At 45.4% G+C, this 57,671-nt stretch carries 51 protein-coding genes, 1 tRNA gene and 1 pseudogene (1 of these 53 running past the window's edge); 23 read left to right on the top strand and 30 right to left on the bottom strand.

Annotation, left to right across the window (positions count from 1 at the left end; genetic code table 11):
* The 4 genes from purD to ileS all read right to left on the bottom strand — a co-directional run.
* Positions 1 to 733 carry the 5' portion of a phosphoribosylamine--glycine ligase gene (gene purD / locus LRY47_RS12415; RefSeq protein ID WP_295225913.1) on the bottom strand. Its footprint begins 557 nt before the window's first position, so only the first 733 of its 1,290 coding nucleotides appear in the window; its start codon is at positions 731 to 733; its stop codon lies beyond the left edge, outside the window.
* A 246-nt stretch (positions 734 to 979) separates the two neighbouring features.
* Positions 980 to 2,524: a bifunctional phosphoribosylaminoimidazolecarboxamide formyltransferase/IMP cyclohydrolase gene (gene purH, locus LRY47_RS12410; protein WP_295225911.1), complete on the bottom strand. Its 1,545-nt coding sequence runs from the start codon at positions 2,522 to 2,524 to the stop codon at positions 980 to 982.
* The gene (gene lspA, locus LRY47_RS12405; RefSeq protein ID WP_295225909.1) at positions 2,508 to 2,996 is read right to left on the bottom strand and encodes a signal peptidase II; all 489 of its coding nucleotides are present in this window, start codon (positions 2,994 to 2,996) and stop codon (positions 2,508 to 2,510) included. The genes purH and lspA overlap by 17 nt, the downstream gene beginning before the upstream one ends.
* Entirely contained in the window at positions 2,996 to 5,800 is a 2,805-nt protein-coding gene (gene ileS / locus LRY47_RS12400; protein ID WP_295225907.1) for an isoleucine--tRNA ligase, read from the bottom strand. Before ileS ends, lspA begins: the two co-directional genes overlap by 1 nt.
* 160 nt (positions 5,801 to 5,960) lie before the next feature.
* On the opposite strand from ileS, the gene LRY47_RS12395 reads away from it, so the two are divergent.
* From LRY47_RS12395 to LRY47_RS12350, 10 genes are all read left to right on the top strand, one after another.
* Positions 5,961 to 6,803, top strand: a complete 843-nt coding sequence (locus LRY47_RS12395; protein WP_295225905.1) for a thioredoxin domain-containing protein — start codon at positions 5,961 to 5,963, stop codon at positions 6,801 to 6,803.
* Between the two features lie 255 nt (positions 6,804 to 7,058).
* Positions 7,059 to 8,012, top strand: coding sequence for an acetyl-CoA carboxylase carboxyltransferase subunit alpha (locus tag LRY47_RS12390; protein WP_295225903.1), 954 nt, complete (start codon positions 7,059 to 7,061; stop codon positions 8,010 to 8,012).
* 2 nt (positions 8,013 to 8,014) lie between these two features.
* Entirely contained in the window at positions 8,015 to 9,742 is a 1,728-nt protein-coding gene (gene mutL / locus LRY47_RS12385; protein ID WP_295225901.1) for a DNA mismatch repair endonuclease MutL, read from the top strand.
* Entirely contained in the window at positions 9,739 to 10,644 is a 906-nt protein-coding gene (miaA, locus tag LRY47_RS12380) for a tRNA (adenosine(37)-N6)-dimethylallyltransferase MiaA (RefSeq protein WP_295225900.1), read from the top strand. Before mutL ends, miaA begins: the two co-directional genes overlap by 4 nt.
* Positions 10,645 to 10,723: 79 nt before the next feature.
* Positions 10,724 to 10,948 carry an RNA chaperone Hfq gene (gene hfq / locus LRY47_RS12375; RefSeq protein WP_132873300.1) on the top strand — a complete coding sequence of 75 codons (225 nt, stop codon included), beginning with the start codon at positions 10,724 to 10,726 and terminating at the stop codon, positions 10,946 to 10,948.
* Positions 10,948 to 11,526: a DUF4416 family protein gene (locus LRY47_RS12370; protein WP_295225897.1), complete on the top strand. Its 579-nt coding sequence runs from the start codon at positions 10,948 to 10,950 to the stop codon at positions 11,524 to 11,526. Before hfq ends, LRY47_RS12370 begins: the two co-directional genes overlap by 1 nt.
* Positions 11,527 to 11,832 carry a septum formation initiator family protein gene (locus LRY47_RS12365; RefSeq protein WP_295225895.1) on the top strand — a complete coding sequence of 102 codons (306 nt, stop codon included), beginning with the start codon at positions 11,527 to 11,529 and terminating at the stop codon, positions 11,830 to 11,832. It begins immediately after the preceding gene.
* The gene (gene xseA / locus LRY47_RS12360; RefSeq protein WP_295225893.1) at positions 11,829 to 13,331 is read left to right on the top strand and encodes an exodeoxyribonuclease VII large subunit; all 1,503 of its coding nucleotides are present in this window, start codon (positions 11,829 to 11,831) and stop codon (positions 13,329 to 13,331) included. Before LRY47_RS12365 ends, xseA begins: the two co-directional genes overlap by 4 nt.
* Positions 13,306 to 13,779 (top strand): transcription elongation factor GreA, encoded by a 474-nt coding sequence (gene greA / locus LRY47_RS12355; protein WP_295225891.1) that lies wholly within the window; start codon positions 13,306 to 13,308, stop codon positions 13,777 to 13,779. The genes xseA and greA overlap by 26 nt, the downstream gene beginning before the upstream one ends.
* Positions 13,780 to 13,907: 128 nt before the next feature.
* Complete coding sequence (locus LRY47_RS12350) at positions 13,908 to 15,461, top strand: hypothetical protein (RefSeq protein ID WP_295225889.1); 1,554 nt, start codon at positions 13,908 to 13,910, stop codon at positions 15,459 to 15,461.
* A 121-nt stretch (positions 15,462 to 15,582) separates the two neighbouring features.
* Here LRY47_RS12350 and LRY47_RS12345 read toward each other — a convergent pair whose 3' ends face one another.
* Complete coding sequence (locus tag LRY47_RS12345; protein WP_295225887.1) at positions 15,583 to 16,011, bottom strand: ClpXP protease specificity-enhancing factor SspB; 429 nt, start codon at positions 16,009 to 16,011, stop codon at positions 15,583 to 15,585.
* A gap of 62 nt (positions 16,012 to 16,073) precedes the next feature.
* Positions 16,074 to 16,760, bottom strand: coding sequence for a 3'-5' exonuclease (locus tag LRY47_RS12340; protein WP_295225885.1), 687 nt, complete (start codon positions 16,758 to 16,760; stop codon positions 16,074 to 16,076).
* Between the two features lie 138 nt (positions 16,761 to 16,898).
* Here LRY47_RS12340 and LRY47_RS12335 point away from each other — a divergent pair, with 138 nt between their 5' ends.
* On the top strand, positions 16,899 to 18,218 hold the full coding sequence (locus LRY47_RS12335) for an MATE family efflux transporter (protein ID WP_295225883.1): 1,320 nt from the start codon (positions 16,899 to 16,901) through the stop codon (positions 18,216 to 18,218).
* A gap of 81 nt (positions 18,219 to 18,299) precedes the next feature.
* Here LRY47_RS12335 and LRY47_RS12330 read toward each other — a convergent pair whose 3' ends face one another.
* Positions 18,300 to 19,241 carry an ABC transporter ATP-binding protein gene (locus tag LRY47_RS12330; RefSeq protein WP_295225881.1) on the bottom strand — a complete coding sequence of 314 codons (942 nt, stop codon included), beginning with the start codon at positions 19,239 to 19,241 and terminating at the stop codon, positions 18,300 to 18,302.
* 77 nt (positions 19,242 to 19,318) lie between these two features.
* On the opposite strand from LRY47_RS12330, the gene dnaG reads away from it, so the two are divergent.
* The 6 genes from dnaG (at position 19,319) to LRY47_RS12300 (ending at position 25,334) form a co-directional block, all read left to right on the top strand.
* Positions 19,319 to 21,037: a DNA primase gene (gene dnaG / locus LRY47_RS12325; protein WP_295225879.1), complete on the top strand. Its 1,719-nt coding sequence runs from the start codon at positions 19,319 to 19,321 to the stop codon at positions 21,035 to 21,037.
* Between the two features lie 5 nt (positions 21,038 to 21,042).
* The gene (gene rpoD / locus LRY47_RS12320; RefSeq protein WP_295225877.1) at positions 21,043 to 22,950 is read left to right on the top strand and encodes an RNA polymerase sigma factor RpoD; all 1,908 of its coding nucleotides are present in this window, start codon (positions 21,043 to 21,045) and stop codon (positions 22,948 to 22,950) included.
* A 46-nt stretch (positions 22,951 to 22,996) separates the two neighbouring features.
* Positions 22,997 to 23,070 (top strand) — tRNA-Ile (locus LRY47_RS12315).
* A gap of 38 nt (positions 23,071 to 23,108) precedes the next feature.
* The gene (locus LRY47_RS12310) at positions 23,109 to 24,209 is read left to right on the top strand and encodes a Nif3-like dinuclear metal center hexameric protein (protein ID WP_295225875.1); all 1,101 of its coding nucleotides are present in this window, start codon (positions 23,109 to 23,111) and stop codon (positions 24,207 to 24,209) included.
* Between the two features lie 5 nt (positions 24,210 to 24,214).
* The gene (locus tag LRY47_RS12305; protein WP_295225873.1) at positions 24,215 to 24,946 is read left to right on the top strand and encodes a C4-type zinc ribbon domain-containing protein; all 732 of its coding nucleotides are present in this window, start codon (positions 24,215 to 24,217) and stop codon (positions 24,944 to 24,946) included.
* Positions 24,933 to 25,334, top strand: a complete 402-nt coding sequence (locus LRY47_RS12300) for a ribonuclease HI family protein (protein WP_295225872.1) — start codon at positions 24,933 to 24,935, stop codon at positions 25,332 to 25,334. Before LRY47_RS12305 ends, LRY47_RS12300 begins: the two co-directional genes overlap by 14 nt.
* 168 nt (positions 25,335 to 25,502) lie before the next feature.
* Here the strand turns inward: LRY47_RS12300 and LRY47_RS12295 are convergent, their stop codons facing one another.
* Positions 25,503 to 26,096: a hypothetical protein gene (locus LRY47_RS12295; RefSeq protein WP_295225871.1), complete on the bottom strand. Its 594-nt coding sequence runs from the start codon at positions 26,094 to 26,096 to the stop codon at positions 25,503 to 25,505.
* 205 nt (positions 26,097 to 26,301) lie between these two features.
* Between LRY47_RS12295 and LRY47_RS12290 the strand changes: the two genes are divergently transcribed.
* Together LRY47_RS12290 and LRY47_RS12285 are read left to right on the top strand one after the other, a co-directional pair.
* The gene (locus LRY47_RS12290; RefSeq protein WP_295225869.1) at positions 26,302 to 29,127 is read left to right on the top strand and encodes a tetratricopeptide repeat protein; all 2,826 of its coding nucleotides are present in this window, start codon (positions 26,302 to 26,304) and stop codon (positions 29,125 to 29,127) included.
* Positions 29,114 to 29,629, top strand: coding sequence for a hypothetical protein (locus LRY47_RS12285; protein WP_295225867.1), 516 nt, complete (start codon positions 29,114 to 29,116; stop codon positions 29,627 to 29,629). The genes LRY47_RS12290 and LRY47_RS12285 overlap by 14 nt, the downstream gene beginning before the upstream one ends.
* On the opposite strand, the gene rsmI is transcribed toward LRY47_RS12285, so the two are convergent.
* From rsmI to LRY47_RS12230, 11 genes are all read right to left on the bottom strand, one after another.
* Positions 29,600 to 30,421 (bottom strand): 16S rRNA (cytidine(1402)-2'-O)-methyltransferase, encoded by an 822-nt coding sequence (gene rsmI / locus LRY47_RS12280; protein ID WP_295225865.1) that lies wholly within the window; start codon positions 30,419 to 30,421, stop codon positions 29,600 to 29,602. The genes LRY47_RS12285 and rsmI overlap by 30 nt on opposite strands.
* A gap of 1 nt (position 30,422) precedes the next feature.
* The gene (gene trxB, locus LRY47_RS12275; RefSeq protein WP_295225863.1) at positions 30,423 to 31,388 is read right to left on the bottom strand and encodes a thioredoxin-disulfide reductase; all 966 of its coding nucleotides are present in this window, start codon (positions 31,386 to 31,388) and stop codon (positions 30,423 to 30,425) included.
* Positions 31,388 to 31,939 (bottom strand): redoxin domain-containing protein, encoded by a 552-nt coding sequence (locus LRY47_RS12270; protein ID WP_295225861.1) that lies wholly within the window; start codon positions 31,937 to 31,939, stop codon positions 31,388 to 31,390. Before LRY47_RS12270 ends, trxB begins: the two co-directional genes overlap by 1 nt.
* The gene (nadC, locus tag LRY47_RS12265; protein ID WP_295225859.1) at positions 31,936 to 32,760 is read right to left on the bottom strand and encodes a carboxylating nicotinate-nucleotide diphosphorylase; all 825 of its coding nucleotides are present in this window, start codon (positions 32,758 to 32,760) and stop codon (positions 31,936 to 31,938) included. Before nadC ends, LRY47_RS12270 begins: the two co-directional genes overlap by 4 nt.
* Positions 32,754 to 35,369, bottom strand: coding sequence for a valine--tRNA ligase (locus LRY47_RS12260; protein WP_295225857.1), 2,616 nt, complete (start codon positions 35,367 to 35,369; stop codon positions 32,754 to 32,756). Before LRY47_RS12260 ends, nadC begins: the two co-directional genes overlap by 7 nt.
* A gap of 20 nt (positions 35,370 to 35,389) precedes the next feature.
* Positions 35,390 to 35,662 (bottom strand): hypothetical protein, encoded by a 273-nt coding sequence (locus tag LRY47_RS12255; RefSeq protein WP_295225855.1) that lies wholly within the window; start codon positions 35,660 to 35,662, stop codon positions 35,390 to 35,392.
* Entirely contained in the window at positions 35,640 to 35,870 is a 231-nt protein-coding gene (locus LRY47_RS12250) for a hypothetical protein (RefSeq protein ID WP_295225853.1), read from the bottom strand. The genes LRY47_RS12255 and LRY47_RS12250 overlap by 23 nt, the downstream gene beginning before the upstream one ends.
* The gene (gene tsaE, locus LRY47_RS12245; RefSeq protein ID WP_295225851.1) at positions 35,867 to 36,289 is read right to left on the bottom strand and encodes a tRNA (adenosine(37)-N6)-threonylcarbamoyltransferase complex ATPase subunit type 1 TsaE; all 423 of its coding nucleotides are present in this window, start codon (positions 36,287 to 36,289) and stop codon (positions 35,867 to 35,869) included. Before tsaE ends, LRY47_RS12250 begins: the two co-directional genes overlap by 4 nt.
* Positions 36,267 to 37,820 (bottom strand): NAD(P)H-hydrate dehydratase, encoded by a 1,554-nt coding sequence (locus tag LRY47_RS12240; RefSeq protein WP_295225849.1) that lies wholly within the window; start codon positions 37,818 to 37,820, stop codon positions 36,267 to 36,269. Before LRY47_RS12240 ends, tsaE begins: the two co-directional genes overlap by 23 nt.
* Positions 37,783 to 37,965, bottom strand: coding sequence for a Trm112 family protein (locus LRY47_RS12235; RefSeq protein ID WP_295225847.1), 183 nt, complete (start codon positions 37,963 to 37,965; stop codon positions 37,783 to 37,785). Before LRY47_RS12235 ends, LRY47_RS12240 begins: the two co-directional genes overlap by 38 nt.
* Before the next feature lie 62 nt (positions 37,966 to 38,027).
* Positions 38,028 to 39,746: a GGDEF and EAL domain-containing protein gene (locus LRY47_RS12230; protein WP_295225846.1), complete on the bottom strand. Its 1,719-nt coding sequence runs from the start codon at positions 39,744 to 39,746 to the stop codon at positions 38,028 to 38,030.
* Positions 39,747 to 39,852: 106 nt separating this feature from the next.
* On the opposite strand from LRY47_RS12230, the gene LRY47_RS12225 reads away from it, so the two are divergent.
* Both LRY47_RS12225 and cls read left to right on the top strand, forming a co-directional pair.
* A complete protein-coding gene (locus LRY47_RS12225) occupies positions 39,853 to 40,776 on the top strand; it encodes a TIGR01212 family radical SAM protein (RefSeq protein ID WP_295225844.1) in 924 nt (307 codons plus the stop codon).
* The gene (gene cls / locus LRY47_RS12220; RefSeq protein ID WP_295225842.1) at positions 40,760 to 42,148 is read left to right on the top strand and encodes a cardiolipin synthase; all 1,389 of its coding nucleotides are present in this window, start codon (positions 40,760 to 40,762) and stop codon (positions 42,146 to 42,148) included. The genes LRY47_RS12225 and cls overlap by 17 nt, the downstream gene beginning before the upstream one ends.
* Here cls and LRY47_RS12215 read toward each other — a convergent pair.
* From LRY47_RS12215 to LRY47_RS12200, 4 genes are all read right to left on the bottom strand, one after another.
* On the bottom strand, positions 42,145 to 43,386 hold the full coding sequence (locus LRY47_RS12215; protein WP_295225840.1) for an EAL domain-containing protein: 1,242 nt from the start codon (positions 43,384 to 43,386) through the stop codon (positions 42,145 to 42,147). The genes cls and LRY47_RS12215 overlap by 4 nt on opposite strands.
* Positions 43,387 to 43,403: 17 nt before the next feature.
* On the bottom strand, positions 43,404 to 44,636 hold the full coding sequence (locus tag LRY47_RS12210; protein WP_295225838.1) for an EAL domain-containing protein: 1,233 nt from the start codon (positions 44,634 to 44,636) through the stop codon (positions 43,404 to 43,406).
* 153 nt (positions 44,637 to 44,789) lie between these two features.
* A complete protein-coding gene (locus tag LRY47_RS12205) occupies positions 44,790 to 45,014 on the bottom strand; it encodes a hypothetical protein (RefSeq protein ID WP_295225836.1) in 225 nt (74 codons plus the stop codon).
* Between the two features lie 51 nt (positions 45,015 to 45,065).
* Positions 45,066 to 48,152, bottom strand: coding sequence for an ATP-binding protein (locus LRY47_RS12200; protein ID WP_295225834.1), 3,087 nt, complete (start codon positions 48,150 to 48,152; stop codon positions 45,066 to 45,068).
* A 567-nt stretch (positions 48,153 to 48,719) separates the two neighbouring features.
* Here LRY47_RS12200 and LRY47_RS12195 point away from each other — a divergent pair.
* Positions 48,720 to 49,862 (top strand): MFS transporter, encoded by a 1,143-nt coding sequence (locus tag LRY47_RS12195; protein WP_295225832.1) that lies wholly within the window; start codon positions 48,720 to 48,722, stop codon positions 49,860 to 49,862.
* Here the strand turns inward: LRY47_RS12195 and LRY47_RS12190 are convergent.
* Entirely contained in the window at positions 49,849 to 50,643 is a 795-nt protein-coding gene (locus LRY47_RS12190; RefSeq protein WP_295225830.1) for a hypothetical protein, read from the bottom strand. The two genes, LRY47_RS12195 and LRY47_RS12190, sit on opposite strands and share 14 nt — an antisense overlap.
* A gap of 31 nt (positions 50,644 to 50,674) precedes the next feature.
* A complete protein-coding gene (locus LRY47_RS12185) occupies positions 50,675 to 52,309 on the bottom strand; it encodes a nucleoside-triphosphatase (protein WP_295225829.1) in 1,635 nt (544 codons plus the stop codon).
* A gap of 279 nt (positions 52,310 to 52,588) precedes the next feature.
* Here LRY47_RS12185 and LRY47_RS12180 point away from each other — a divergent pair, with 279 nt between their 5' ends.
* Entirely contained in the window at positions 52,589 to 53,359 is a 771-nt protein-coding gene (locus LRY47_RS12180) for a class I SAM-dependent methyltransferase (RefSeq protein WP_295225827.1), read from the top strand.
* Between the two features lie 6 nt (positions 53,360 to 53,365).
* Here the strand turns inward: LRY47_RS12180 and LRY47_RS12175 are convergent, their stop codons facing one another.
* The 5 genes and pseudogenes from LRY47_RS12175 to LRY47_RS12155 form a co-directional block, all read right to left on the bottom strand.
* Positions 53,366 to 54,475, bottom strand: coding sequence for a patatin-like phospholipase family protein (locus tag LRY47_RS12175; RefSeq protein ID WP_295225825.1), 1,110 nt, complete (start codon positions 54,473 to 54,475; stop codon positions 53,366 to 53,368).
* 90 nt (positions 54,476 to 54,565) lie between these two features.
* Positions 54,566 to 55,438, bottom strand: coding sequence for a hypothetical protein (locus tag LRY47_RS12170; protein ID WP_295225822.1), 873 nt, complete (start codon positions 55,436 to 55,438; stop codon positions 54,566 to 54,568).
* A 40-nt stretch (positions 55,439 to 55,478) separates the two neighbouring features.
* Positions 55,479 to 56,555, bottom strand: coding sequence for a hypothetical protein (locus tag LRY47_RS12165; protein WP_295225820.1), 1,077 nt, complete (start codon positions 56,553 to 56,555; stop codon positions 55,479 to 55,481).
* A 4-nt stretch (positions 56,556 to 56,559) separates the two neighbouring features.
* A complete protein-coding gene (locus tag LRY47_RS12160) occupies positions 56,560 to 57,336 on the bottom strand; it encodes a hypothetical protein (protein ID WP_295225818.1) in 777 nt (258 codons plus the stop codon).
* Positions 57,337 to 57,346: 10 nt separating this feature from the next.
* Positions 57,347 to 57,671: pseudogene (locus LRY47_RS12155) on the bottom strand (hypothetical protein); the annotation flags it as partial.

The following is a 57,671-nucleotide window of genomic DNA, read 5'->3' as shown; positions in this document are numbered from 1 at the left end:
CGAACAGTTCGGGGCTGACCACGGGTGCGGGTGAATATGCTCCCATACCGCCTGTGTTGGGACCTTTGTCGCCGTCGTAAACAGCTTTGTGATCCTGACTTGTGACCATGGGCAGAACTGTCTTTCCGTCGGTGAAGGCGAGGTATGAAGCCTCTTCGCCGCGAAGAAATTCTTCGATAACAACCTTGCTTCCGGCATCTCCGAAAACACTGTCGATGAAAATTTCTTCCAGCGCTCTGAGTGCCTCTTCAAATGTCATGGCGACCGTAACGCCTTTTCCAGCGGCAAGTCCGTCCGCTTTGACAACTATGGGCGCGCCGTGTTCGTGAACATATGCCTTCGCTGATTCGTAATCGGTGAATTCACCGTATTTCGCAGTGGGGATGCCCGCTTTTATCATGACATCTTTTGCGAAGGCTTTGCTCGCCTCAAGCTGTGCCGCCGCCTTGCAGGGACCGAAAACTCTCAGTCCGTTCTCTTCAAAGATATCCACTATGCCTGCGGCAAGCGGATCTTCGGGACCGACAACGGTGAGGTCAATTTTTTCTGTCAGAGCGAAATCCAGCAGTTTTTTAATGTCGGTCGCTTCTATGGCGATGTTCTCTGTTTTGTTCTCAAGGTGAGTACCGCCGTTGCCCGGTGCGGCATAGATTTTTGCCACAAGGGGGCTTTGCGCTATCTTCCAGCACAGGGCGTGTTCTCTTCCGCCTGAGCCTATAACAAGGACTTTCATCGTCATCTCCTTAAGTGTGGTATACAAAAATCCCGCTATCAAGTTTATATGCGAGGATTTTTTGATACAATTTAATGTCAAAATCCCTCCAACCTCCCTTTTCTAAAGGGAGGCTTTTTCTCCCCCTTTAACAAAGGGGGATTGAGGGGGATTTATATTTATTTTATGAGATTGCCGCGCTTCGCTCGCAATGACAGAAAGCCGTCTCTGCGAGGAGGTACGACGAAGCAGTCTCATTATTAATTCTTAGTGTTTGAAGTGTCTCACGCCGGTGAAGACCATGGCGATGCCATGCTCGTCTGCGGCTTTGATAACTTCCTCATCCCTGATTGATCCTCCGGGAGAGATGATTGCTGTGATGCCTCTGCCTGCTGCTTCGTCCACACTGTCTCTGAAGGGGAAGAATGCGTCGGATGACATAACAGTGCCTTTAAGCTCGGCTCTTGCTTTGCTTGCGGCGATTTTGGAAGAATCAACACGGCTCATCTGACCTGCGCCCACACCGATAGTTCTGTCGTCTGTGGTGTAAACGATGGCGTTTGATTTAACGTGTTTTGCAACCTTCCATGCGAAATCCATAGCTTTGTATTCAAAGTCTGTGGGTTTTCTTTTTGTAGGCACGGGAAGGCTTCTGATGTCTTCAATTTCGTGCAGGTCGCGGTCTTGCAGAAGGATACCGCCTGTAACGTTTTTAATGTCGAGTTCAGCGTCTCTTGCGCCGTAGATGTCGCCGAGTTCGATGAGTCTGAGGTTTTTCTTAGCGGCAAAAAATTCTTTCGCATCTTCTGTGAAAGAGGGTGCGAGAACAACTTCAAGGAAGAGTTCGCCGAGTTTTTCCGCAAGTTTTTTATCAACTTCGCGGTTAACGCCCACGATACCGCCGAAAGCGGAAACGGGGTCACACTCAAGTGCTTTCAGGTACGCGTCATAAACGTTGTCGCCTGTTGCACAGCCGCAGGGGTTGGTGTGTTTTATGATGGCAACCGCAGGCTCTTTGAACTCTTTAACAAGCTCAAGAGTTGCGTGGATGTCAACTATGTTGTTGAAAGAAAGCTCTTTACCCTGAAGCTGTTTGCCTGTGGCAACGCTGACTTCGTTCACAAGGGGCTTAACGTAGAAAGCGGAATCCTGATGGGGGTTCTCGCCGTAACGCATGGGCTGTTTCTTGCGTGCGGGTATTGCTATCTCCTCGGGGAATTTAACGCCGAGTTTCTTGTTGAAATATGAAGCGATGATCGAGTCGTAAACGCCTGTGTGAGAATATGCTTTTCTCGCAAGGTCGATACGGGTTTCAAGCTCTGTTCCGCCGTTGTGAAGCTCGGAAATGATTCTTCCGAAGTCGTTGTTATCAACAACAACTGCCACGAACTTGTGGTTTTTTGCTGCGGAACGGATCATAGAGGGACCGCCGATGTCGATGTTTTCAACAACTTCGTCGTGTTCTGCTCCTTTTGCTACAGTTGCTTCAAAGGGGTAGAGGTTCACAACAACCATGTCGATGTTTTCAAGATCGTGTTCTTTCATGGTTGCCTGATGTTTCGCGTTGTCACGGATGTTAAGTATGCCGCCGTGTACTTTCGGGTGAAGAGTTTTCACTCTGCCGTCAAGCATTTCGGGGAATCCGGTGAACTCGGAAATCTCGATTATCTCCACACCGCTGTCTGCGAGCAGTTTAGCGGTTCCTCCAGTGGAAATGATCTTTACGCCGTACTTTTTGAGACCTTTTGCAAAGTCTACGATGCCGCCTTTGTCAGAAACGCTGATGAGGGCGGTTTTAGGCATTATTCTCATTTGTGCTCCTCTTTATGAATATATAGTCCAGCAGCAAAAGTCCGATGCCGGTCGAGATAGCGATATCTGCGACATTGAACGCCGGCCACTGCCATGTTTTGTAATAGAACAGCAGAAAGTCAACAACCTTGCCAACGAAGAGCCTGTCTATGAAGTTGCCGATGGCTCCCGCCAGTACAAGAGTATATGAAAAAAGGCGGAGTTTCATCCCTTTTTCTTTCATAAGCAGGTAAGAGACACATGCTATTGCCAGAATCGTTACCGCTATGAAAAACACCCTGCGGTAGGTCTCCGGCAGTCTGCCCAGAAAGCCGAATGCCGCGCCCGGGTTAAGCACATAAACGATGTCGAAGAATCCGTCTATGACAGGACGGGCTTCGTGCAGGTTAAAGTTCTTAACGATATACATTTTTGTCCACTGGTCGAGGATCACGATTGCCGTCGCCAGTGCTATCATATATTTTCTTATCATCAGGCAAGCGCCTCCGCACATCTCTTGCAGAGTGTGGGGTGTTCGGGGTCGTGTCCGATGGTGGACGATTTTGTCCAGCATCTTTCGCATTTGCCGTTTGCGGAAACAACAACCTTAACTTTTACTTTGCCGTCTTCTGAAACGTGGCAGTCTGCCATTGTTTCAAGGCTTTCAAAACGCACTTCGGATACTATGAAAATTCTCTCGATGCCTTCATCTGCAACGAGATATTTTTTGGTGTCTTCGTCCACGCCGATCACAATATCTGCATCCAGCGGGTGACCTATAACCTTCGCGGCTCTTGCCACTTCAAGGGCTTTTGTCACCTCTTTGCGCACTTCAAGTATCTTCTGCCATTTTGCGATGTTCTCTGCATCGTCAAATTCAACTGCTGGAGCGAAAAGCTCCATGAAGATGTTTTCTTTCTTGTCTTTGCATGCGGGCATGTATTCGTATATCTCGTCAGCTGTGAATGACAGCACGGGAGCCATTACGGTTGCCATCTCTTTCAGGATGGTATACATGGCGGTTTGTGCGGAACGTCTTTCGCGTGATGCGGGTTTATAAGCGTACAGCCTGTCTTTCAGGATATCCAGATAGAAGGATGAAAGATCGCCGATGCAGAAGTTCAGGAAAGAATGGTAGAAAACGTGAAGCTGATATCTGTCGTATGATTCATATATACGCTTTTTCACTGTCTGCCATCTTGCCAGAGCAAAACGGTCGAGGTCGAGCATATCTTTAAATTCCACCATATCTGTATCAGGGTTGAAATCGTACAGGTTACCCAGCAGATAACGGGCGGTGTTGCGTATCTTTCTGTATGATTCCACCAGTCGGCTTATGATATCTTCTGATATTCTTATGTCTTCGGTGTAGTCTTCTGCGGCAACCCACAGACGGAGGACTTCCGCACCGTATTTGTTGATTATATCTTTGGGCTCTATACCGTTGCCGAGGGATTTGGACATCTTACGTCCTTTGCCGTCAACAACGAACCCGTGTGTAAGCACTTCTTTATAAGGTGCCACTCCGCGAGTACCGACACTTTCAAGGATAGAACTGTGGAACCACCCTCTGTGCTGGTCGGAACCTTCAAGATACATGTTCGCAGGCCATGAGAGTTCGCCGCGTTCTTCAAGAACTGCGGAGTGTGATGTACCGGAGTCGAACCATACATCGAGTATATCCGTTTCCTTTTTGAAGTGTGTGCCGCCGCATTTTGGGCATTTTGTGCCTTCGGGGATGAACGCGGAGTTTTCGTTATCAAACCACGCATCCGCACCGTGTTCGCGGAAAGCCGCCAGAACGCGTTCCTGTATGTCCTTGTTGATGATTATCTCGTCGCAGTCCTCGCAGAGGAAAACGGCGATGGGAACGCCCCATGTTCTCTGGCGTGATATACACCAGTCGGGACGGTTCTCTATCATTGTGGCAATACGGTTTTCACCCCATGAGGGTGTCCAGCGCACTTTTTTGATTTCGGAAAGGGTCTTTTTGCGCAGGTCGTTGCGTTCCATCCCGATGAACCACTGGGGAGTGGCGCGGAATATTACGGGCTTTTTGCATCGCCAGCAGTGGGGGTATGAGTGGTTTATGTCGCCGCTTGAAAGCAGACTTCCCTGCTCGTCCATCATGGTGACTATCTCTTTGCCCGCTTTATATATGCTCTGCTCTGCGAATATTTCGACGTTGCGTTTGTAAAAGCCTCTGTCGTCCACGGGGTTGAGGATTTCAAGCCCGTATTTAAGTCCTACTTCGTAGTCTTCCTGACCATGACCTGGTGCTGTGTGGACAAGTCCTGTACCTGCATCAAGTGTGACGTGGTCTCCGAGGATACCAAGTGACACTCTGTCGTAGAAGCAGTGTTGGAACTCGACACGCTCTATCTCTGTTCCGAAGAAAACCTTTACGGTTTCGTATCCGTGGATGTGGAACTCTTCGTTCAGACCTTTAACAAGGTCGGTGGCAACAATTATATATTCGCCCACCGCAAGGTTTTTGTTGCATGTGTCGGTGATTTTTATGAGTGAATATTCTATTTCGGCATTGGCGCAGATTCCGAGGTTCGCAGGGAGCGTCCATGGAGTTGTTGTCCATATAACTGCGGATACTTTATCTCCATCCGCAAGACCGAACTTCGCCTTGAAAGCGTCTTTCATGGGGAACTTGACGTATACGGAGGTTGAAGTGTGGTTATCGTATTCAACCTCTGCTTCCGCAAGCGCCGTAACGCATGACGTACACCAGTAAACTGGTTTAAGACCTTTGAAAACGCCGCCGTTATCGAAGAAACGGTAGAGTTCCTGAAGTGTCTTCGCCTCGTATTTGTAGTCCATAGTTATATAAGGGTGATCCCAGTCGCCGAATCCGCCGAGGCGTTTGAAGCCCTGACGTTGCAGGTCGATGAACCTGTCCGCGTATTTGCGACATTCCTTGCGTATCTCGGATTTTGTCATCTCGTTCTTTTTGCTGCCGAGCTTTTTGTCCACCTGAAGCTCGATGGGCAGACCGTGGCAGTCCCATCCGGGAACGTAGGGAGTGTAATATCCTTCAAAAGCTTTCAATTTAATAATAATATCTTTCAGAATCTTGTTGAGAGCGTGTCCGGTGTGAATTTCGCCGTTTGCGTAAGGAGGGCCGTCGTGGAGTATGTAGGGGTTGTTTCTGTCTCTTGCAGACAGCATTTTTTCGTAGGCCTTTTCCTCTTCCCATTTTTTAAGGCGTTCAGGCTCTTTAACTGAGAGGCTCGCCTTCATGGGAAAATCCGTTTGAGGGAGATTCAGGGTATCTTTGTAGTCCATCTAAAAAACTCCTTGAGATTCTAAAAGAAAGATTTGAACGCAATTTTTAACACCAAATATATTATTAATCAAGTCCAGATGGAACAAATGAACTAAAAAATGTGTTGCTCTGTCATATATGGCGGGTGTATATTCCCCTCATTCCATTGCGGAGGAAAAAATGAAAAGAATTACGGCTGTATTGACAGTCCTGTTACTGGCTCTTTCACTGAACGCTTTTGCGGCTGATGTTAAGACCGGTCTTGAAACCAGCATGAAGAATTTCTTCAAAAGCCAGAATCTCACGAACCTTGTTCCGACAGTTACAGTGGTTAAAAAACTCAACGAACCTGCCGGGCTTTATTTCATCAAGATATCCATTACCGACACAAAATCAAAGAGAAGTCAGGAACAGTATATGTTCTCTGACGGAAAATATATCATCCCAGAGATAGTAAACGCAGGAAACAACGTAAGCATCAAAGACACCCTCGTTTACGAAGCAACGCCGAAAACAAACCTTGATCTTTCAAAGGCAACTCTTTTTGACGGTAAAAAAGGTGCGAAGAACACTATAGTAGTTGTAAGCGATTTCCAATGTCCCTACTGCCGCAAAGCCCACGCAATACTGAAAGGTATGCTGGCTCAGGCTAAACCTGACGCAGCGGTTTATATGATTGCGCTTCCCCTTGCTATCCACCCTAAAGCGACAATCTATTCAAAAGTATTTGAAGCAGGTCTTGCTCTCGGCAAAGATTTCTCCGACGAGCTTTATTCAACTGATCAGACGACAGATTCCAAAACCGACGCTCAGATAATTGAAATGTTCGCAGCGAAATCAGGCAATCCCGCAAAATTCAAAACGCTTGCAAACTCAAAACAAATTGCAGGCAAAATTGAAGCACAGGCGAAATACGCCGCATCTCTCGGCATCACAGGAACACCTCACATCTACTTTAACGGTAAGGGTGTAGGCGGGTTTAATCCTGATATGTATGAGATGGCTATAAAAGACATGAAATAATATATTGCCGTTTATAACACTTCGCATGTCGGCGTTGTTGGCGCAAAAAATATTGCTCATGTACTTTGAACGTACACTGCGCATATTTTTTGTCCTCCGCCTTGACCTGCTCGGTTCTAAACAGCAATGAAGAAAGTATATAGCCCGCGGTTTTCGCGGGCTTTCTTTTGTCCCATAACAGCTTATATTTTACTTCTTGATATTGAACTGCTTAAAAGTTATTATACACAACCAATCAAAGGTATGAGGTGAACAATGGCAACGGTTCTTGATTTTGAAGCGCCGATAGTTGAGATCGAGGCACAGCTTGACGAGCTTCGCAACCTTCCGGGCATGAACGGTGATCAGCTTAACAAAGAGATCACAAGTCTTGAAGACAAACTGGCAAAGGTCAGAGCAAACATATATAAACGTCTCACTCCCCAGCAGAAAGTCATGGTGGCGCGCCACCCCGACAGACCCTATACGCTGGACTATATTCAGAATATCTTTACCGATTTTACCGAACTCCACGGCGACAGACTGTTCCGCGAAGACCCCGCACTTGTATGTGGAATGGCAAAGCTGGACGGTGAACCCGTTATGGTCATCGGTCATCAGAAAGGACGCAACACAAAAGAGAATATCCACCGCAACTTCGGTATGGTGAACCCTGAAGGCTACAGAAAGTCACAGAGACTTTTCGAGATGGCAGACAGGTTCAAACGCCCCGTAATAACATTCGTTGACACACCAGGAGCATATCCGGGCATCGGTGCGGAAGAGCGCGGACAGGCGGAAGCAATAGCAAAAAGCCTTATGGTCATGGCAGGTCTTAAAGTGCCTATGATAACAGTTATCGCAGGCGAAGGCGGTTCCGGCGGTGCTCTTGCAATAGCAATGGGCAACCGTGTGGGTATGCTGGAACATTCCGTATATGCTGTTATCAGCCCCGAAGGCTGTGCATCTATCCTCTGGAAAGACGCGGCATATGCAGGCAGAGCAGCGGAAGCGCTTAAGCTTACATCCAAAGACCTGAAAGAACTGAACATCATCGACGAAATAATAGAGGAGCCTATGGGCGGTGCCCACAGGAACCACCCCGCAACAGCGGTTAAGGTGAAAGACTTTATAGTCAGAAACCTCGCGGAACTGAAAACAATGTCGCCTGACCAGCTTTTTGAGGACAGGTATCAGAAGTTCCGCAATATGGGCGTTTTCGCCGAGTAAGCATGAACGAAATAAAAAGACTTTGCGAAGATGTCGCCAATAAGGTAGCAGCAGGCGAAGTCGTTGAGCGTCCTTATAATGTCGTAAAAGAGCTGATGGAAAACTCTGCCGATGCAGGTGCGGACAGACTGTCCGTTGTCGTTGAAAACGGCGGGGCGGGCTATATCAGCATCACAGACAACGGAAAAGGCATAGTGCCGGACGACCTGCCGCTGGCGGTTGAACGGTTTGCCACCAGCAAGATATCAACCGTTGACGACGTCTACCGTGTAGCAACCTTCGGGTTCCGCGGTGAGGCGCTGGCTGCGATATCATCCGTTTCAGACTTCTCAATCCGCTCATTCCGCAAAGGGTACATAGGCGCGGAACTGCGCATAAAATACGGCGAAAAATCCGATATCCTTCCCGCTCCCATGCAGGAGGGGACAAGGGTAGAGGTTAAGTCGCTGTTTGCTAACGTTCCAGCGCGTCTGAAATTCTTCAAAAATTACCAGACAGAAGAGAAGGAGATAGCACGCTTCGTGCGGCAGTTTTCCGTCATAAACCCTCATGTATCCGTTGAACTGGATATAAACGGCAAACGGGTATATTCTGCCGATAAATCCGAAGACATGCTGAAACGTGCAAAGAGAGTGTTTCAGGAGACGGACGTTGTTTACGGCGGTAACGAATTTGAAGATATGAACGTGAAGGCGGCGGTATCCCTGCCATCTGTGCATAAATTCCGTAAGGATATGATAATAATCGGCATTAACGGACGGGTGGTTAAAGATCTTTCGCTGGTGCAGGCTGTCATAACCGCTTATCACAGGCTTATCCCCGACGGAAAATTCCCCGCCGCGGCTATATCTCTGCACATCGACCCCGAAAAGGTTGACGTGAACGTCCACCCTGCAAAGACCGTGGTCAAGCTGCTGGATTCAAGAGAGATATTCAGCTTCGTACATAACACAGTCAAAAAGATTCTGGAAGAGGCAGGCAGGGAGACGGGCGAGCAGATGCGCGCGCCGGAACCTGTTTACAAGCCTGTCACGGTTTACGAATCAAAATATAACGAAAAGAACTATTCAAAAGATACTGTGCGCAGTTTTGACATGGCGAAGGAACTTGAAACAGTGCAGTATTCCGCGCGTGTGGAAGATGCCGTGAAGATTCCGGACGTTCCCGAAGAGGAGAGGGTGCGCGTCGTCGGTCAGCTTTTCAACACTGTGATAGTGTGTGAAAAGGGGGATGAGGCGTTTTTCATTGACCAGCACGTTGCTCACGAAAGGGTGCTTTACGAAAAATATCTTGAGGAAAAGACCGTTTCAGTGCCTTCAATAGTGCTTTATGAGCCTATCCTCATAGACGTTACAGAGGATGAAGCGGATATTATTGAAAAAGGTTCGGAAGTGCTTTCCGCTTTCGGGTACGACATAGAGCCTTTCGGCGGAAACAGCCTTAAGGTCAGCCGTGTGCCTTCCGATGTTCTGAACCGCGACATTACGAAAGAGATACGCGAAATTCTCGCCGACATGATAGAGAACCGCAAGGACAGCAGCGTTGACTACCGTGTGATAGTCATGAGCTGTAAGAACGCCGTAAAGGCAGGCGACAAGCTTGAGATGCACGAAATGCGCAAGATAGTCGACGACCTTTTCCACACATCAAACCCCTATACATGCCCCCACGGCAGACCCATAGTCTTCAAAATGGACAGGGCATGGCTTTTCAGGAAATTTGACAGATGAGAATACCCGTCGTAACAGGTCCCACGGCAACGGGAAAGACCGCCGCCGTTCTGGGACTTGCCAAAGATAACCCCATAGAGATAATCAGTGCCGACGCTTATCAGGTTTACAGACACATGGACATAGGCACGGCGAAAGCTTCTGCGGAGGAGCTTGCAAGCGTGCCGCACCATTTGATTGACGTTATGAATCCAGATGAGACCTATTCCGCAGGAATATTTTTCGAGCAGGCGGAGCGTATCATTGCGGATGTGCTTTCACGGGGCAAAATACCTGTTATCGCAGGCGGAACCGGACTTTACATAGAATCACTTCAAAAAGGCATATTCGCCGCACCTGAAAGGGACAGAGACCTCAGAGAGGAACTTGAGAGGGATGCTGAAATCAGAGGATATGAGGAGCTGCATGCGGAACTTATGATTATAGATCCCGAATTTGCCGCCAATGTAAAACCTGCGGACAGAACGCGCATCGTGCGCGGGCTGGAACTTAACCGACAGCTGGGAATGAACGTTAAAGATGCCCAGAGAAAATATCATCGCAATCCCGCATACGAATATGATATATTTGTTATAGGCGGCGACAGACAGCTCATTTATGATCGAATAAACTCAAGAGTTGTTAAGATGCTTGAAAGCGGCTGGGCGGTCGAAGTGAAAAAACTGCTGGAAATGGGCTACGATGAATCCATGGATTCCTTCAAAGCGATAGGTTACAGGGAAATAGCCGGATGTATCCGCAGCGGTAACGATATATTTTCAGTTTGCGAGAGGATACAGACAGCAACAAGAAACTTCGCAAAACGTCAACTGACATGGTTTCGGCATATGCAGAACACTACGCATGCAGACATGCTCGACACTCAGCTGGTAAAAATACTTTCAAGAGCTATTTTCTCTTGAATTAGAACTGTATTTTGGATAAAGTATAAAATATTGTTAACACAATTTTACTTATTTTTCTGTTTTTAGGGGGCTCGTAATGAGCAAGAAAATCAATATTCAAGATGTGTTCCTGAACCACCTTAGAAAAAAACGCATACCGATGACAGTTTATCTTGTCAACGGCGTTAAGATTGAAGGCGTTATCAAGGGGTTCGACAACTTTGTGATTATTATGAAAGATGAATCTCAGAAAATGATCTACAAACACGCTATCTCAACAATTGAGCCTTCTGAGGAAATCCTCGAACTCGAAATGAACTGATGGTTACAGGCGGCGGATTCAGGCAGACCGGAAAGGTCATATTCTTTAATGCGGTTCTTTACAGCAAAGACCATGTAAAAGACCCTGATGAGTTCGCTCGTCCTCTTTTCGGGGATCCTATCCTTAAGTCTGCGGAGTTCGATTTTTCGCACACCTCCTATTATGAACCGGAGATGGGCGCAAATCTCGCAAAATATTTTGCGCTCTACGATCTTGTGGAACATCCCGACAATCTGCCGGATTATAAGATACATGCGGTGAGCATAGAAGATTCGCTCGCCATAGGCAAACACAGGGTTATCAACATCGACCCAGGTTATGTTGCCATGGAAAAAATTATTGCAGCAAGTACAAAGAACTTTACCCACAGAATATATCTGCGCGATAATATCTATGGCGATCTGCAGCTTTACCGCAGAAAAGGTTCGTATGTACCACTTGAATGGACGTTTCAGGACTATCAGTTCGATTTTGTCTTAGGTTTTTTTGAAAAAGCCAGAAAAATTCTCGAACAGCGTATAGGAATGCCTGAAACCTGTGGTATAATTCAGGAAAAGAAAAGACCCGACAGGCGTTAAATGAAGACCAACATAGTTTTTGTCGTCATAATAGGCGTTCTGATTTTTTATATGGTGTTCGGACACAACGGCATCCTGAAATACAGGGAACTTGCCTCTATCCGTGCGTCCTATGAAAAGCGTATCGAAGAGACCGACAAGAAGGTCAAAGACCTTACGGATGAGCTTAATCTTGTGCGTAAAGACAAAGACTACCTTGAAATGCTCATCAAAAAAGACCTGAATATGAAAAAACAGGATGAAGACCTCTATATCCTTGAGCATAAAGACAAACAGTCTGAGAAAAAATCAGAAAAATCCAAATGAATAAGTATACCGTCACGGAACTCACAAGGACTGTTAAACAGCTTCTTGAGGGTACCTTCAAAGACAATATCGCAGTTAAAGGCGAAATATCCAGTTTTTCAGTATCTCCTGCCGGACACCTGTATTTTGTTCTGAAAGATGAAAAATCACAGATAAAATGCGTTATGTTCAAAGGTTCCGCTATGACCATGCGGGACTATAATCCCAAAAACGGCGACAGTGTTGAGGCGATTGGCGAGCTTACGGTTTATGAGGCGGGCGGAAACTATCAGCTTCTGGTGAAACGGATGGATTACGATTCCGTGGGGCTGTTCTGGAAGCTTTTTGAAGAGGTCAAACGTAAACTTGAAGCGGAAGGACTTTTTGATGAGAGTCGCAAAAAGACCGTCCCCGTTCTGCCTAAAAGGGTTGCTGTGGTGACATCTGCCACCGGAGCCGCTATTAAGGATTTTCTGGTCACAATGAAGAACACAGGAGGCGTTTTTGCCGTGGATGTGTGGTCTGTGCCTGTTCAGGGCAAAGATGCCATTGCGCCCATCGTAAAAGCGCTTAACACCGCAGGAGCTATGACAGGCAGATATGACGTTCTTGTGCTTATGCGCGGCGGCGGTTCTCTGGAAGACCTTGCAGTGTTCAACGAGGAACAGGTGGCAAGGGCGTTGTCTGCATGCGCCGTGCCGACTGTCAGCGCCATAGGACACGAGCGTGATTTTTCCATATGTGATTTTGTTGCAGACGTCAGGGTCGCGACACCCACAGCGGCTGCGGCTCAGCTTTCCGCAGGGTATGTGAACGCCGTGCGGGATATCGACAGTCACAGAAAGCGTATGGCGGAACTGACGCTTAACAGGCTTTATCAGCAGGTGCAGAGACTTGACATGCTTCATGCCGGCGTTATAGCCGCATCACCTCTGCACAGGATAAACAGAGACAGGCAGAGGCTGGCTTTTCTTGGTAAATCATTGATGTCTGAGATAAAAGAAATAATAAATAAAAAAAACATACATTTATCCGAACTTACTGGTATACTACATTCATTGTCGCCCGCTGCAAGGGCGCAAAAAGACCGCAGAAATCTGGACGGTCTTTTGTCTATTATGCGGGAAAAAACGCTTGCAAATCTGAACAGAACCTCTGTTCGGGCGGACAGGCTTAACGCAAGGATTTCATTGCTCTCCCCTATTAGGAGTGCTGAAAAATACATGAACGCCGTTGAAAGGCTGGAAAGCAGAATGTCTGTTTCTGTGCAGAGAAGGACGGCGGAAAACAAAGCTAGACTTGAACCCCTGATGGCGAAGCTATACACGCTTAATCCCGACAATCTTCTGGAAAAAGGTTACGCACGGGTGACGCTGAACAAGAAAGTTATCAGCAGCGTATTTGATGTGCGTTTGCAAGATGAGCTTGAAATAAGGCTGAAGGACGGGTATATTAGCAGCTTCGTAACCGGTAGGAAAGTCTCGGAGGACAAGGATGGAAAGAATCCCGATCACGACTGAAGGGTATGCAACACTTAAAAAAGAACTGGAAAAACTCAAGTCTGTTGATAGAAAAGAGGTTGTTCTCGCTATCGAAGAGGCGAGAAGCCACGGCGACCTCAGCGAAAATGCCGAATATGATGCTGCAAAAGAACGTCAGGGTATGATCGAAGCGCGTATTGCCGAGCTTGAAAGCAAAATGGGCAGATTTCAGGTTATTGATACCACTGCGCTTTCCGGTGAAAAGATTGTTTTCGGAGCCACTGTGGTTATTGAGAATGTGGAAACTTCCGAAAAGAAAAAATATAAGATAGTCGGTCCCGACGAGGCTAATATCTCAAAAGGTACCGTATCCATCATGTCGCCCCTTGCGAGAGCTCTTGTGAACAAGAAAGCTGGCGATGAGGTTGTCGTTCAGGCACCCGGCGGCGATATTGAATATGAGATCCTTTCTGTAGACTTCAACTGATAATGATACGCCCCTGCAAATCTTTGCGGGGGCGCTCTATTTCTTTAATTTCCCTTTAATGTTCTTTTTCCCTCGAAACGTCAGCCCATGCGTTGTATATTGGTGGTATAAAATTCAGGGAGACGGATATGAAAGTTTTTTTTACGATCGCCTTGTCGTGCGTTTTGATATCCCATGCTTATGCTGCCGGCAGTTTTGAAGACTACAGAAAGTCTGTTATGGGTGAATATCAAAACTATCTGGACGAGATGGACAGGCAGTTTTCCGCCTTTCTGAAACAGCAGTGGAAAGAATATAAAGGTCAGAAACCCGTTAAACAGTATGAGGAACCGAAACCTGTTGTTCAGCCTGTGACAAAACCGGAAGTTAAACCCGAACCTGTAAAAATCGTTCCCAAGCCTGTGCCTGCTCCTGTTGTGGTGCCTGCACCGAAACCGGAACCTGTCAAAGAACTGCCGAAAGCAGAAACTCCGAAACCGACAGTTAAGCCGAAAGAGGAGCCTGCAGAACCGAAAGAACCGCAGCCGTCTTTCAGCGGCGAAATTCCTGAACCTACACCTTTTTATGCTCCTGTTCAGGAAGGGGACACAGTTGATCTGACATTTTTCGGTCTCAGTGTCAGAATACCTTACGACAGAAAAATTAAAACAAGCGTACAGAAGCCGATATCTTCCGATAATGTAGCAAAATGGTGGGAGTCTGTGGCTTCTGCCGATTATGGCAAATCACTCAAAGTTCTTGATAAAACAGCAAAAGACGCAAACCTGAGTGACTGGGGATACGTCATGCTTGTAGACAGGTTCACTTCAAAACTGATGTTCGATGCTTCGGAACAGAAGATGCTTGCGTGGTTTTTCCTTGTGAAAAGCGGCTATAATGCGAAACTGGGATATACCAAATCAGGCTATACGAAACTGATGCTGCCTGCCGATGCCAGCCTGTACGATATCTCTTTCTATACATTCGATAATAAAAAATTCTACCTGGTGAATACACTGGAAAAGATAAGCACATCAACAGACCCGCTTTATACCTATAAAGGCAACTATCCTACAGCTACTAAATCCGTAAGTTTTACGGGAATGAAACAGCCTAAGCTTTCTTTTGCGCGTTTCGACAGAGATCTTACGTTTGAATACGACAGGAACAAATATACCGTAAAAGCTGTGGCGAATAAATATGACATTGCTTATCTGACATCCTTCCCGCAGACCGATCTGCCTGTTTATACTTCCGCATCTGTTCCTCAGTGGGTCGATAAAACGGTTCTGCCGACTCTTACAACCATAATTCAGGGCAAATCCACGGAAGAGAGCATAAATATCCTTCTGCGCTTTGTGCAGACCGCGTTCCCCTACAAAACTGACGACCAGCAGTTCGGTAAAGAAAAATCCTTCTATGCGGAAGAGATAATCTATTATCCCTACAGCGATTGCGAAGACAGAAGTATATTCTTTGCATATCTCGTTGAAAAACTGCTGAAAAAAGACGTTGTGCTTCTGAATTATCCCGACCACGTTGCAACTGCTGTTGATATGGGTGACAAAACCGTCGGAGCATATCTTCCATATAAAGGCAAAAAATATACTGTAGCCGACCCGACATATATCAATGCAACTGTGGGCATGGTAATGCCTCAGTATAAAACGGTTAGTCCCGAAATAGAGGAAACAGGTATTTAGATTTCAGGAAGGAGATGAAAGCAGATCGCGTCGTCGTTTATACTCCTCGCGAAGACAGGACAAACTTCGGTCTCTGCGAGGAACAAGGTGACGAAGCAGTCTGGTATTTCGTGTTAAATTGTCAGTTTTTGCGTTTGAACTGTATGACGTTGTTGCCGGAAGAGGGCGCATCTTCTGACGAATCGTCTGAATCTTCTGTTTCTTCCTCTCTTTCGACAGGTTTCGGGGCATTTTTTCTGTTTTGCGGTTTAAAGCTGAACATGAATTCAGGCTTGACCGGATCGTTGAAGATAGCACTGATTGCATCTATGGGTATGTAAAGGCTTTCCCAGCTTCCCGAAAATTTCATGTTAACTGTGATGCTGTTGTCTTCCATGTCGAGTTTGTCATATGAATATGAGCTGAAAACAAGTACTATGCCGTTCTTTTTTTCCTCGCCGATCAGACCGCGTGAACCAATGATAAGCTCAGGATGCGGCATCAGGTGGATAAAGAATTTTTCGTAGTTGTTCAGTATTTCTTTTAAGACATTAAGTCTGAAATCAGTCATAAAAAAAGAATACAATAGTTAACATCGACAGTCAACGCCAAGGTTAGCGCAAATGCCAATTACTAACCGATAATCATTTTCTGGCTTTCTATAAGTTGTTTAAGAGATGAAAAATCGTTTCTTGCCTGGCTTATCATTTTAGCGAAAACTTCCGCTGTGGCGAGTGCATCACCAAGGGCTGTGTGGCGTCCGTTGCAGACAACCTTATATTTTTCAAGGAGATGGTCAAGGCTCACATGTTCCTCTTTTTTCCTTATGGCTCTGGAATAGATGAACATTGTGTCCAGCCATTGATTGTGGATTGCACAGCCGTAGCAGTCATCAAGCTCTTTGTTTATCATTTTTAAATCGAAATTTATGTGGTGTCCGACTATTACGGAACTGCCGACAAAGTTTATGAAATCCGGCAGAACTTCTCCGGCAGTGGGTTTGTCCGCAACCATTTCGTCGGTGATGTTATGCCATTTAATAGATTCCACAGGTATGGGAATCTCAGGGTTTATGAATGAGTTATAGAAGTCTATTATCTTAAAGTTCTGCACTTTCACAGCAGCGACATTAATTATTTTTGCAGTGGTGAGGTCAAGTCCTGTGGTCTCTGTGTCAACAACTGAAAATACAGTATTTTCAATACTTTCATCCAGTGTTATATTTTTAGCAAAATTATCACACAGCTTATTAACATAGATAGATATGGGATCCTTGGCTTTTTCTGCGGCAGTTTTTTTATTGAAAAATTTACCTATCATGTCGCTTAACCTATGTAATGAGATGCTATTTTATTTAGAGTTATTGTAAAAGCAAAACAGATTTATTGCAATATGCTTTCTCGTGTATTAGTGTATATTTTAGTGTTATAGCGAAAAGATACGGCGTATGAGGAATTTATGATTCTTATTAATGATAGGTACCGCAGGGTGCTTTCCATATCCCTTCCCTCTGCTTTCCATAACCTTATGAATATGGTGCAGTCGATGATCGATATGCTGTTTGTGGGGCGAATATCGGCGGTGAGCCTTGCTTCCGTTGGCGTGAGTATGCAGTATACGGCACTTTTATATGCATTCATGTCTCTGGTTTATGTCGGCACAAACGTTCTGGTATCCCGCTTCTACGGCTCAAAAGAGATGGATAAAGCTGGGCAGACTGTTTATGTAATGATACTTTTTTCATTTATCATTTCCCTGCCGCTTATGGTTTTCTGTCTGTTTTACTCTCCTGTTCTGTTCGAGATTCTGGGGACAGGCGAGGACGTTGTGCGTGAAGGAACTGTCTATATTTCTACCTATTCGTATGCTCTTCCAGCCATGTTTATTCAGGGGGTTCTGTTCAGCGGTTTAAATGCGCTCGGTAAGACAAAGATACCGCTTTATATCAGTATTTCAGGTAATATTCTGAACGTTTTTCTCGACTGGGCGATGATATTCGGTCATTTCGGATTTCCCGCTATGGGGATAAAGGGTGCAGCCCTCGCCACTGTTATCGTTATCTATTACCAGCTTGCCATATATTTTATCTGCTATTTTTTCAGCAAAGATATAAAGATAATCCCGTCGTTCGATATGAGCATCCTTAAGCGTGGAATAAAGGTTGCTGTTCCGGCTTGGCTTGAACGTATTGTCGCACATCCGTCATACCTTGTTTTGTCTGCCTTGGTAGCTAAATTCGGCGTTGACGCTCTGGCAGGCTATCAGGTCGGGTTGCGCATCGAAGGGTTGGCGTTCATGCCGGGCGTGGGTTTTATATTTGCCAGCATGGCGCTGGTGGGGCAGGGGCTTGGAGCGGGAAATCCCGACGAGGCTGAGAAGGATGCATACGCGGCTACTATATCAGCATCGGTGATAATGGGCGTACTGGGGCTGCTGATGACCGCTTTTCCATATGCCATAGCCGGTATATTCACCAACAATCAGGCAACGTTGGAAAACGCTGCCTGGTATCTGCGCATTATGGGCGTTTCACAGGTGCCTCTTGCCGTATGTTTTGTTATTTCCGGCAGTCTGCGCGGGGCAGGGGATACTAACATGACATTCGCCATAAACGCTGTCTCGCTATGGGGGCTTCGCATACTTCCCGCATGGCTTCTTACATATTATGTGACCAATTCCGTTTGGGTATATCTTGTGGCGATGATAGAATCCGTTGTGCGAGCTGCTATACTGCTGGTTCGTTTCAGAACCGGAAAGTGGAAGAGTATTAAAGTTTAAATATTTCGCACACGTTATTATACGTGGAAGATTGCTTCGTCAACCTTTGGTTTCCTCGCAAAGACAAGTCAGTCTTTAGGTTTAGAAAGGATGAAAGCAGGAAAAGCCGTCTTTGAATTCAGGCTTTTGCGTAAGGCATTTTTCTGTTTTTCTTTCACATCTGTCCGCAAATACGCACTTTGAATCGAAAGCGTGTCCGTTAAAAGTTATTGTACCTTTGATAGTGTTCAGATACTCCCGCGAATCGCCGATAACCGGAACGCAGGCTTTCAGCGCTCTTGTATAAGGGTGACGCATAGTGCCGTTTTCCATATCTGCGCTTGTTATGCGCTCCATCATCTCTCCCGCGTACATAATGTAGCTTTCGTCGGCTATTCTGGCGAGCAGTCCGAGGTCGTGTGTGATGAAAATAACGGAAAGATTCTTTTCGCGGTTCAGTTTTTTTATCAGCAGAAGTATCTGCTGCTGAATAGTTACGTCAAGTGCAGTTGTCGGTTCGTCGGCAATGAGAATTTCTGGATCGGATGAAAGCGCTATTGCTATCATAACCCGCTGGTTCATGCCGCCTGAAAGCTGATGGGGATAGGAGTTCATCCGTTCCGCGGGATGTGGTATCTCTACCTCGGTAAGCAGAGCTACGGCTTTATCCAATGCTTCTTTTTTCTGCATCTTCGGGTTATGCGTCAGTATGGCTTCCGTGATCTGTGCGCCCACTGTGAAAACAGGATTCAATGAGCCTGTGGGATTCTGGAATATCATGGATATCTTTTCGCCCCGTATTGCGGCGAAATCTTTTTCATCTTTAAGTTCCCTGCCGTCAAGAAAGATGCTTCCGTTCGTTTTTACGACGGGTTTTCTGATGAGATTCAGTATGGTCTTTGCAAGGATGGTTTTTCCGCTGCCTGATTCGCCGGCGATACCCAGTATCTCGCCTTTTTTCAGGCTGAATGAAATATCGCGGAGGATTATAAAAGGGTTGTCAGAGCTTTTAAGTTCGACTGATAAATTATTAATTGACAGCATGGGCAAAATATATTTGATATTTGATTCTTTGTCTATACAATATAAGTATGCACTACGGAGCTATCTTGATTTAACTAATGAAAATACCATCATCGAAAATAGACGAAATACTAGAAGCAAGCGATATTTACGAGATAATTAATGACGTTGTTCCTCTGAAAAAGATGGGGAACAGCTTCAAAGGGCTTTGTCCCTTTCACTCGGAGAAGACCCCTTCGTTCAACGTTCATCCCGACAAAGGTTTTTACCACTGTTTCGGGTGCGGGACAGGCGGTAACGTGATATCTTTTGTGATGAATTACTATAACCTGCCCTTTCCGGAAGCGGCGCGCTTTCTGGCGGACAGGTATGGTGTTACCATAGAATATGAAGGGGCGGAGGTCAGCCAGACGGCAAAGGACATCGCCGCTCTGCACGAGGAGCTTGTGCTTGACGCCAGGAAAAACCTTTATTCAGGCATCGGCAAGGAAGCTCTCAATTATCTGAAAGGAAGAAATTTCTCCGACACGCTTCTGGAAAAGTTCATGGTGGGCTATTTCCCCCAGAAGTTTGACACCGAGAAATATGTCCGCAAATATGACAAAAGCGTACTTCTAGGTTCAGGGCTTTTCAAAGAAGGGCAGTACGGTATGCGCCTGATGTTTTTCGACAGGGTCATGATCCCTGTGCGGGGCGTTACGGGCAGAACAATTGCTTTCTCCGGCAGAACACTTACGGGGCAGATGCCTAAGTATATAAATTCGCCTGAGACCGAGATATTTAAAAAGCGCAGAGTGCTTTTTAATCTTGATCTGGCGAAGGAACATATCCGGAAGAAAGGACATGTGCTTATTGTTGAAGGTTATTTTGACGTAATGCGTCTGTATGATAAGGGGTTCGGTAATTGCGTTGCCACAATGGGAACCGCGCTTACGTCCGAACATGTTTCTTTACTGAAACGATTTACCGACGATATATACATGCTCTATGACGGTGACGAGGCGGGATATAATTCCGCGCTTAAAAGTCTTGACCTGTTTGTGGCGGCGGACAGCTTTCCAATGGTCATCTTTCTGCCGAAAGAGGACGACCCCGATACGTTCCTTGACAGAGAGGGAGCGGAAGGTTTTGAGGCGCTTCTTGCCTCAAGAAAGGATCTGTTTGTTTTCACAGCCGAAACGCTGATAGAAAATTCAGACGACATGAACGCTCGTTTGAGAAATCTTGAGCGGATGAAGCAGATGCTTACAAAGGTTAAAAGCCCTTATAGAAAAGAACATTATGCTGAAAAACTGGCGGAGATATTTAATGTAGGTAAAGAAATGCTGAAAAAGGATATTGACCTTTCCGCCGCAAATAATAGTTTAAAAATAGTCAGCAGGCGTCCTGTAAAAAATGGCAGGCGTCCCGCTACCTATATATATGAACGCGAGTTTATCGCAACGCTGTTTAAATTGCCCGAAGACGTAGCACTCATGCAGACAGAGAATATTATGCCGGAGTTTTTTCACGATAAAATTCTGGCGGATATATACAAAAAAGTGCTTGATGTTTTGCGTGATGGTGATAATATCAGTGTCCTTTTGTGCTCACCCGATGTGGGCAGCGAACTTTCGGAGGCGGTCATTAAAATGCCCGACACCGATATCTACAGACTGGCGGCAGCTACCAGAGAAAAGCTGATTTCAAACTCGGTTATGGACTCCCTGTCGAAAGAGATTAAAAGCTCCGATGGCGGGGCGAAGGCGCGTGAGCTTGCTATCAAAAGATTTGAGCAGGCAGGACGCATGATGCGCAAAAGGAACCCGGAGGACTGAATCTGATGTCGAGAAAGATTAAAAGCCCTGAAGTCAAGAACATTATTGCCCTTGGAAAAGAAAAAGGATTTCTCACCTTCGATGAAATAAACGAAAATTTGCCGGACGACATACTTACAACGGAGCTCATTGACGAAATCATGATGCTTCTCGCCCAGCTTAAGATAGACGTCATCGACAGCAAAGTGGACAAACCCGGTCTGTTCACTGCTGATGAAGATATTGATGACGACGAGGACGAGCCCTTCGGCATACTGAAAGACGTCGGCGAAGAGACCATAAGCACCGACGACCCTGTAAGGCTCTATCTGAAAGAGATGGGCAATATCCCTCTGCTTAACCGCGACGAGGAGATAGAAGTTGCAAAAGAGATAGAGGACGGTCAGCGCAAAGTTCTCCGTGCAGTTCTGCTCTACCCGAAAACAGCCGCAAAAATAATGGAGATTGCTGAAGGTATCAAAAACGACAGCATGAGACTTAAAGATATCATTGATATAGAGGATGAGCTTGAAAGCGAACCTGTGGATATCGATGAACCTGATTCCGAGATAGTAAGAAGTCTTGATGAAGACGTCGAACCTGTTGAAGACAGCGACGATGATTTCATAAAGGACGAAGACGAAGAAGAAGCTGAAGAGACGGAAGAGGAAGTTGCTGTTGAAGCGGCTGCCGTAACCGTTGACGAAAAAGAACTCATGATCAAGGAACAGTATATCGCAATACTGGAAGATATCGCATCCAAGCTTAAGCAGAACATCATGATCAACGACAGGATCAAAGAGGATAAGCTTAGTCTGGACGAGATACTTTCCCTTAAACAGACGATGCACGATTCTGTTGACGATATCACAGATAAGCTTCTTGAAATAAAAGTTAATTATTCAAAAATATGCAATATAGCCGGCGATATTAAATATGCTTATTCATCCATTCTGGACGGTTCCAGAGAGCTTGAAAAGCTTTGCCGTCTGGTTAAACTCACAGAGTACCCAGAACTTGCACTCATCTGCGAGGACGATATAAAATGTGCCTGCGAAAAACGCGGCATGAACGTTAACGACATCGCTACCGTTCAGAAGAAATTCAGACATGCCAAAAAGAACTATGATGTTGCGATGAATTCGCTCGGTTTTGACAAAGCTGAACTGGACGTTATACATGACAGCCTGGTAATGGGCGAATCCGAGACAGAAGCGGCAAAATCGAAACTTATCGAGGCGAACCTCCGTCTCGTTGTGTCCATTGCAAAAAAATATACCAACAGAGGTCTCCAGTTCCTTGACCTTATTCAGGAAGGCAACATAGGACTTATGAAGGCTGTTGAAAAATTTGAGTATAAACGCGGTTACAAATTCTCCACCTATGCAACATGGTGGATACGTCAGGCGATAACACGCGCCATAGCAGATCAGGCGCGCACCATCCGTATCCCCGTGCATATGATAGAAACCATCAACAAGATGATGAAAATAACCCGTCAGCTCCAGCAGGATATGGGGCGCGAACCCACGCCAGAGGAGATATCTCTGAAAATGGATATCCCTGTTGAGAAGATCAAGAAGGTTATGAAGATAGCCAAAGAACCCGTATCCCTCGAAACTCCCATCGGTGAGGACGAGGATTCGAGCCTTGGAGACTTCATAGAGGATAAATCCGCCAAAAATCCTTCGGAAGAGGTGACATATCTCAAGCTGAAGGAACATACCCAGCAGATACTGGAAACTTTGAGCCACAGAGAGTCTGAGGTGCTTAAACTGCGCTTCGGAATCAACTGCGACTCCGACCATACACTTGAAGAGGTAGGTAAGAAATTCAATGTCACACGCGAACGTATCAGACAGATCGAAGCAAAAGCATTGAGGAAACTGCGCCACCCCACAAGAAGCAGAATATTAAAAACTTTTACTGAATAAAAGTCTTGACAAAACCGTAATTTACGAGTAAAAACATCACTCCCAAGGGCCAATAGCTCAGTTGGCTAGAGCCACCGGCTCATAACCGGTAGGTCGCTGGTTCGAGTCCAGCTTGGCCCATTTTTTTTAACTTTTAAATATCACAGAGAAAGGACTAAGTGGCAAGGATAAGAGATTTACGAAACTATTTGGAGAAGGGGATCGCTGACCGTGACCGTCAATATGACTGGGACAACAGCGGGAACCAGATTGTACCTGACGACAGGGAGATCACTAAAGCCGCATTTGCACTTGATCCTTCAGAAAAGGTTATTAACAAAGCAATAGAAGAGGGGTGTGAGGTTCTGATAACTCATCACCCCCTTTTTTTTGGCTCACTGAAAAGTCTTAACTTCGACAAACCTTTCGACAGAAAAGTTATTAAAGCTATTCAAAACGGACTCGCAGTTCTTTCGCACCACACAAGCCTCGATCTTGCGGATTACAGCCTTAACGATCACCTTTGTGCGCTTCTCGGCGGCAAAGTTGAGGAGAACCTCATAACAGAGGGACATATCGAAATGGTGAAATTCGTCGTCTTTGTGCCTGTTTCGCACTCTCAGGCTGTCAGGGATGCCATGGCGGCGGCGGGTGCGGGAAATATAGGAAATTATTCGGACGTTTCCTTTTCAGCAGAGGGAACAGGACGTTTCAGACCTTGTGACGGTGCAAATCCTTTCATCGGCAGACCCGGCGAAATGGAAGAAGTCCACGAACACCGTATCGAATCCATCATCGAAAAATCAAAAGTAAACAATCTCATAAAAGAAGTAATAAAAGCTCACCCGTACGAAGAAGTTGCTTATGACGTTTATCCTGTTATCGGCGGCGCTGAATACGGACTTGGACGTGTGGCTTCATACGAAACGGCTATGCCGATGTCACGTTTTCTTGACCATGTGCGTTTTGTCCTCGGTGCTGACGCACTCCGGGTGAATAATTCCGATCTTTCAGGCAGGGTTAAACGTTTTGCAGTTGTAACAGGCAGCGGAGCCTCTGTATGGAAAAAATGCATCGGCAGGGCAGATGTCCTTGTTACGGGCGATATGAAGCATCACGAGGCGCTTGACGCCCGCGAGGCAGGCATAACCATTGTTGATGCCGGACATTTCCACACCGAACGGATTTTTATGAAGTATCTGGCAGAGAAATTGAGTGTAAAGTTTAATATAAAATCAGTGTTGATAGACGAAGAACCGCCTATCATCAACTGGAGGTAAAGTACATGTTGGAGATCATTTCGCAGCTTATCGAGATTCAGCGTCTGGACAATCTGGTTGCCGATGCGGAGGCAAAACTCGCAGGTCAGCCTGAGTATGTTCAGAAGGCGCAGTCGGAGCTTGATAAAGCACAGGCGGCTTTTGACGAATTCAATGCAAAATATGAAAAGGATCTTGCCGCTAAAACTCAGGTGGAAACAGCCTATGAAGAGGGCAAAGTTCTCCTTGAGAAAGCACAGAAAAAACTTCCCGATGTGAAGAACAACAAGGAATACGAAGCTGTGCTTAAAGAGATGGACACTCTTAAAAAGAACGTCTATGAATCAGAACTCAGACTTGCTGAGCTTTCTGAATCAGTGGACAAATACAAGGCTGAAAATCAGTCTGTCATCGATAAGCTTGAAAAAATGAAAGAAGAGCTTGAGTTCACCAGAACCCAGAAAGATGAGGAGAACGCAGAGCTTATAAACAGGCTTGCCGAAGACAAGGCAGCAAGAGCGGAGGCAATTAAGGCTATCAAAAGACCTATGCTCGCGAAATATGAAAGAATCAGAGACGCAAGACACAACCTCGCCGTTGTTCGCGTTGAGAACGAAACCTGCACCGGCTGCTGCATAAAAATTCCGCCCCAGCTTTATGTTGAGGTCAAGAAAGAGAAAGAACTTCTCCAGTGTCCTAACTGTCAGCGATTCCTTTACGCACTTCCCGAAGAAGAAAATGCTAATGCCGAAAATTGATATATACACAGACGGCGCGTCACGGGGTAACCCGGGACACGCTGCCTGCGGTTTTGCTGTCTATGCCGACGGAGTGGAGATTTACACCGGTAAAAAATATCTCGGACAGGCAACAAACAATTTCGCAGAATACACAGCCGTTATCGAGGCTGCAAAAAGCCCTCTTGTTAAAGATGAAAAAGAGATCAATTTCTTTCTGGATTCTGAACTTGTCGTTAAACAGATGAAGGGCGAATATAAAGTGAAACATCCGAACATAATCCCGCTGAAACAGGAGCTTGACTCTGTTCTTGCGGGAAAAAATGTCACTTTCACCCACGTTCCCCGCGCGCAGAACAAAACAGCCGACAGGCTTGCCAACGAAGCCATTGACGAAGCCGTCAGATAGGTTTTTTGTTAAACATGCATTTTCTGAAAACATTGTAAGCGTCGACTACTCTTTGGATATGCTCAAAATGTTCTAAATTGATTTTATCTAGGTATTTCTCATATTTTTCTTGATTGTCGTAATGCGTGCTTGAAATATATAAGGCAAGCAGCCCTTTATCTGTTTGAGTCATTGATTCAAAAAATAATTAATTAGAGTTTCTGCATCTTGTTTGTTTAAATTTTTTTCAACATAATCAAACGAATATAATAGACCTCCGAAATTTGCAAAAAGATAGTCATGGGTTTCAGAGTTTAATATAGCTTCTCTGTATTTTGCGAGTGATTGCTTTGCTTCCATTTCATTTGGGTTGTTTTTAAATAGCCCATTTATGTTGGCTATTTCTCCATTGCAAAAATGCCTCAAGGCTTTGTAACCATCTATAACTGATGTGGTATCTTTGTTACTAATTGATATTTTGAAACTATATTGTCTTTCATTAAACTTCTCTAACATACCCATAAATGCTTTTTCAGTTGATTCTTTTTGAATTCTTTTTATTGACTTCTCTTGCAATATTAGAGAAAGAAGAATCGCGCAAAATGCGAGTGCATTAAACAGTGCTTCAAAATACGAATACTTCAATGACAATATTTTAAATTCACACTCAGATGAAGGTTCATGATATTTTCCAAGTAGTCCGGTTATTAAAAGCATTAAAGATATAATTATTATAATGTATAAAAAATTATTTTGGGTATAACGGAAAAATTTCTTGAACATTTAGAATCCCCTGTTTAATTATAGATTACAGTTTAAAGTTTGTTTTTTTTAAGTAGTATTTTATATAATTTATAATAACACTGTATGAGTTAAATACGATATCAACTTTTAGGCAGAATATCCGATTTAACTACCACGGAAGGTTTTCCGAACGGAGTCGGGATTTGCCTCATAAAAATATAAAGTACCGGAGGGATAACGGATTATGCCGCCGGACATGAACAGGGAAAAAAACAGGTTTTCACGTTTGCGTCTGCCGTACCGCGTTGTTATCATCGCAGCAGTATTTCTGTCTGTGCTGATGTTTTCCTGTTCAAAAGAGGACAAACCCCAGCCGAAGCTGGACGAGAAGATAACCGATACTCAGCCTATCGTTTCACCCATCATAAGCTCTAATGAAAACATCACTAAAGGTAACGATTTCTTCCTTAAAGGCGAATTCAATAACGCTATAGAATTTTACAGTGAGGCGTTGGCACAGAACCGTTCCATCGCTTTTTATAACATGGGCGTCAGCTATTATCTGCTTGGCGATATCGACAAGGCGGAAGACGCTTTCCGTCAGGCCGTTCAGGAAAATCCGAACTTCAAAGAAGCATACATGAACCTCGGCGTTGTCCTTATGCAGACCGGAAAGCTGGAAGAGGCGGAAAAAATAGTACGCAGACTTCTCAAAGATAATAATGCCAGTACGGCTAAGATGCTTGTGAACATGGCGAACATACACCTGAAACGCGGAGAGACGGCACTTGCCGCCGAATATTTTCAGGAGGCTATGAAAAAGGGCGAACACTCCAAATACGTTCAGTCAAACTACGCATATTTCCTGATGACCATCGGCGAGTATAAAGATGGCATCGCTATCCTAGAAAACCTGCAATACAAGGATTATACGGATTATTATAACCTTGCCAGTGCATACTATAATGAAGGGATGTACCAGCAAGGGCTTGCCAACGCGCTGAAAGCTATGGAGCTTTACCGCACCGAAGAGGCTGTGAACCTTGCCGCGCTGAACTATGCCGCTCTGGGCGACAACAAAAGCACTGTAACTCTTCTTAAGGAACTTATTGAAAAGAATCCGCTTGAGGAATATCGTTTCAGACTCGCGAAAGCGCATTATCTGGACGGGCAATATAAGGATGCTAACAAGGAAATAACCGCACTTATCAATGAATTTCCGGACAAAACAGAATATTACAGATTGAAATATGAAATACTTCTCGGAATGGGTGAGATAGCCGATGCCGGCAATCTTGCCACCGCATCATACGAACGTTTTAAAACTGATGATATGCTATACATGGTTGTGAAACATAGGATAATATATTATGAAGATATATCTTCCGTTGAACCTGAGCTGCTTTCCGACAGGTCTTCACCATTCCTGAATCTTGCCCGCGTGGCTTACTATATCTATAAAGATAAAATGGTTCCTGCAAGAAGGTTCATAGAAAATATCCCGCCGGAAACCGACAACGACTATTATATTTATCAGGCCTACATAAACCTGAAATATAAGAAATATGACAACGTATTAACCTACGCCAAAAGGATAAGTAAATCCCGTCCTGAATATTTCTGGTATCGCGCCGCAGTGTATTTCAATACCAACAATGTGGAAGGATTGAAAGAGACTGTGGCTGAGCAGATGAAGCGGAGCGATGCTTTCTCCCGCGCTACAAACGTCAAGTTTCATCTCATTCCAAGGATGGAGGATATAGATTTCTCGTACAGGTTCGACGGGAAATACGAGCAGATGCTTTCTCTCATGCTCTATCCGCTGTTTATCGAACCTTCTGAAATGATGAATTTCGTGGCGATGGGTTATAAGCTCCTGCAGGATAATAATAAATTAAGCGCTCTTCGGGAACTTGAGCGTTCTGTTGAGTTTTCCGAAGGGATAAAGATGAACAACGCCGGAGTGGCGGACATGTTCGCCTACAGGTTTAAGGAAGCGTTTGAGAAATTCAATAAAGCCAATGATATGCTGAACAATAACCCATATACGCTTTACAATATGGGGCTTGCGAAGATGAATCTCGGCGAACCGGATCTTGCGTCGAAATATTTTGATACTGCTGTTTTGCAAAACAACTATCACTTTCCGGCATACCTCGGTCTTGCGGCGACAATGCGCCTTTTGGCGAAGACTACAACGCCCGCAGACTATTACAACATAGTGCGAGACCGCGCCATTCAATCGGTGGAATCAAAACGGAATCTGCCGGAACCGATACTTTATTCTTCATTTCTGGCGGATACCGGACTTGGTATGTACAAAAAAGTGAAATCAGACCTTGAACCTTATAAGAATAAGAACACTTATTTCAGCAATATATACGCAATCGCGGATTATATGTCAGGCAGCGGACATAAGTCTCTTGCACCTTTGAACAACAGACGCAGTATCTACAGAGGACGCGTTCTCTGGGATCTGACGGCGACAGATGAAGGTCTCAACACATCAGTGGATATGGGGCTGATCAACGACAGGGCATATAAGTTCATGAAGTCATACGCGCTTCTGAAACGTGGAAAAAAGCCTGCTGTTTTCAACTTTACGGATTATAAAGACGATAAAGCCGCTCTCAAAGAGATGGTTTACTACAGCATAATGCTGAAAGATAAAGCTAATGCTCTTAAATATTTGCAGCAGATGAGCGCCATAGATATCAGATATAAAGAGCTTTATAAGGCGTCGCTGTACTATTTCCTCTGGATAGAGGACTTTGTGAACGCGGAAGCTTCTTATACGTCGCTTGCAAATCTCCGCGCTTCAGACAGATATACGGATTATTATAAACTGATGTACTTCGTGCTGAATTATAACAGCAGAAGGCTGATGGACAACGTATCCGAGTATATGAAGAACTATCCGCAGGAGATGACCGGAAAAGAGGTGCGTATGGTCTATGCGCTTCGCAGTGAAAATTTTGAAATGACACTGAACACAATCAATGATATAGAAAAGCAGAAGAAAAACTTCCTGAGCGATTTGCCATTGGAGATAAGCATTGACGGTCTATAAGATCAGCAGAAAACTTCTTTACGGAATGATAGTCCTTTTTGTTTCGTCACTGTTCTTTTCATTCTCATTCATTACAAGGGAAGGTTCAGGCGGTTCTGCCGCAGTGTGTGCCGTTCTGACCGTTTTTCTGCTCTATAACCTGACCAGTATGCTGGTCAGCCGCGTAAGTGTTGAAAACGGCGAGGTCAGTCTTAGAAACCTGATGGGCTGTAAAAGTATAAAACTCTCCGAACTGGAGGAGATCGGCATTGTCAATCTGCGCTGGCGGGTAATACTTATTCTTTCCGACCCTCACAAGTTCGTTTTCATATCATCTCTGTACGGGGATTTTGAAGAGTTTGTGAATATGCTTCGTGTAAGCGTTCCGGAGGGTGTTAAACCATCGCTGGAAAAGATAACTCATAAGCTGATAAGACGTAAGAAGATATTCCTGTTTTTGCTGATGGCGGCTGGTTCTCTGTTCTTTATCCTGTCAGGATTCTACAATCTCCTGTACCGCTGAGTAGGCATCGTTGCGCTTGTAACCGAGCGCTTTCAGGATATTCACGGTGTCCTTTGAGCTGTAGCCCGCTTTGATAAGCTTTTTAGCGGTTTCTCCGCAGTCTGTGGGCGATTCCTGTGATTCCTTCTTTCTGTTGTTCACTGCGACTACAAATTCGCCTTTTCTGACTATCTGTTCAATATCCGCTTCGCTGTTTATGAAGTATGATGATTCAAACATTTTGGTTATTTCTCTCGCGCAGAATATCGGTGCAGGAAATACTTCAAGAAGTGTTTTAAGGGTATCCTCTATCCTGTGCGGGGATTCGTAAAAAGCTATCACAGTGTTGTATATGGTCAGAGATTCCGCCGTTTTGAGGCGCTCTGTGGGCTTGTGCGGTAGAAACCCGTGGAAATAGAAGTCGGATATGTCAAAGCCCGACATCATGAGTGCTGGGACGAATGCCGTTGCTCCGGGCAGTGCCTGAAATTTTACGTTTTCACGCACAAGAACTGATGTGAGTGTATTGCCTGGGTCGCTGATGCATGGGGTTCCTGCTTCGGAGATGACGCAGATTGTCTTTCCGCCGCTGACAGTGTTCAGCACTTTTGCGGATGCCTGAACTTCGTTATCTTTGTGGTATGATTCCACCGGTTTTTTGATGTCCAGAGCGTTCAGAAGCGACTTTGCCGTGCGGGTGTCCTCCGCAAAAACAACGTCGCAGTCTTTCAGCGCTTCCAGACTGCGCAGAGTGATGTCCCCCAGATTACCTATTGGTGTCGGAACAAACGTAACGGGAGGCAGAGCGCTCAATTTATGCCTTCACAAAGGTTTCGTTTATGTATTTCTCAGCATTTTTGGCGGCGACCGTGCCGTCGGAAACAGCCGTTGTTATCTGTCTGATCTCTTTTGCGCGTACGTCGCCTGCAACAAATATGCCGGGAACGGATGTCTTCGTGGATTCGTCAGCCACTATAAAGCCCCATTCGTCGGTTTTTACAAGGTCTTTAACAAGCTCTGTTTTTGCTGTGTGTCCGATGAAAACGAACAGTCCGTCAACGACAAGCTCACTTTTTTCGCCTGTTTTCAGGTTTTTAAGTGTTAACCCTGTGACCTTTGTTTCGCCGTTTACTGAATCAACCACAGTATCTGTGATGAACTCCATTTTCGGGTTTGCATGAGCGCGTTCCATTGCAAGGTTTGATGCGCGGAATGTGTCGCGTCTGTGGATAACGTAAACTTTTGAAGCGAAGCGGGTGAGGTATTCTCCCTCTTCGATGGCGGAATCGCCTCCGCCTACGCTTGCAACAACGCGGTCTTTATAGAACGACCCGTCGCAGGTTGCGCAGAAGGAAACTCCTCTGCCGTAAAATCTGCTTTCACCTGGTACGTCCAGTCTTTTGGGTTCGCATCCGAAGCCTATTATGACAGCTTTTGCTTTAACGGGGTTCGCGCGATTTTCTATGTGGACGATTTTATAATCGCCATCCAGTTCTATCTTTGTGCAGTTTCCGTTGCGTATGAGTGTGCCGAACTTGACCGCGTGGTGATAAAATTTTTCTGACAGGTCTGCGCCCATGATGCCGTCGAAGAAGCCCGGAAAATTCTCAACCCATTCTGTTATGGCAACGTAGCCGCCGGGGAATTGTTTTTCAAGTATCAGCACTTTCAGTTTATCTCTGGATGCGTACATCCCTGCGGTGAGACCTGCGGGACCTGCTCCGAGAATTACAAGATCGTATTCGTCCTGTATGTCCTGAACGTTAAAAAAATCGTGCATTACTGACTCCTGTCTAAAATACCATCCACGAGTTCCACCGAAGGAACCTTGGCAGTGTAAATAATTTGTTTATTTGCATCAATAAGAAAGAAATGAGGCCAGATAGAAAGCCCATACTCTGTCTGTGCTTGTTTATTATTGCTTGAATAAACATTATTTTCAAGGATTTTATACCTTGAATCGGATAATTTTTCTCGTATGATATCTTTTTGTTTGCCGCTATCTGTTATGATGATAAGTTTTGCTTTGTTTATTTTGTCTATGCTCTTGAGATAAGGCATATTTCTCAGATAAAGGTGAGTATACATTCCGCCGGAGAGGAAGGTGTTTGTATTAAAAAACACAAGCATAACGGGTTCTTTAATGTCGTAAAGACGAAACTTTTTCCCGCTCATTGTTTCAAATGCAAGATCCGGAGCCTTCTCGCCTATTTTAAGTGCGTTCGGATTTGCCCTATAGTAAAAAAGCATAAAAAAGCTTATGCCTACAATGATAAATACCAGTGTACTTTTTCTGCTTACCAGTCTGCGCAGTTTTTCACAGCATCTCATTTGTGTATTTTGAGGCTCATGTCAACGCTTACCGCCTGATGGGTGAGCGCTCCGACAGAAATATAGTCTATGCCGAGATTGCAGAACTCTTTCAGGCGTTCTTTCTTTATACCGCCTGAAATCTCTATTTTGGATCGTTTGGCTATAACGTCTATTGCCGCCTGCATATCCTCAAGCTTGAAATTGTCCAGCATGATGATATCAGCACCCGCCTCAGCCGCCTCTTTCGCTTCGGCAAGGTTGCGGACTTCAACTTCTATTTTAACTGTGCTGGGGATGCTTTTCTGAACCAGACGTACAGCCGCCGTTATGCCGCCTGCCGCGTCAACGTGGTTGTCTTTCAGCATGACTCCGTCGAAAAGACCCATCCGGTGGTTGTTTCCTCCGCCTATGAGTACAGCGTATTTTTCCATTACCCGCCAGCCTGGAGTGGTTTTTCTGGTGTCGAGAATCTTTATATTCGTCCCTTCAAGCTCTTTAACGTAAGCGGCTGTGTTTGTCGCTATGCCTGAAAGTCTCTGGAGAAAGTTGAGAGACGTTCTTTCTCCTGAGAGGATGGAGTAGACCGGACCTGTAACCTCGCCGAAAATTTCGCCTTTTTTGATGAGATCACCGTCGTTTTTAAAGAAAACAGTGTCAATTCCGGCGTTAAGCTCGTTGAAGACTATGCGGGCGGTTTTTGTTCCACAGAGGATGAAATCCTCTTTGGCAAGATATCCGAAAACGCTCAGCTTTTCATAATCGCGGAACGCTTTTGCGGTGAGGTCGCCTGTGCCTATGTCCTCTTCAAGGGCGAGTTTTACAAGTTTTTCTCTCAGCATTGTTCTCTCAGCCTCTCTATGGTTTCTTTTACTTTGGTCATTTTATCATCTATTTCGGCAAATTTCTCTTTATCCTTCTCAATAACTTCGGGTCGTGCGTTTTTGAGATAGTTCTCATTTTTCAGTTTGCCGCCGTAGATGTTCGCATCTTTTTCCAGTTTTGCCAGTTCTTTTTCAAGTTTGGAAACCTCAGCCGCGAAGTCCACAAGCCCCTCAAGTGAAACGTAAACTTCAAATGAGGATGCGATATTCTGCGAAGCTTTTTCAACGGCTGTTTCGGTCATTTCCAGCGTTTCCAGTCTCGCAAGGTTCATCACCATATCTTTGTACTTGGTGAAAGCGGTTCTGGTGAGTTCTTTATCCGTTTTGACATAAGCCTTGAGCTGTTTAGACATGGAGACGTTATATTCGCCGCGGATGTTGCGGATAAGCCCGATAAGCTCGATTATCTCCTCCATCTCCTTCATCTCTTCTTCGTATGCAAAGTCAAATTTTTCCCATTCGGCGAGCATTATGGATTCTTTTTCGGTGACCAGTTTATATATATATTCTGTCACGAACGGCATGAAGGGGTGCATGAGCACCAGCGATTTTTCAATTATGTATGCCGCAACCGCGTATGCGTCGTCTTTTTTATTCTCGTCATAGATTCTGGGCTTGATAAGCTCAATGTACCAGTCACAGAATTTGTGCCAGAAGAAATGGTAAACGGCGAGTGCCGCCTCGTTGAAGTCGTAGTTCACGACCGCTTTGGAGACCTTTTCCTCTGTCTCTTTCAGGTTTTGCAGGATCCACTTGTCCTCAAGGGAGAGTTTTGTGTCCGCAGTGAGTTTCTGTCCTTCGTAGCCTGTGAGTATGAAGCGCGAAGCGTTCCATATCTTGTTTACGAAGTTGCGGTAACCGTCGATGCGGGCTTCGTCCAGCTTTATATCTCTGCCCTGTGCGGCGAAAGCGGCGAGGGTGAAGCGGAATGCATCGGCACCGTATTTGTCTATCATTGTGAGGGGGTCGATAACGTTCCCCTTGGATTTGCTCATCTTCTGTCCGTCTTTGTCACGGATGAGTGCGTGGAGGTAAACCTCTTTGAAAGGCTCCTTATCCATGAATTTCAGACCGAACATCATCATACGGGCAACCCAGAAGAACAGGATGTCAAAGCCTGTTATGAGGGTTGACGTGGGGTAGAATTTTTTCAGAGTGTCGGTATTTTCAGGCCAGCCCTGTGTGGAGAAAGGCCAGAGACCGGAAGAGAACCATGTGTCGAGAACGTCCGTCTCCTGCTCAAGGTGCGTGCTTCCGCAGCGTGAGCATTTTTCGGGAGTCTCCTCTTCAACCATTATCTCACCGCATTTGCAGTACCATGCCGGGATACGGTGTCCCCACCATATCTGTCTTGATATGCACCAGTCGCGGATGTCATTCATCCAGTTATAGAATGTCTTGTTCCATGTTTCAGGTTTTATGACTATCTGTCCGCTTTGAACTGCTTTAACAGCCTCGTCGGACATTCCTTTGATTTTCAGGAACCATTGAAGGCTGATTCTGGGTTCGATAACGGTTTTGCATCTGTAGCAGTGACCGACCTTGTGCTGGTGAGCTTTTTTTGCAACGAAAAGTCCCTGTTCGGCAAGTTTGACGACAACAGCTTTTCTGGCATCGAATCTGTCCATTCCTTTGAACTCACCGCCGTTCTCGTTGATAACGGCGTTCTCGTCCATAACGCTGATGTTTTCCAGCTTGTGTTTCATTCCGAGCAAAAAGTCGTTGGGGTCGTGGGCAGGCGTAACTTTAAGGCATCCGGTACCGAATTCCATATCGACGTATTCGTCGCCGATGATGGGTATCTCGCGGTTTACCAGAGGCAGGATAACCGTTTTGCCTATCAGGTGTTTATATCTGTCGTCGTTGGGGTTTACAGCAACCGCCGTGTCGCCGAGCATTGTTTCGGGGCGGGTTGTTGCAACCTCTAGTTTTATGTCCGTACCTTTAACGGGGTAATAGATGTGGTAGAATGCGCCCTCTATCTCTTCGTGTTCAACCTCAAGGTCGGAAAGGGCTGTGTGGCATCTGGGGCACCAGTTGACTATATAGTCGGAACGGTAGATAAGTCCTTCTTTATAAAGCGTTACGAATACCTTGCGTACCGCTTTGCTCAGTCCTTCGTCCATTGTGAAGCGTTCGCGATCCCAGTCGCATGCGCAGCCGAGGCGTTTGAGCTGATTGATGATGGTTCCGCCGGACTGTGCTTTCCATTCCCAGACGCGTTCGATGAATTTTTCACGTCCCAGAGCGTGTCTGTCCGTGCCTTCGGATGCAAGCAGGCGTTCCACGACGTTTTGTGTGGCGATACCTGCGTGGTCAGTGCCGGGCATCCACATGGTCTCATATCCGTTCAGCTTGTGAAAGCGGATCATGATATCCTGTAATGTGTTGTTGAGTGCGTGTCCCATGTGCAGAGAGCCTGTTACATTGGGGGGCGGGATAACTATGGAATAGGGCGGTTTCTCGCTGTGTTCGTCAGCGTGAAAGTATTTTTTATCCGTCCATTCCTTATATAGTTCCGCCTCAAATTCTGAAGGGTCGATTCGCGTGGGATATTCTTTCTGCATCAGGGGTTGTCTCCGTGTATTTATGAAAGTTTAGATTTATTGTCTGCCGTACCCATAGCCGAGTTCACCTTTTCGTTGAGGTCGAGGAGATATTTCTCCAGCGTCAGAAGTCTGAGCCGCTGGTTCTTTTTCTCCTGTTCGGTTATGCCTATTTCCGCAAGTTTATTGTATGTATCCTCTATCTCCTGAAGGATGAGATTAAGATCCTCAAGTCCGTTTTTGAGAATGACGATACGCTGCATCTCATCATCCGAAAGCTGGCTGAAAAGATCAGTTGCGGAATTTTTTTTCATTCATATCTCCGTCGGTATATATGTCAGCGTCAATGTCGTCAATATCGTATTCAAGCTCTCCCTCGGGGATTATCTTGTCAAAAACTTCCGTACAGAACTGACATTCGTAATGGTGTATAACCCAAAGTGAGCTGTCCACCATGATTTCTGTAGGTTCAAGCTCTTCGAGCCTCTTCTCCCCGCAATAGGGGCATATCTGTGGTTTCATAAGCAATCTGTCACCGCCGTAATTTGTCTTCTGTTTGTATCTAATACAGTTATATTGATTTCGATATAATTTTCAAGCTCATCATGCAGATTAAATTTTTCCGCCCATTCAATAAAGCAGGTGTCGCCGCTTTCAACTATGCTCCAGAAGTCTATATTCTCAAGCTCGTCGAAGCTGTTCAGCCTGTAAAGGTCGAAATGGCGGATGGTTATGTCTCCGTCGTACTGCTGGTGCAGGGTGAACGTAGGGCTGGAAGCCTGCGTGCAGTGGAAATGCTCCGCTATACACTTGACAAAGAATGTTTTGCCTGCACCCAGTGTCCCGTTGAGAAGCACCACCTTGCCTTTCAGAAGCTCCGCCGCTTCCTCTGCAAATTTTCTGGTGTCCTCTTCGTTCTCAAGAATTCTGTTCCAGTTCATTCAGCACGCGTCCGACAGTATTTATTATATCCGTGGTCATAACAGTCTTTTCGTTCATTGTCTCAAGCACCAGTTCCGCCGCTCTGCCCAGTGTGAAGCTTCCGAGCATACATGCAAAGTCGAGGTCATAGCCCTGCGCGGCGTATCCTGTGATAAGCCCCGTGAGGCAGTCGCCGCTTCCGCCCTTGCTGAGAGCGGGGGAACCTGATATGTCCACGAACACAAGCCCGTTGGGAAGTGCTATGAGAGTGTCGGCACTTTTCAGCACGACTATGATGCCGTTGTCGCTCGCAAAGTTGATGGCAAGATTTATCCTGTCGCGGTTCACCTCTTCGGTCGTCATGCCGAGCAGTCTTGCGAATTCGCCGATGTGGGGCGTGATTGCGCATCTGCCGTCCAGTTTTTTGAACTGTTTCTTTTTGAGCAGATTTATTCCGTCCGCATCTATTATGAGCGGCAGTTTTGTCTTATTTATAAGTCTGTCGAGGAACTCTGCGGTGTCGTCGTTTGTTCCGATTCCCATGCCGATTGAGGCTACTGACTTGTTTTCAAGAAACTCCGCCAGTTTGTCCGCGCCGTCTGCAGTGAAGAAATCACCTTCGCCGATTGGCAGAGACATTATTTCGGGATTAGAGTTTTCTGCCGTGCGGATAAGTCCTTTCGGCACTGCCGCGGTGGTAAGCCCCGCACCGCATACGGCACATGCGCGGGATGCCATAAGCACAGCGCCTGATTTGCCTATACTTCCGCCGATAACAACTGCGTGACCGAAATTTCCCTTGTGGCTGTCAGGCTCTCTGGGAGTGACAACGGGAAGGTTGTCCGGTGTCAGAAGGTATGTGTGACAGCCAGTTATGGCGAAGTCAGGGATTGATATATCAACGATTATCACCTCGCCGCAGAGTTTGCGGGCAGGGTACATAACGTGTGGAAATTTTGGTCGTGCAAATGTGATCGTAAGGTCAGCGTCAACAGCCGTGCCGATGGTGAGCCATGTGTCGCCGCAGAGTCCGCTGGGTATATCCACCGACGCGGTGAATTCGGAAGAAAGGTTTATGCTGTTCACCAGCTCTTCCAGATAACCGGAAAGAGGGCGTGTCAGTCCCGTGCCGAAAAGCGCGTCCACTGTGACGTCGTAGCTTTCAAATGACGGTATCTCCTCGTCTGTGATGGCGAAGATGTTTATGGGATAGTTTTTTAATATGTTCAGGTTAAGCAGTGCGTCCCCTTTCAGTTTTTCGGGGTCGCAGGCAAGGTACACGTCGGTATGTATTCCCGCATTGCTGAGAAGCCTTGCCGCCGCCAGTCCGTCACCGCCGTTGTTACCGCTTCCGCAGATAACAGCCGCCGATGTCATTTCTGGCATTTTCTCCAGAAGCACGCGGACAAAAGCGCCGGATGCGTTCTCCATCAGAACTGCCGAAGGGATTCCTATGTTGTTGATGGTAAAGCTGTCAGCTTTCGCCATCTGAAAGGAGCTTAGTATCTCCATGTCAGTATCCGCCTGTGTTTTCCACCTGTTTTGCTTCATCAATGAGCATCACGGGGATACCCTCGCGGATCTCGTAAAGAAGTTTGCACGAATCGCAAACGATATATTTTTCGTCTTTGGATTCCCTGACAGGTTGTTTACATTTGGGGCATGCCAAAACGTCAAGAAGCTCTTTCTTTATCATAAGTCACCTTAAGAATTATGTTTGTGTGTCAATTTAGAGCAATTTACGGATAAATACAAGGACTACAGCAGTTCAATTTCAGGTTTGCCGAAATAGTAGCCCTGAACATAGTCCACGCCGAGTTCCTTCATCAGTCCGTAAATCTCTTCGGACGAAACGAATTCGCCGATGGTTTTTATCCCCGCTCTGTGACACATGCTGACGATGGTCTCTGTGAGCAGGCGCGCGCGTTTTGATTCAAGTATCTGGCGTGTTATGGAACCGTCTATTTTAAGAAAATCCGGCTGGAGGGAAAGGATATACATGAAGTTTGAATAGCCCGTACCGAAATCGTCAATGGCTATCAGGCATCCTTCCTGTTTGGCTTTGCTGACAAAAGCCGCAAGCTCGCTGAGGTTATCCATACCTTCTGATTCCGTTATTTCGATAGTTATTCTTCCCTGAAGACCGTATTTGCGTACTGCCTCGAAAAGCTTCGTGTGCATTTTTGGATTAAGCACGTCCTCTTTGTCGAAGTTGAACGAGATACGTTTGTCTGTATCCTTTATCTTTTCAATGGTCTTCATCAGCATTATGGAAGAGAGGTCGTTGTAAAGCTTAAGCTGTTTGGAAAGCTCAAGAAAGCACATGGGCGGTATAAACTTGCCGCTTTCATCCTGAATACGGATGAGCGCTTCGTGCTTGAATATCTTTCCGGTGGCAGTATCGGCGATGGGCTGGAAATGGGGGACAACTCTGTCGAGCCGCACGGCGTCGCGCAGGGCGGTTGTATACTGTATCGTCTCGCGCATCTGCTCCGCTACCTGGTGAACCTCGGAATAGGTTGTGAGCGTCTTTTTGTTCTGTCTTGCCTGTTTAATAGCCATTCCGGCTTTGACAAGCGGGTTGTCGTGTCCCAGAGCCGTGCCTGATGTCAGATTGAGCTGTATCTCGTTGCCGTCGGAATGGAATCTATGCTCGGCTATTTCATGCATAATATTTTTGATGGTAAGGTTAAACGCGTCAATGTCTTTCATGCCTTCGGCGAGAACTGCGAATTCGTCGCCGCTCAGCCTGTATGCGGTCATGGAAAGATCAAGCTTGCTTTTCAGCAGGCTGGCGAAATCTATCAGTATCTCGTCGCCTGCCTCAAGACCGTAATAGGTGTTTATGGTGCTGAACGAGTCGATATTTATGATGGCAAGCGCCGGTTCCTCTATTTTTTCGAGGTCAAGGCGCATCCTTGTTCTGTTGGGAAAACCTGTGAGCGGGTCTGTGTACTGTTTCTTTATCTGTTCCTGCTGGACATACACTTCCGTGAGGTCTTTGCGTATGGAGAGATATTCTGTTATACGGTTGTTGTCGTCGCGTATGGGGACAACGGACGTTTCAAGGTATACCGTGTGTCCGTCCTTCGCCTGATTCAGTATCATTCCTGACCATATCTGACCTTCCTGAAGTGTCGAGAACATCTCCTCATAGGTTTTCTGCGGTGTGTCCGGGTGAGAGAGAATGTCATACCTGCTACCGACCACTTCGTCGAACATATAGCCCACAGCATTAAGATATGCTCTGTTTATGTATTTCATAACGCCTGAGGTGTCCATTACGCACATGAGGTTAGAAGCATCAACCCCGCTGAGATATTGCTGTATACGTGCGTTTGCTGCCTTCAATTTTTTGTTGGTTTCCGCCATTTTTTTCTTTTGTTTTACAAAATACAGGGTGAAAAGCAGGGCAGAGATCAACTGCGATATCACGAGGAATATCAGCACTACACTCAAAGACAGAAGACCAGACATTATATTGCTCCGGGACAGGCATTTTGCCTTATATAATTAAATCACTGGAATCATAAACTATTATTATGATATATTATACTTTCAACCGTAAAGTAAAGGGTTAAATATGACGAAATCTGACGAAAACAGGCTTTTTTATTCTTTAAATGATTATCTGAGAGACAAATACGGATGCAAAGTACGCAAAATATCTGTTGATGCTGGATTTACCTGTCCGAATCGTGATGGCATGAAAGGTGAGGGCGGCTGTGCATACTGCAACGTGGACTCGTTCGCAATCTCTTCGGAAAATTCAATAACATGTCAGGTAACAGAACGTGCGGAAAAACTCCGCGCACAGGGCGTTAACAGTTTTATCCTTTATTTTCAATCATATTCAAATACTTATGCAGATATGGAAACCATCAGAAGAAGGATGGATCTGGCACTGGTTGACAAAGGTATAGTCTCAGTTTACATCGGAACCCGTCCAGACGTCATAGATGCCGAAAAACTGCAATATTATTCAAAATTGAACGAAAAATACGAAATAATGCTGGAATATGGTCTTCAGTCTGCCAATGACAACACATTAAAGATCATAAACAGAGGTCATACCGCTGCCGAATTTGCCGATGCAGTGCGACTTACTCATGAATACGGAATAAAGACCTGCGCCCATATAATTTTCGGACTGCCCGGAGATACCCGTGAGGATATGATGCGCTCGGTGGAGCTTTGCGTAGAACTCGGCATGCACTCCATCAAATTTCATCATTTGCATGTGGTTAAGAACACTCCACTTGCGGACTGGTACTATAAAGGCACGGTGGATCTTCTCACGCAGCAGGAGTATATAGAGATACTTGCGGAGGGGATAGGGCGGATGAAACCTGATATGGTTGTTGCCAGACTGGTGGGCGACGCCGCAGGAAATACGCTTATCGCTCCAATGTGGCCGCAGAATAAAGCGGAATTCACACAGGAACTCATGAAATATATGACCGAGAACGGTATCTATCAGGGGTGCAGGCTTGACCATCCATTATGACAACCTGCTGACGTATCTTTTTGAACTGCTGTCGTTTGTCCTTATAATGATAATTCTGTCAGGCAGAAGAGAGGCGAGAGCAAACCTGTCTTGGGTGCTTGCCGTGATCCTTTTTCCGGTTGTGGGGGCTCTGGCTTATCTTATTTTCGGCAACCCAAGACTGAAAAATATCGTTGAAAAGCGGATGAAACGCTACCCTTTCCTTGACAGAAGCATATGCAGAGACAAAAAGTGCGAGGTGGACGTCGGCGAGCTTGGCAGGCTTATCACGAAAGTGACCGGTATGCAGCCTGTCCGTTGCTGGAACCTGAAACTTATAAGCGACGCGGCGGAGAAATACAATCTTCTTGAGGCGGATATCATGTCCGCCCAAAACTATATATTGATGGAATACTATTTGTTCCGTGACGACAGTGTTGGTCGGCATTTTGCATCACTCCTCGAACAGAAAGCTCGGGAGGGTGTTTGCGTATACTTCATGGTTGACGGATGGGGTTCAATGGGGTTGATATTCACAAACCTTATGAAACGTCTCAGAAAGGCAGGGGTTAAAACGGCTGTGTTTCATTCCCCGTTCGGTCTTAGAACCGCTTCACGGGTGAATTTCAGAAACCATCGGAAAATAGCCGTAATAGACGGCAGAATTGCCTATATGGGCGGTATGAACATAGGACATGAATATCAGGAATGGGCTGATGCTCACCTTCGTTTCGAGGGAAACGCCGTTAACTCGGTGGCAGGATATTTTGCCGAAGACTGGATGTTTGCCACCAATGAGGATATATCTGAAAATATTCTGGTACCCAAGGGTATGGACTGCGGCGACAGAACCGTGCATCTTATCCCGTCGGGTCCTCACCAGACAACACCTATGATTTACGATTCACTGTTCACAGTGATGAACAGGGCGAGACACTCCATAGATATAATCACACCATATCTTGTGCCAAATCAGCCTATGATGGAAGTTTTGAAAAATACTGCTAAACAGGGTATAAAGGTGCGTATCGTCGTGCCGGGCAAAAACAATCATCCTATAATAGCCGCAGCCGGAAGGTCATATTATGAGGAGCTTATAGAGGCGGGTGTCATCATCTATGAAGCTAAAGATAAGATGATACACGCCAAAATAATAACCATTGACGGTAACTGGACGACCGTCGGTTCTGCGAATATGGACACCAGAAGTTTCAGGCTTAATTTTGAATTGAATCTGATGGTGTATTCCGCGGATTTTGCGGAGCAGGTGAAAAATCTGATACTGCACTATATAAGCATGTCGGAGAGTATTGCCCTTGATGAGCTCAGAAAAAGACCTTTTTATGTGCGAGTTTTCGAGGGGGGGTGCCGTTCTCTCGGACCGGTTCTTTAAAGCAGGTTGCAAGCCCTGCTGTCTATGAAATCTATACAGAGAATGAACGTTTTATCTTCCGTTTCAAATCTTTTTGCCATTGTTCTGCAAAGCATTCCGGTTGCAAGCGAAATGTATGGGTCTGTGTAGTACGAGAGCAGATTAAGGCTGTTTATGAAATAGAAATACTCTTTCAGCGAGTGGTCTGTACCGGTTTTTGAAGGGTGGAACAGGCTGTGTTCGCTTTCCGGTATTTCAAATCCGCATATGGTGTCGCCCACCTGAACACCGTCTTCGTTCAGGAAGTAAACACATTCTATGTCCTTGTGGGTCTTGATAAATTCGTCAGCAACATTTATGAAGTCATGTTCCTGAGTATTTACCACCTCATCAAGCATCCTGTTCAGGATATTTTCAAAATTTGCGTGCTGAAACCGTTTTTGTTCAAGGTTCACAGCCATATAGTCTTTAATTTCGTATGAAAGACCGTCCATCATTGTCTTGCAGCAGAAATCCTGAAGATCGGCTCTGCTTTTCGGTTTTGAGAAGAAAAAAACCTGAAACAGATCAGCGCCAAGCTCGTGGCACTTCATAACGTCCTCTTTTGATTCAACGCCCTCTGCCAGTGTCAGCGAGCCTATCTTTTTGCCAAGGTCTATTATCGACTTTATGATGGATTGCTGATAGTAGCTCTGGCTCACGTTGTGAATGAGACTTCTGTCTATTTTAATGATGTCCGGTTTGGATATTACAAGTCTGTTCAGGTTTGAGTGCAGCGCGCCGAAATCGTCCAGAACAACAAACATGCCCAGTGCGGAAAATTTCTCCGTGATAGCTTCAAGTTTGCTGTTGTTCTCTATTTTGGATTCCAGTATCTCAACAGCTATGTTCTGATATTTAAGTCCGGCTTCGTCTGCGTATATTTTTGTCCATGATTTGTCTTCATCAATAACGTTGTCCAGAACGGAAGCATCGAAATTGAGGAAAAGAACGAGGTTGTCGTGCCCTGTTATATTGGCAAATTCTCTCATGGCTGTTTTGCGGCAGAGTCTGTCCAGAGCGAGTACCAGATTATGTCTTTTTGCTTCGCTGAAAAGGGTTATAGGTGAGATCACCGTCCGGTCGGCGGGGTTGATTCCCCTGCAAAGAGCCTCAACTCCGACGGCCTTTTTAAGTTTCAGACTGAGTATAGGCTGAAACTCAATCCGAATAAGCTCTTTTTCCACAATCTCCGCAATATCAAAACCAATATTTTCCAAAAAATTCTCCGCAGTTTTCATGATTTCAAACTATCGATAAAGTCGATGCATAAAATATAATCTTCATCTCTGACGGTCAACGTACAGGACATCGTCCTCAGGATATTTCCGGATGTACTTGAAATGAACGTGTCAGTAAAATATCGTCCGGCATCAAGTTTTTTCAAGTAATAATAATAATCCTTCAAAGAGTGGTCTGAATGGTTTTCGTGGAACATGCTGAAAGATTTTGTTTTGCGAATCTCATGCGCAGGGTTCATAACGGACGGCAGTGTCTGCATGCCGGAATTGTCCAGCAGAAAGATCCTTTCAATTTCCGGGAAAAAGCTGATGCTGGATGTGAGCGCCTTATAAAATGCATCGAGACTGCGTCCCTTGGCTTCCTGTTTCAGCAGTGATGTTATATTTTCAAAGTTGGTGTGTCTGTTCTTTCTGATTGTGACGTTTTCCGCCAGCTTGTTTTTAACATATCCGACGGTATAGTTTATCTTGTCCTGAATAAAACCTATGGCACTGCCCACGTCGATGCAGGGTCTGTGGAAGAAAAAGCCCTGATAAAGGTCTATACCGAGTTCATAGCTTTTCATGATATCTTCCATGTTTTCAAGCCCCTCTGCAAGAGTGAGAGCGCCTGTCTTCTTAGCTATATCTATGATGGATGTAATGATCGACTGCTGATAATAGTTGTCGTGGATATTGCGTATCAGTCCCATATCAATCTTTATGATATTCGGTTTGGACAGTATTATGCGGTTCATGTTTGAGTGCATGGCGCCGAAATCATCCAGAGAGACATAATATCCGAGCTTCTTGTAATTATCGACGAAACTCACAAGGTTGTGGTTGTTCTCTATTTTTGATTCGACTATCTCAAGGGATATTGAGGAATAGTTTATGCCGAATTCGTCTGTGAGAGCCTTGGTATAATTTGTGGATTCTGTGTCGTTTTTGTCTATTACGCATGTATCAATGTTCAGAAACAACAGGTATTTATTGAAATTGGGGATTGTTTTGTAAGATTTCATTGCAGTTCGGCGGCAGAGGCGGTCAAGCTCAAGATCGCAATCTTCCTCCCTTGCCATGGAAAACATGGTGCCGGGTTGGATAATATTGCCGGTTTCTGAACATATGCCTCTTGAAAGTGCTTCAAAGCCGACAATGCGCATTTCTTTCAGACTCACCACAGGCTGAAAGACAGTAACGACGTTGTTTTCCCGCAAAATACGTTTAATAAGAGAATCTTCTTTCACTAATTCGCCCGATAAATAATAATAACTATGGGCATGACTGTACATGATAATTTTATAAAGAGCAAGCCCTGTCTTATGGCTTTTGAAAAGAGGTATAAGAGTAGTTAGGACGCTAATTAAGTCCCGCTGAAAATATAAATGCGGGACTTTCAGTTAAGCAGTTTTTCTGACATTCGGATCCTCTTTTAATGATTGTGCAAGCCGTTTTGCTTCATTCGCTGTTATAAGCAGATTGAGCAGACTTTCCATCTCTTCTCTGCTGAGTGGTCTGTCCGTGGTCAAGAGGTCGCGGGCAATGGAAATATGCAGATTTGCTATGCCTGTAAGCTGCTTTATCCTTTCGTCTTCATTTTTGTTGAAAAATGCCTCAGTGTCCATTCTTTCCTCCTGATGAAAGATTGGATAATGTGAAGCAACGAGGATGCCATTTCAGGCTATATTTTTGAGATTTTCCGAAACTATTTTAATGATTCTGTTAAGTTCTTCCAACAAAAGGGTAACCGAGTCTATAGTATTTTTAACATTATTGGCAGCCACCGCTGATTCGGCATTTTTTGCTGTCTGCGCCAGTTTCGGCATGGCAAGATTTTCTGCATATGAACCTAAAGACCGGAAAATATCGCTCAGCTTCCCTGTGTCCGGATTTGCTGTTATCTCTCTGCGGATGGTATCTGCCGCTTTCAGAAACTCCTGCAATGCCTTGATGAAAAGCGTTTCGTTTCCACCGAAACCGCCCAGTCCTGTCATGAAATCCACATGACCGCCGGGGTCGTACATCTGTGATCCGGCAACTCTTGCTGAACTTATTCTTACAGCCTCTGTGACAGCTTTGGATATCTCGTTTATCTTAAGCGGTTTGCCGATAGCTCCCGTGATAAGCGCAGCTTTCATTTTCAGCCTGTCCTCGTCTATGACACTTGCCGTCATAGCGTATATTGGGGTATCAGCGTTCAGCGAACCTTCGCGTATTATCCTGGCTGCGCTATATCCGTCCAGTTCCGGCATCATTATGTCGAGGAAAATTGCGTCAAAAATTTCCTTCTCTGCAGCCTCTACAGCCTCTTTGCCGTTTTCCGCAAAGCTGACGCTTATGCCCAGCATCTGCATGAATTCACCGGCAACTTCACGGTTAAGGCTGTTGTCGTCTGCCACAAGGACATGTATGGAATGACCTGTTTCTCTGGCATTCAGGATTTCCGGCAGTTCCCCTTTGGACATTTCACCTGTTACAGCGGTCACTGCCGAGTGGAAAAGAAGAGTGGGAGATGCCGGTTTTGCCAGAGTTGTTATTTTGAGTCCGGTGTCTCTCAGCGGATGTTCGCTGCTGATATATATCACAGGCGGCATAAGTCCCATATCTGTTTCAAGTTTTTCAAATACTTCAAGCGGCGAATCGTCATGCATGCGGTTTTCAAGAATGATCAGATCAAACCCCAGTTTTCCGTCGCTTTTTATATTGCTGCCAAGTGTTTTTATAAGCTCGATATTGCTGTCCACAGAGACCACGTCAGCCTGAAGTTCTCTGAATATGGATGAGATGCTTCCGTGTTCAGAGGGCATGTTTTCAGATACCAGTATTCTTTTGTTTTTCAATATGCTGCTGCGTTCTTTCAGCTCTTCGGTGCTTGTAACGTCCGTGTTTTTCATTTTCAGAGTAAAGGAGAAGGTGCTTCCTTTGCCCTGTTCGCTTTCCACAAAGACAGAACTGCCCATTTTGTCGAGAATTTTTTTGCATATTGACAGACCGAGACCTGAACCGCCGTATTTTCTGGATGTTTTTTTGGATATCTGCTCATAGGATGAGAAGATTTTATTTATTTTGTCTGCAGGTATGCCTATTCCGGTATCTTTGACGGTGAATCTTATTGTGCTGTATGCCATGTTTGATTCGGTACAGTCAACAGATATCACAACCGAGCCTTTATCAGTGAATTTAACAGCATTGGAACCGATATTGGAAAGCACCTGCATAATTCTTGTGGGGTCGCCTTTCACATACGCGGGAACGTCTTTGGATATATCAAGTTTCAATATTATCTTTTTCTTTTCCGCCTGAACTTCAAGGATGTCCTTTATGCTTTTTAAAAGGTCGATGATATTGAAGCTGATGTTTTCAAGTTCCAGTTTTCCGGCTTCTATCTTGGAATAGTCCAGTATGTCGTTAATTATTTCCATAAGCAGTGTGGCGGATGAATGTATCTTGCTCACATATTCGTATTGTTTTGAGTTAAGTCCGGTTTGCAGAGCGAGGTAGCTCAGACCTATTATGGCGTTCATCGGCGTGCGTATCTCGTGGCTCATGTCTGTAAGAAACTCGGTTTTGGCATCGTTTATATATCTATAGTTATCAAGAGCCGATTCAAGCCTCTGATTGGCATCCTCAAGCTGTTTTGTGCGATTATTTATGGTGTTTTCCAGGTTTTTGTTTATGTCCTCAATGGCGTGAATCTGTCTGCTCTGTTCCCACAGGTTACTGTAAAGCTTCATGCTCAGTTTATTGAACGCTTCCGCAAGGACGGTTATTTCCGTGTTTTCATTGAACGAGAGCAGTTTCGGTTCATTTTCAATGGTTATTTCATTGCTGGTCACATGATCGGCAATGTTTTCTATGGGTCTGAAAATAACTTTTATCATGAAGCCGGATACCAGTGCCAGCGCAAACAGTCCGTATGCTATTATTGCAGCCGCCTGCTTTGTTAAGGCGGAATACATCTGCGTAACCTCTTTGCTGGTGTCTTTGACCAGGAAGAGCCAGCCTATCTGTTCCGCAGAATAATTGTATAGCGGCATTTTATGTGTCATATAAAATTTGCCGTCAAATCTGGTGATATCCTCTTTCTCCATCAGACCCGATTCAACGATTTTTCTGGTTTCGTCGGATGAAAAATCATAGACCAGAAGGTCGTTGTGGCGCAGCCAGGAGGATGAATCCTGAAAGAATTTTACCTGTTCAGCAGTTTTTTTATAAACTGCGGTGGCATACTCAATGTCTGTGCAGGTTTTGGTTGTGCGGAGTATGTTTTCTATACTGCCGCCGAATTCAACTGTACCCACAGAATCGAAGTTATACCATACAGGTTTGACAACCCGCAGTCCGAGACCGCTTCTGCCCATTTCAATACCCGCAACCATTGTTTTTTGCTGATTGGCTTTAACAACGGTTTTGCGGAAAGCTTCAAGATTGTCTCCGTAGTTTTCCTTACTGTGTACCCGATAAAAGCTTATTGCCGGAGGGATATGGAATTGAAACTGATCTATTTCGTAAAGGTGTTTGAGCCTTGTGTCGTAAATATTGTCTACAAGTTTTGCGAGCCCTTCGCGGTCTCTTCTGGCGAATCTTTCCACAAGCGTCTGGTTGTCTGTGAGGGTATCAAGACCAAGCGAGAACTGCCTTATCATCGTTTCCTGTTCGGTCTCGAATATCTTGCCGAACATATTGAACGCTTCTTCATTTTTGCTGATGATGTCACTGCGCAGTTTTGAATATGTACTGAAAATGAGAATAAAGACAGCCACAGACATTAATAGCGCTGTGAATGCAAGAATCCGGTATCTGAGGCTGCTGAAAAGAGAGTTCATATTGCCATTCCCAAAAACATTATAATTATATATTTATCATGTTTTTGTAGTAATTTCCACTGAATTGAATATTAAGTTGCGAATATTAAAGAAGAATTTCTATCAAAGAATATGTTTTAAGCTTTTACTTGTCTGATCCTTATTCAGATACATTTATAATGTACTTTTGCTTGGAAAATTCACTGGTTTCCATCTCATCTATGAGTAACAGAACCTCAGTGAAAAGGTTAAAGGCTGTATGGAAATCCGCCGCGGTGCGTTAACGCCCCGGAACATAATCCGCCACTGAGGTGGTGTTATCAGACCGGGCGTTGAAAGCGACATTAAAAATTGCAAAAAATACAATAAATTGAAATATGGCCTGTTTTTGCTATCTATAAAAACTAACTTTTACAAGAAAAAAAGCAATATTTTTATTAAATTCAATATTTTTTCTTGAATTAATCTTTTGACAAATTTGCAGGAAAATACAATGATAGAAAATACGACCCATTTGAGGCGGAAATGAGTGATTTCAAACTTTATTCTAAGAATTTTGTTCTGATATGTGTTTCAGGATTCCTTTATTTCGGCAGTTTCTATCTGCTTTTGCCGACGATCCCGCAGTTTGTTCAGGATATCGGCGGAACAACAGGACAGATCGGTGCCGTTGTTGGTTTTTTTACACTTTCATCCGTAATTTTAAGACCTTATTTCGGTAAACTTGCAGATAACTACGGGCGTAAAAAATTTCTCCTTTTAGGGTCAGGGCTGTTTACTTTTCTTTTTGTCTTCTATGCACATGCGGGAGGCATAGTTCCGCTTTATATATTGCGTCTGTTTCACGGTGTAGCTCACGGATGTTATCTGGCGGCGGCTTTTGCTTATGTTGCCGATATTGCGCCTGTTCAGCGCAGGGGCGAGGTCATGGGGGTATACGGTGTGGCGAATGTATTTGCCATGGCGCTTTTTCCCGCATGGGGTAGCAGAATAATAACGGCTACTCACGATTTTAATTACCTTTTCACTCTGTCAGCGATAACAGCGGCGCTCTCTTTTCTTTCGCTTGTTATGCTGGATGACAGAAGACCGGAGAAACATGACGGAAAGAAAGGTATTTTTGAAGCCGGGCTGAAAAGACCTGTGCTTGTTGCTTCAATAACTTTTTTCAGCGCATCCACCGTCTATGGAACAGTGATAACGTTTCTGCCCGTCTATGCCCCGAAAAAGGGAATGGCGGATTTCGGTATATTCTTCACTGTTTATGCTGTTTTTACTCTTATAAGCAGGGTTGCGGCAGGAAAACTTTCAGACATCTACGGACGAAGAAAAGTAATAATTCCGTTCCTGTTTATTTTGGCTGTGGCAACCTTCTGTCTGCCGTTTCTTTCAAATGTCTATATGCTGGCGTTCATCGGCGCACTTTTCGGGCTTGGATTCGGAGCCTTTATGCCGGCTTTGTCGGCGTATGTTGTTGATAAGACAGAGCCGCATGAAAGGGCGGGAGCGCTGGCGTTTTTCACATCTTTTATGGATGTCGGCATCACCACTGGTGCGATAGTTCTCGGTATTGTCGGCGGTCATTTCGGTTTTGAAGTGATGTACGGTTTCGCAGGATTCATTCTCTGCGGCGGACTTATCTTTTTTTCAGTTTTTACAAAGAAGTAAAGGAGCATGGAACCCCTGCCACGCATTTTCCGCATACGTCGCTTCCGCTGCTGACTGAGTTTCCGTCGGCGTCAGTGTATGAAGTGCCGAAGCTGTTGTAGATGGCGGCGTTTTTGAGAAGTATCTCCTGGCATTTGTGTCTCGCGAACCCTTCAGGTGTAAGCGCCCCCGAAGGACAGCGTTTCATGCATACGCCGCATTTTCCGTTTCTTTTATAAAGACAGTTCTCTTCTGTCTGAGGTTTTCCGTGTTCAGTCTCAACATTTGTTACGATGGAATTGTAGCGTCCGCAGCATCCTTTCTTTGTTATCAGCATGTTGTTTATGCCGAACGTTCCCAGTCCGGCTGCCCATGCGAAATGCCTGTGCGACCATCCGCTTATAAGTGTATTGGTGTCGAATGTTGATGTCTGCGGGGCGACCCGACCTGCGAACCCCATTGATTCCAGTTCTTTTATCAGAGCGGAATTGAGTTCTTTGAACATTGCGTTTGTCTCTTCGTATGCCAAAGCCCACTCGGGAGAGGCAAGCTCTCCCAAGTGTCTGTTTGTATCTGCAAGTTCTTTTGTGAAGGGAACAAAGTAGACTATCACCGTCTTTGCGTCGGGCAACACTTCCTGCGGAAGTCCGTGGGCGGGTGATATCCTGTTTTTAAGGTTCTGTATCTCCGGATGATAAGCATCCGCAAACCCCACCAGCGGTTCACCCCATGATGTTGTGCAACGTTCAGCCTGTTTTTTTACAAACCGGCTGATAAAGTTAACAATTCTGTCTTTTTGCATATAAACAATATATGCTTTTCTGAGGGAATAATCAATTCCCCGCTTTAATCACTTTTACGCGCTTTATGCCGAAGGTATCCAGAATGTCGTCAACGAAAACATCGCGGACTGCCATAACAAGGGTTATTCTTTTGCGAAGAAGCTGCGTTATCAGTCCGTTCCATCCTTCGCCGCCTGTTTCCAGTCTGCCGGCTTCGTCTATGAAAACGTATTCGGCATCTTGTGCGTCAGCTAAGACCTTTTCCGTCATTTTGCCGACAGCCTCATCGGAAAAATCAAACGTTCCCTCTGTATTTCGCTTACAGAAAGGGATTTCCTCGCCCGAAACAAGGTCTGTCAGTCTGTAGTCGTCTTTTTTATTTGAATAAACGTTAGCTTTGCAGACGAAACCGCATACTTTGAAATCTGCTTTGAGTCTTTCAGTTTCTTTTACCATGAATGATGTTTTGCCAGCGTCCACTCCGCCTGTTACAATGACGACCTCTGCCTTAATGTCATCGAGCATATTGTCGGCTGTGATGAGTATCTGTTTTAAAGCACTCATTGGACTTGTTCTTATGTCTTTTTTCGTTACAACGGATCCCATTGCTTTGTTTGTTTCCCACGCAGTCTCCATGGTTCTGTCCATTTTGTCACCGTATCTTCTGCGGATTGCGGCGGCAATTCTGGGATGTTTGAATTCATTCAGTATACCGTTGATAGCTATTGTCATAAGGCACGCTCTGAACACCATTGCAAGACCGCCGGATATGGCTTTAACGCTGAACATGCCGCTGTCGCCCGCATAGATGAACGCACCCGAAAGGAAAGATATGATAAGAACGGGAATAAAAAATTTCGGATTTAGGAGCCGTTTCAACGACCTTGAATATCTTATCGCCGCGAATATGAAGTATATGCCGAGGAAAGGTATTATCGACGGATAGGAGTGCATGAATACAAGTCCGACGAAAATTACGATGAATGCCAGAGTGAGCCAGACCAGCGAAGGTTTGAAATTTGATGCCGCTGCCGCTTTCTGTTTTTCGGGTTTAAATGACGGGATTTTCTCTGCGTATGTTATTGTTCTGATGTTTGTTTCAAGATTGTGTCCGGTGAAGGAGCCTATTGCAGATGCGATAACGCCGCAGATGAAATATATCATCAGAAGAGCGATTATGCCCCATATCGGATCTATCTGCTTCAAGCCTGCCAGACCGACCGTTCCTTCAAAAAATTTTTCGTATAGAATGTATATGTTCGGACCGAACATCATGAAAGCGCGTATGAATTTGTGCAGTATCGTACATATCAGCGCAAGCCCGCCGCCTATGGCATAGCCTATGGGGTTATTGCCTCCGATGCGCGTGCCAAGTTCCATGAGAAACCCTTCTGCGGATATGGCGATGGCGGGGACAATCAAGTTCGGGCTGGGAGAAAATAACTTAAGCAGCGCGGAAGAGAGACCGGCTCTGTAAAAGAGACCTTTCTGCCGCCATCTGACGTTTATTCCCGACATAAGGACAATCGCGATGAAGGTCAATATGTAACCTTTCATAGGTATCCGAAGGTTGTGAAGCAGTGACCCGAGAGACATTTCGGATGTTCCCCATACACCTCCGGCAACCGCTCCTTTTTCCCATTTTGAAGACGACGTGACCAATTCCGGTTTCTTTGTTTTCCTCAAGATCTGCCCCCTTATAATGCGTTATATAATAAATTGTATATCGTTCTAAGGAACCTTATATATTACAAATATTAAGAGTGTCAACATGGTTAAAAACAGATGAACGGGTGAATAACGTGTTAAAGGTGCGGCTGACTGTGTGGAGCCAATGTCTATTGAGAATGAAAATAACGTATTAATAATGAAGCGAATATTGTAAAAATACAGAGCGATATTTTATCTTTAAAATTTTTTCGGATATGTATTATGTCAGATATTTTACAATGAGGGAGGGGCGAGATGGCAAGAGGTAACGGCAGAGATCATAAATACATGCTGGACAGATGGAAAAAGAAGTCCGGCTCTTATCCGAGATATAGCAGCTGTAATGACTGTATTGAGGCTCGTATAGTAGGTTCCATGAAAAAGGCAGGAATTGATTTCAGCGGCAGGTCGCTTCTGGATGTGGGCTGCGGAACGGGCGTTTACACAATACGCCTTGCAAAAGAAGCGGAAAGCGTTACAGGAGTGGATATATCCAAAGAGATGCTTTCTATCCTTGAACAGGACGCGGCTGCAGAAGGATGCTCAAACATAGAGATAATCAACAACCCGTGGGATACGTTCAACACAGAGGGCAGACAGTGGGATATAGCCGTTTCTACAATGACACCCGCTGTACAGCTCCCAGAAGATTATCAGAAAGTTCGCGACTGTGCTAAAGAAGCGGTTATCTATCTGGGGTGGGGCGGAAAAAGAGATGTTGAACCTATAAAATATATGGTCGGCAAAAGTCAGGTGAAACCGCGCGTGTTCAACAATTCTTTTAATATGCGCAAATGGTTGGATGATAACGGAATAGACTATTATTCAGAGGTCTTTGACGAAGTGCGTCCGAAAGAGATGACATTTGAAGAGGCTGTGACATACTGTCAGGATGAGCTGGAGATAAGTGAGGTTTTTGCGCTTCAAAACGATATCGAGAGCGAACTGCAAAGATTTACCGACGATAAAGGTATCGTAAGGTTTAACATAAGCGCCCGTTTGGAACTTATTGTTTATAAGAAATAGGGGATATCAGTTGCCGTTAAGGTATTTTTCGATATTGAGTGCTGCCGCCTGATATCCGCATTTGACCAGCGAATCGAATTCAAATCCTGTCATCTGGTCAAGGGATGTGGGAAACTGTCTTGCGGCAGTCACTTCGCTGACGGTGAGGTCTTCACCCTTTGAAGTGTATGAAAGAAGAGCGCTGTCGGAAAGCGACAGATAAACTCCCGAGTTGCCGTTGTTTCTTAGAAAGTTCATGAACGAACGCACACGCAGAATCCTGCTTTGTTCCATGAGAATATCTATCAGTTTATTCGCACGGCGCAGTGAAAAGGCGTCTGAAAGCGGGGTCTCTATGAACGGCGAGCCTGCATCTGAAATTATCACGAAATCAACGTCCTTTGTGTTGAGCTGAACATCCTGCTCGCCAACCTTGTAGAACGTTTCGGTGCCAAGGTTGTCATATAGTCCGCCGTCGTAGATGTGAAGTTTTTTATATTCCGGTTTGACGCGCTCTTTCACACCGGAACCTTTAAATGTTTCTTTTTCCCATCTGTATCTCGATGTATCAATTTCTATGGGACCTATGCCGATAGGAAATGCCGCAGAGATAGCCATTGCTTTGGCGGTTTTGAACATTCTTGCGGAGGCATATCCGGTTCTGTGATCGCCCATTGTTTCGTTCTTAAACCGGAACCGCTGTCCGTTCTCCCCATTTGTTCCGTTGATTGTCCATACGGGTGTTTGCGGCAGATCGGCGAGAACCGAGTCGATCCCCCATAGAGACTCTATAGTCTGGGCAATGACAATTCCTCTTTTGTACAGGATATTTTTCCAGTTTGAAGGTTTCATAAGCGCGGACATACTGGCTTGCTGTAACGAGGTGGAGGTCATCAGGTATCGCAGTCTGGGGAGTATTTTTTCAGTGAACTGGGGGGCTGTCGGCCACATGTTTCCGGAAAGATGAAAGACAATACCTGTGAACAGGCTGCCGCCTGATACGGATGAAATGTTTGTTATCTTGCGCATAAGATTATTTTCAGCAAGGAACTGAACCACGCCCGCATGAAATGCGATGGCTCTTATCCCTCCGCCGGAAAGCGCAATCCCTATCTTTTTGTCGCTGAGTATCCCCATTCTCCCTCCAATTGCAACGAACATTAATATCATATCAGGGCTTTTTTGGCTACGCTATTGTCTTGTTGTTAAAAAATAGAGAACTGGTTTTTATTGTTGATTGGAAATGAGCATGATTGATTCCATTGCTGTTGCAGTGGTCATAAGTCGGTACAGATCAGGAGCGAGAGTGAAGTCCGGGTCGTATGCTGATTGTCTGGGGATTTTCATTATTGCGGACGGATTCCATGAACCGTCAGGATTTTGACATACAATGATTTCTTTTATAATTTTTTTCAATTTGTCCGTATGCAGTTTTTCTCCGTTTATTTGTGCAGCGTAATATTCTGCTTTTATAAAAAGAGCCTTGTCCATTACTGATTTGAGACTGAATACAGATGATCTGAAATGCCGTGCTGCCGCTTTTGAAAAATTGTGTTTCTTATCCCATTGACTGAAAAACTCAAGTGTTATGCTTGGTGTATAAACCGGAGATACCCACCAGAATGAATTAAGTCTGTCATTGTCTACTATATGTTTATGGATGCGTTGTGCTATCAGTTCTGTTAATTCTTCTTCAGCACATTCAGCAAGAGCCAATCCCACAGACGCCGCTACATCAAGGTGTTCTGTACTCCATGAACCGAATTGTATTCCGGAAAAGGTCTTAACATTACCATTGTTTTCTATGAAAGGCTGTAAAAGTGATTTTGCCGTCTCTGGCTGTACTTTATCATTTGCAGCGTTCAGAAAACGCAGACAAAAAGATATTGTGTCTGCGTCTTCTGACGTTACAAGATTATAGCCCCAGCCGGATTCGCTTTTTATTCTTAAGAGCGCTTTACAGGCTTTTTTTATGCACAGTGCGTCGGCGGCAAACCCTGTCAGTGCTTTCGCCACATATGCCGTTGTCCACGCTCTGCTGCTGCCGACAACCAGATCGTAGTCGTGCCAGAAACCTTCCGTCGTTTGCTTTTTTATCAAAAAATCAGCAGCTTTAGTTGCTGATGCTGTGATATTTTTATCATTCACAGCTATATGCCAGTCCTGATGGTTTAACATAAACGGTACGATGGCTTCCGTTCTTTTGCGCTCCCAGACTGAAATAATCCAGTGAGGCACCTCCGAATTGCTGAGCGTGAAGCTGTGCAAAATTCTGTATAGCTTTTTGCCCTTTGCTGTCTAAAGCCGAAAGAATCCAGTCTTCAAAAAGGTCTGCGTTAACATTGGTGTAGCGGGTACAGTTTATGTCTGCCTTAACGCGTGAAATCCTGTTTTCCAGTCTGGAATCCGTCACTTTTATGTCATGGGAGACAGTTATGCTCTGTGGTGCTGATAATCCGAACAGATTTTCAAGTTTGCGCAGCGGTTCATTTATTTCTTTTTCCCAGTCCAGTGTCTGTGCAGTTTTTTGTAGAAAGGCAGCTATCTGTTCTGAGCCTGTTTTCTCTAGTCCCTGATATAGCCGTATGCCTTTAAGTTCGTCATCTGAAAAGACGATTCCCAGTCCGGCGGGAACGGCAGTTGAGTCTATAGATGCTTTTCTGAATGCTTCATCCGCAAAATTTCCGAAAGGTTCCAGTGTTTTCATTATCTTTTCCCATCTGTTCTGCAGATTTCCGCTTCTCAGGTTAAAATATAGCCGGAGCTCAGTTTTGCTGTTTTCGCCCATAACAACACCCAGCCACATTCCGCCCCACCAATTTTCAAGTTTTGTCGGGTCTTCCGGGAAGATATTGCTGCAAAACCAGTTTATTGATGATGCAGATTTACGCCAGTTAAGGGTTTCATAAATGTCTATTAATGTCCGCAGACTGTCGTCTATCTGTTCGGAGAGCAGGCTGTTGCACACGCCTATTTCCGCGAGAGCCCTTATCCGGAACGGTGCCTCCGTCAGGCACAGTGATGTGCCCAACGGAGTTCCGTCATGAAATAGAGATGGTTCTCTGGTAAATATCCGGCTTTCCGATTCAAAAGCGGCTTTTGTGAGAATATCCCAGATTTTTTTCTGGGTATCGTTAAACGCGTATGAAGATGCTAACGATTCCTCAAAAGCCGCCACATATCCGGATGTTTTCTCTATTATTGAATTCTGAGACAATTTATCAGCCCCCGCCCGGGATTAAAGATACTTTGGCTGCCGCGCCGGGAGCTCCTGGAATACCGGATTTACCTTGTGCGCCCGGATAGCCTGTGTTTCCGAAACTGCCTTTATTCGGTGGTGTTGACTGGACAACACCCTGATTTCCGCCATCGCCGCCATTGCCGGGTATTCCGCCGCTTCCACCGGCACCGCTGGCTCCTCCGATTCCGCCGGACAGACCTGTGGCGGGAGATGCCTGTACCTGAGGTTGTGGAGAGTTCTGGTCGTATATCAATGATATCTGACCACCGTTTCCACCGTTGCCGCCGTTGCCTCCGTTTCCGCCTGTGCCGCCGTTACCTCCGGTGCCTCCGGTGCCACCGTTTCCGCCTATGCCTTGACTTGTACCCTGACCGCCGTCTCCGCCATCGCCGCCTTGTTGACCGTTTCCGCCCTGACCTCCGCGACTGCCGCATCCGCCGTTGCCGCCGTTACCTCCGGCGAAATTCAGAGTGATCGAACCTGTATAACGGCGTCCGTCGATGACCATAGTGGTGCCGCTTGTGCCGTCAGTTCCGTTGTCTCCGTTATAACCGTTGTCTCCGGTTAAACCTGTGCTGCCGTTCGTTCCTTTGTCGCCTGTGCCTCCGCGTTGTTTATACTCGCCCCAAGAGTCTTTAGGAGAGTCGCTCCCGTCGCCTGCCTTTGCAGGCTGTGGAGATGTTCCTTTCTGAGGCGGAGGGGTGTTTTTATCCTGTCCGTTATTGCCATTTGTTCCTGAACCGTTGAACATAGCCATTTTTCATCTCCTAGACGGCTTTCGGTGTAATATTTACAACCGCCGGTTTTCCGGCTGTGCCAGCCTGACCTTTTGCACCGGATGGGCCTCCGGCTCCTGCACTTCCAAGACTGCCGTTAGGATCTCCTGATCCTCCTGCGCCGCCTTGTCCTCCGGAACCGCCTGCACCGCCGGAACCGCCTGAACCTCCTGCGCCGCCGGCAAGTCCTGATGTTGCCGGATCTGCAACAACAAGAGGCTGAGGGCTGGAAGGATTGTATATCAGTGTGATGATTCCGCCGTCTCCGCCTTTACCACCGTTTCCACCGTTGCCTCCTGTACCGCCGTTGCCGCCG

The sequence above is a fragment of the Seleniivibrio sp. genome, from assembly GCF_021209385.1.
Lineage (GTDB): Bacteria > Chrysiogenota > Deferribacteres > Deferribacterales > Geovibrionaceae > Seleniivibrio.
The sequence above is the reverse complement of the archived record's forward strand: the minus strand, read 5'-3'. Positions and strand labels throughout refer to the sequence as shown.

Coding starts and splice junctions, on each gene's coding strand:
- LRY47_RS12350 (WP_295225889.1), top strand. CDS start 13,908: ATGAAAGTTTTTTTTACGATCGCCTTGTCGTGCGTTTTGATATCCCAT.
- LRY47_RS12230 (WP_295225846.1), bottom strand. CDS start 39,746: ATGTCTGGTCTTCTGTCTTTGAGTGTAGTGCTGATATTCCTCGTGATA.
- LRY47_RS12295 (WP_295225871.1), bottom strand. CDS start 26,096: ATGTTCAAGAAATTTTTCCGTTATACCCAAAATAATTTTTTATACATT.
- mutL (WP_295225901.1), top strand. CDS start 8,015: ATGAACGAAATAAAAAGACTTTGCGAAGATGTCGCCAATAAGGTAGCA.
- dnaG (WP_295225879.1), top strand. CDS start 19,319: ATGAAAATACCATCATCGAAAATAGACGAAATACTAGAAGCAAGCGAT.
- LRY47_RS12260 (WP_295225857.1), bottom strand. CDS start 35,369: ATGCAGAAAGAATATCCCACGCGAATCGACCCTTCAGAATTTGAGGCG.
- LRY47_RS12395 (WP_295225905.1), top strand. CDS start 5,961: ATGAAAAGAATTACGGCTGTATTGACAGTCCTGTTACTGGCTCTTTCA.
- LRY47_RS12180 (WP_295225827.1), top strand. CDS start 52,589: ATGGCAAGAGGTAACGGCAGAGATCATAAATACATGCTGGACAGATGG.
- LRY47_RS12255 (WP_295225855.1), bottom strand. CDS start 35,662: ATGAAAAAAAATTCCGCAACTGATCTTTTCAGCCAGCTTTCGGATGAT.
- lspA (WP_295225909.1), bottom strand. CDS start 2,996: ATGATAAGAAAATATATGATAGCACTGGCGACGGCAATCGTGATCCTC.
- greA (WP_295225891.1), top strand. CDS start 13,306: ATGGAAAGAATCCCGATCACGACTGAAGGGTATGCAACACTTAAAAAA.
- LRY47_RS12330 (WP_295225881.1), bottom strand. CDS start 19,241: ATGCTGTCAATTAATAATTTATCAGTCGAACTTAAAAGCTCTGACAAC.
- LRY47_RS12390 (WP_295225903.1), top strand. CDS start 7,059: ATGGCAACGGTTCTTGATTTTGAAGCGCCGATAGTTGAGATCGAGGCA.
- LRY47_RS12205 (WP_295225836.1), bottom strand. CDS start 45,014: ATGGACACTGAGGCATTTTTCAACAAAAATGAAGACGAAAGGATAAAG.
- LRY47_RS12225 (WP_295225844.1), top strand. CDS start 39,853: ATGACGAAATCTGACGAAAACAGGCTTTTTTATTCTTTAAATGATTAT.
- LRY47_RS12305 (WP_295225873.1), top strand. CDS start 24,215: ATGTTGGAGATCATTTCGCAGCTTATCGAGATTCAGCGTCTGGACAAT.
- hfq (WP_132873300.1), top strand. CDS start 10,724: ATGAGCAAGAAAATCAATATTCAAGATGTGTTCCTGAACCACCTTAGA.
- miaA (WP_295225900.1), top strand. CDS start 9,739: ATGAGAATACCCGTCGTAACAGGTCCCACGGCAACGGGAAAGACCGCC.
- trxB (WP_295225863.1), bottom strand. CDS start 31,388: ATGCACGATTTTTTTAACGTTCAGGACATACAGGACGAATACGATCTT.
- LRY47_RS12235 (WP_295225847.1), bottom strand. CDS start 37,965: ATGATAAAGAAAGAGCTTCTTGACGTTTTGGCATGCCCCAAATGTAAA.
- ileS (WP_295225907.1), bottom strand. CDS start 5,800: ATGGACTACAAAGATACCCTGAATCTCCCTCAAACGGATTTTCCCATG.
- LRY47_RS12195 (WP_295225832.1), top strand. CDS start 48,720: ATGAGTGATTTCAAACTTTATTCTAAGAATTTTGTTCTGATATGTGTT.
- LRY47_RS12365 (WP_295225895.1), top strand. CDS start 11,527: ATGAAGACCAACATAGTTTTTGTCGTCATAATAGGCGTTCTGATTTTT.
- xseA (WP_295225893.1), top strand. CDS start 11,829: ATGAATAAGTATACCGTCACGGAACTCACAAGGACTGTTAAACAGCTT.
- LRY47_RS12345 (WP_295225887.1), bottom strand. CDS start 16,011: ATGACTGATTTCAGACTTAATGTCTTAAAAGAAATACTGAACAACTAC.
- LRY47_RS12290 (WP_295225869.1), top strand. CDS start 26,302: ATGCCGCCGGACATGAACAGGGAAAAAAACAGGTTTTCACGTTTGCGT.
- purH (WP_295225911.1), bottom strand. CDS start 2,524: ATGAGAATAATGCCTAAAACCGCCCTCATCAGCGTTTCTGACAAAGGC.
- LRY47_RS12270 (WP_295225861.1), bottom strand. CDS start 31,939: ATGAGATGCTGTGAAAAACTGCGCAGACTGGTAAGCAGAAAAAGTACA.
- LRY47_RS12300 (WP_295225872.1), top strand. CDS start 24,933: ATGCCGAAAATTGATATATACACAGACGGCGCGTCACGGGGTAACCCG.
- LRY47_RS12335 (WP_295225883.1), top strand. CDS start 16,899: ATGATTCTTATTAATGATAGGTACCGCAGGGTGCTTTCCATATCCCTT.
- LRY47_RS12190 (WP_295225830.1), bottom strand. CDS start 50,643: ATGCAAAAAGACAGAATTGTTAACTTTATCAGCCGGTTTGTAAAAAAA.
- nadC (WP_295225859.1), bottom strand. CDS start 32,760: ATGCTGAGAGAAAAACTTGTAAAACTCGCCCTTGAAGAGGACATAGGC.
- LRY47_RS12240 (WP_295225849.1), bottom strand. CDS start 37,820: ATGAAGCAAAACAGGTGGAAAACACAGGCGGATACTGACATGGAGATA.
- LRY47_RS12370 (WP_295225897.1), top strand. CDS start 10,948: ATGGTTACAGGCGGCGGATTCAGGCAGACCGGAAAGGTCATATTCTTT.
- LRY47_RS12160 (WP_295225818.1), bottom strand. CDS start 57,336: ATGGCTATGTTCAACGGTTCAGGAACAAATGGCAATAACGGACAGGAT.
- LRY47_RS12175 (WP_295225825.1), bottom strand. CDS start 54,475: ATGGGGATACTCAGCGACAAAAAGATAGGGATTGCGCTTTCCGGCGGA.
- tsaE (WP_295225851.1), bottom strand. CDS start 36,289: ATGAACTGGAACAGAATTCTTGAGAACGAAGAGGACACCAGAAAATTT.
- LRY47_RS12340 (WP_295225885.1), bottom strand. CDS start 16,760: ATGATAGGTAAATTTTTCAATAAAAAAACTGCCGCAGAAAAAGCCAAG.
- rpoD (WP_295225877.1), top strand. CDS start 21,043: ATGTCGAGAAAGATTAAAAGCCCTGAAGTCAAGAACATTATTGCCCTT.
- LRY47_RS12250 (WP_295225853.1), bottom strand. CDS start 35,870: ATGAAACCACAGATATGCCCCTATTGCGGGGAGAAGAGGCTCGAAGAG.